Origin of the sequence: Pseudomonas sp. MWU318 (assembly GCF_016756945.1) — a bacterium.
GTDB lineage: Bacteria > Pseudomonadota > Gammaproteobacteria > Pseudomonadales > Pseudomonadaceae > Aquipseudomonas > Aquipseudomonas putida_A.
In genome coordinates this window covers 513517-570594 of record NZ_JAESJL010000003.1, presented here as the reverse complement: position 1 = coordinate 570594, position 57078 = coordinate 513517, and the positions used below count along the sequence as shown (strand labels likewise).

The following is a 57078-nucleotide window of genomic DNA, read 5'->3' as shown; positions in this document are numbered from 1 at the left end:
AGCTGGAAACACCGGCCGAGCCGGACCGCCCGGGCTTTTTGCAGCGCCTGTTTGGCAGCCGTGACAGTGAAGGGGTGCCAGAGTCTTCGGATCAGCCTCAGGCGCCGACGCCGACGCCGGCCAACGCTGAACCTGCATCTGAGCCGGTACCCGCGCCAACCGCAGCGGTCGAGCCGATTCCGGCAGCACCCGTCACCGTAGCGGCCATCGCGCAACCACCAGAGGCCGAGCTTAAGCAAACGCCAGCAGTGCAGCCCGAGTCCGAATCACCTGTGTTCGCGTTCGTGCCTCCGGTCATTGCTGCCGAGCCGATCAGCGAACCCGTTGCTGCACCTGCACTACCAGCGGCCGAACCTGAAGCCGAACGGCCGACCACCCCGATCACGGCGCCAGCACCTGCTGCCGCGTTCAACCCCGACGAGTTGATCCACCCGGGCGACATCCCGGCACCGTTGCTCCTCGATAGTCTGCCCCTGCCCGAACCGATTGCCCAGGCTTTGGCCGCCATCGATCCGGAGCAACCCGAGCAGGACATTCTGTACGCCCTGCCCGATTCCCCGGAGCCGTCTTACAGTTCAGTGGCCAAACACATCGAAGACACGCTGATCGGGCTGCTCGACGACCTGACCCTGCCCGAGCGCCATCGCCCGCAGGCCGAAGCAATGCGCGACCGGTTGAAAAATGGCCTGAACTGGTACGAACTGCTGCCGATTCTCGACGATCTGGCGACCTTGATGCTGGCGATCACCGACAGCGGCCAGCACGAATTCGAAGCCTATCTGCAGCAACTCAACGAGCGCCTCGAGGCGTTCCAGAGCAACCTGCAGGCCGCCAGCGAAGGCCACGCCGACAACAGCTCGGCGGCGCGGGCGATGGACACGCAGATCCGCGAGCAGGTCGATGGTTTGCAGACCAGCATGCAGGAAGCGGCCGATCTGGATGACCTCAAGCAAGTGCTGGAGAACCATCTGGAAGGCCTGCTCGGCACCATGGATCAACACCAGAAACAACGCGATGCCCGCGAGCAGGAAGTGGCGGCACGCCTCAAGGGTCTGGCCGAGCGTGTGGCGCACATGGAGCAGGAAGCCCTGGGCTTCCGAGAACACCTGGAAGAGCAGCGGCAGAAAGCCCTGATCGATCCGCTGACCGGCCTGCCCAACCGCGCCGCCTGGAGCGAACGCCTGGAACACGAGATCAAACAGTGGCAGCAACACGGCAACACCTTGAGTCTAGCGATGCTCGACCTTGATCATTTCAAGCGCATCAATGACAACTATGGCCATCTGGCCGGCGACAAGGTGCTGAAGATCATCGCCACAGTGCTGCGCAAACGCCTGCGCGCTGCGGATTTCATTGCCCGCTTTGGTGGCGAGGAGTTCGTGCTGCTGTTGCCGGCCACCACGCCAGCGGTGGGCGCCAAGCTGCTGGAAAGCCTGCGCGCGGCAATCGAAGCCTGCCCGTTTCACTTCAAGGGCGAACGGGTGACGATCACCATTTCCATGGGCCTGGCGTCGTTCAAAACGGGAGAACACAGCGATCTAGTGCTCAAAAGAGCCGATCAGGCGCTTTACCGGGCGAAAAATGGCGGACGCAACCGGGTCGAGCTGGGCTGAGCAATTGTTCCATTTTGTTTAATTCAGCCCGCCGGCCGTCGAGACCCGAGGCAGTACGTTACACTGTTGCATTATTGTCTTGCGTGTACTGTCTTCTGCCATGAAATTTTTTGCCCTCCTCGCGTCGCTGCTCGTTCTGGCCGGTTGTGCCGGCGGCCCGCGTTACGACACCAGCCATCCTTCGGCCAATCACGACAGCCGCGTGCAGTTCGTGATCGTGCATTACACCTCGGCGTCGCTCGCGCGTTCGCTGCAACTGCTGACCCACGGCGAAGTCAGCAGCCACTACCTGATCGGCGATGACAAGGGCGGTACCATCTACAAGCTGATGGATGAAAACCAGCGCGCCTGGCACGCCGGGGAAAGCCAATGGCAGGGCCGCACCTGGCTCAACTCCAGCTCGATCGGTATCGAGATCGTCAATCCGGGCTTCAAGGACACGCCGACCGGGCGCCTGTGGTTCCCTTATAGCGAAGCGCAGATTCAGTCACTGATCGTCCTGCTCAAGGACATCAGCAAGCGCCAAGGCATCAGCCCGCGCCATATCATCGGTCACAGCGACATCGCGCCCCTGCGCAAACTCGACCCCGGCCCACTGTTCCCATGGAAACGTCTGGCCGCCGAAGGCCTGGGCGTATGGCCTAATGAACAAGCGGTGGCGCGGCAGCAGGTGCTGTTCAACGCCGAATTGCCGAGCATCAGCTGGTTCCAGGAACAACTGGCGCGCGTCGGTTACGACACCCCGCAAACCGGCGAGCTGGATGTAGCGACGCGCCATGTGCTCGCAGCGTTCCAGATGCATTTCCGCCCTTCCCGTTTCGACGGTATGCCGGACGCGCAAACAGCCGCGTTGTTGCTGGTACTCAATCAGACAAAATAATGACGCCCGCCCGACGGTCAGGGCGAAATCGCAATCAGCAGCTATAACTCATTGGTAATTCTTCGGATATTCCATAATGGTTGCTACCCGAGCGACGCTGCGTAGCTGGTTTTATCGCCCGTGGTTTTTGGCGATGATCGCGGCTGTCCTCAGTGCAAGCCTGCTGATCGCCGGCGGAATGTTCGTCGCCATGCGCCAGATCGAGCAGAACGAGAGTCAGGAGATGAACGCCCAGGGCGAGCGTTTTCTGGCCCGCCTCGAGCAACTCTTCGGGCAATTGCGCGAAAGTCTCGACGACCTCCAGGCGCAGCCGTTGCGCAGTTGCGATGAGGAAATGATCGCCACCCTGCAACAGGTCACGTTCAACTATCGCTTCGTGTATGAAGCGGCCTACATGGACGGCTCGCGGATCTGCTCCAACCGCCCCCGGCAGGAGGGACTGTCGGTCGTCCGCGCGCCGGACATCAAGGGCCCGACTTACAGCTACTGGCTCAACACCACCACCGAACCCGATGAAAACCGCGCGGCGCTGATGCTCGGGCGCGGCAACTTCCGTGTGGCGACATCGCGCGGGCATTTGACCGACATGGTCGACCTGCCACCGGACAGTAGCCTGCTGGTGGTACTCGATCATGGCAGGCGAGCGATTCCGGTGCTCGGCACAGCCCAGACCTGGCCACCGACCGAAACCTGGCCACCGAAGAGCCGTGAGGCCCTGCAAGTCACCCAGTCACGGCTGATCTACCGCATGCCAACCAACAATCCGGAATATCAGTTGGTGCTGATCACCCCGCGCAGTGGCATGCACATTCCCACCGTCTGGTGGTGGATGGTGCCAGTCTGCCTGCTGCTGGGGGCGTTTGCCGGGTTCTTCGTGTTTTTGCTGGTGCGCCAGCGCCAATCGCTGGACGCCGAGCTGCAGGGTGCGATTCGGCGTGGCGAGCTACAAGTGCTGTATCAACCGATCTTCGACCTCGACAGCCGCAATTGCGTGGGCGCCGAAGCCCTGCTGCGCTGGCGTCGCCCGGACGGCACCCTGACCAGCCCCGACCTGTTCATTCCATTGGCGGAAAACACCGGGCAGATTCGGCAGATGACCGATTTCGTCCTGCAGCGGCTGCTGGAACAATTGGGTCCGGTGCTGCGCGCCAATCCGCAACTGTACATCTCGGTCAACCTTGCGGCGTGCGACGTGATGGTGCCGCGCATCGGTCAAGTCATGGCCAGGCTGTTGACCCTGCACCGGGTTGCGGCGCGGCAGATTGCCTTCGAAGTCACCGAGCGCGGGCTGATCGATGTGGTGGTGGCGCGGGAGAACCTGCAAACCTTGCGCGATGTCGGCCATCAAGTGTTGATCGACGATTTCGGTACCGGTTATTGCAGCCTCGCCTATCTGCAGACGCTGCCGGTGGATTGCCTGAAAATCGACAAGGCCTTCATCGACGCACTCGGTCATGACGCGGCGAGCAGTGGCGTTGCTCCGCACATCATTCACATGGCGCAGGCACTGGATCTGAAGGTGATTGCCGAGGGCATCGAGCACGAAGCGCAAGCCGTGTTTCTAAGCAGTGAGGGAGTCAAGTTCGGTCAGGGCTGGCTGTTCGCCCAAGCCTTGAGTGCGGTGCAGTTCATCGAACTGATCACCCGTGGACGGCGCCTCGCCGGACGCCGGCTGGATGACGAAGCCTAGACCGCCAGCGCCATGTAGAACTGCGTGCCCTGCCCCGGCCGCGAATAGACGCCCATCCGCCCGCCATGCAACTGGACGATTTCCTTGCACAGCGCCAGGCCAAGGCCGGCGCCGCCCTTTTTGCGCCCGACCTGCACGAACGGTTCGAAAATCCGCCCCTGCTGCCCGTAGGCAATGCCTTCGCCGTTGTCCTCGACGCTGATGATGACCCGCTCGCCATGCCGACGCGCCTGCAAGCGAATCTGCCCGTCGCGGGCGGTATGGCGCAGGGCGTTATCGATCAGGTTATCCAGTACCCGGTCCAGTTGCGCCTGATCGGCTTGCAGGCGCGGCAACGGCCCCTGCACTTCGACGTTCAACGCAATGCCTTTGGCCGCCGCCGCATCGGCGAAGCGCGACTGCGCCTGCTCCAGCAAGTCTTCGATGGAGCACGGCGCCAGGGTGAGCTTCTGCAAACCGTTCTGATAACGCGAGAAATTGAGCAAGTCGTTGATCAACTGCATCAGGCGCTGCATCTCTTCGTTGACCGTGTCGAGCAGGTCCGCCTCGCGTGACTCCGGGGGAAACTTCGCCCGCTCGCGAAACAGCCCGAACGCCATGTGCATGCCGGTGACCGGCGTGCGCAGCTCATGGGAGGCACGCAGCACGAACTCGCTGCGCACCCGCTCGAAGGCGCGCTGCTCGGTGACGTCATGCAGCACCATCACCGCGCCAAGAATATGCCCCTGGGTATGGCTGACCGGCGTCAGGCTGTAAGTCAGCAGACGTGATTCGCCATCGACCTCGATGCTCAAATCTTCCGGAGCACGCTCAAGGGTGCCGCCGCGCAGCACCAGTTGCAGTTGTGCGTCGAGCTCCGGGCGCTCCAGCGCTGTGCCCAAGCCCTGACCGAGTCGATCACTGTCCCAGCCCAATTGGCGCTGGGCCACTGGATTGAGGTGCTCCAGATGCCCTTCGCGGTCAATCATCAGCAAGCCATCGTCGATACTGTCGAGCACCGCCTGCAAGCGTTGCTGACCGGCCAGCAGTTCGTCGACGTTGGTCGCCTGATGCTCGCGCAGCGCCTCGGCCATCAGCCCGAAGCGCTTGGTCAGCTGGTTCATTTCCATCGCCGAGGAAATCGGCAGCGTCACCTCGAAATTGCCTTGGCCGATGTTGTCCGCCGCTTGCGCCAGCGCCTCGATCGGCGCGCCGAAACGCCTGGCAATCGCATGCGCGGTGACAAAGCCGATGATCAGCACTGCCAGTCCCACCAGCCCGAGCAGGCCGGAGACCAGCAGCGCCCTTTCCCGGGCGTCATGCTGCACCGCGTTGATGTTGTCCAGCGCATGCTTGTGCTCGGCAATCAAACCATTGCGCAAGATGTTGAAACGTTCTCTGAGGTCGCTGTTGCCGCTGAGCACATTGCCCGGATTACGCGACAGCTCGAACGCCTGCAGGAAACTCAGGTAGTCGGCTTTGGCCTGGGTAAACCCGTACTGGCGGCCATCGCCGTCGGCCTCCTGCGAAATGCCTTCATCGAGCAATTGCAGGTAATGCTGCTTTGACGCTTCGAACGCGGCGGGATCGGGTTTCTCGGCCAGCATCAGCACCAACTGGTCGCCGAGGGTCTGGCGCAATTTGAGCCCCAGGTCGAGGGTCACGAAGTTGCTGCGGATCGTTGCTTCCTGAGTACCGGCCATCTGCATCACGCTGACCAGCCCGAGCAACAGCCCGAGCAAGGCGACCGTGATCAGCGCAGAAATGCTCAGGAACAAGCGAGTGCGCAACTTCATCGCCAGTTTCATCGTCGGGCGCTCATAGGTTGTACTGCTTGCGCTTGCGATACAGGGTCGACGCGTCGATACCGAGGGTTTTCGCTGCCTGATCCAGAGTGCCCGCCGTCGCCAGCACCGCGCCGATGTGGGCTTTTTCCAGCTCGTCCAGGCTCAACGCGGCGCCGACTCGAGGTGCGTTGTTCGCCGGCTGCTCGGCCATGCCGAGGTGGCTGATTTCCACGCGTTCCTGCGGGCAGATGATGCTCGCCCGCTCCACCACGTTACGCAGCTCACGAATATTGCCCGGCCAGCGATAACCCAGCAGCGCCTCTCGCGCCTCGTCACTGAAGCCCCGGGCCGGACGCGCGTACTCTTTGACGAAGCGCGCGAGGAAGCGGTCGGCCAGGGTCAGGATGTCCTCGGCACGTTCGCGCAATGGCGGCAGATGCAGGGTGATCACATTGAGGCGATACAACAGGTCTTCACGGAAGCGCCCGTCGCGCACCATGTCTTCAAGGTTGAGGTTGGTCGCGGCGAGAATCCGCACATCGGCGCGGCGAGTCACTGGGTCCCCTACCCGCTCGTATTCCTTGTCCTGAATAAAACGCAGCAACTTGGGTTGCAAAGTCAGCGGAAAATCGCCGATCTCGTCGAGAAACAGCGTGCCACCGTCCGCCTGATTGACTCGACCAAGCGTACTTTCGCTGGCGCCGGTAAACGCACCGCGACTGTGACCGAACAGCTCGCTTTCCATCAACTCTGCGGTCAACGACGGGCAGTTGATGGTCACGCAGGATTTCTTCTCGCGCTTGCTCCAACCATGGATGGCCCGGGCCAGTTCCCCTTTACCCGTGCCGGATTCGCCGAGGATAAGGATGTTGGCGTCGGTACCGGCAACCTGCCGCGCAGTTTCCAGCACCACTTTCATCGCCGGGCTGTGAGAGTCGAGGCCGTCCTTGGGTTTGCGGATCTCGCCTTCGAGGGCTTCCAGACGCGCCGAGAGCTGGCGCACTTCCAGCTGCTTGGCGGTAGCCAGACGCAACTGGTCGGGGCTGCACGGTTTGACCAGATAGTCGGCGGCGCCCGCCTGGATCGCGTCCACCGCGGTATCGACCGCCGAGTGCGCGGTGACGATCACCACCCTCATCCACGGCGCCTGAACGCGCATTTGCGCCAGTACGTCGAGACCGTTGTCTTCACCCAGACGCAAATCAAGGAAGCACAGGTCGAATACCTGGCGTTGTAACAGTGCATCAGCCTGAGCTGCGCTGTTGGCGGTGGCCACTGTATAACCTTCGTCTTCGAGGCAGTAACGAAAGGTTCGCAGGATGGCGGACTCGTCGTCCACCAGCAGAATGCGGCCTTGATGCTCAGTGGCAGATTCCATTTTTCCTACGCTCCATAGTGATTGATCTTGGGTTAGTCCCGGAAAAATCGGGCAAGTTGCATGGTTGATTCTGAACGATGCGAGCCATAGGAGGGTAGCTCTCTCCTGCCTTGACGGCCAATCCGTTGATTTTGTTGAGTTTTTAAACAATCACCGATTTGCAGAGAGTTCCCTGCGTACTTTTCTGACATCCGGGACGTGCTCTCAATTCCATAAGAATGAAATCTCCTACGAAATAATCATGCATTTCGCACGACCGTAGATGGCCCATCGTGCAGGATGCGTCCGTCGCTGAATTTCACTCACTCGCAAATAATTGATTTTATTGAATATTTTTCAAATAAAAAACTGGCATGCAGCCTGCAATACCTCATTCAGCCCGGGCAGATTCCACTGCCCCAACCGAATAAGAGAGTGAGGAACCCAGGATGACTCGCCAACGTGCCGCCCAAGTGCGTATCTCGCCACTGCATATCCAGCAAGGCCTGTTTGGCGTACTTGCACTGTTGATCACCCTGATCGCCTGCCAGCAATACCTGAGCTGGGAAAACAGCAGCAAGCCTGAGCCACTGATCTCGATGCAGCACAGCACGCAGACGCACTTCAGCGCCGTCAGCAGCAGTCAGGCCGAAAGCGCCTCGATGCGCATGATGGATGTCGATCAGCCGCAGCCGCTGGATCAACTGCCACGTGAAGAGCGCTGGGTTTTCTGACGAACTGAAGAATTCAGGCGCATCGCGCCGGAACACGCAATATCCCTAAATAGAGAAGTAAGGAGAATCACCATGTTGAGCTGGGCAATTACATTCTTGATCATTGCCATCATCGCCGCCGTACTGGGCTTCGGTGGTATCGCGGGCACCGCCACGGGTATCGCCAAGATTCTCTTTGTCGTGTTCCTGGTGATGTTCATCGCTTCCTTCTTCTTTGGCCGTCGCGGCCGAGGTTAACGATGATTGCTTTGAAGACACTGGCAGCCGCCCTGCTTATGGGCGGTAGTGCCATGGCGATGGCGGCCAATGATGGCCAGGCGCGGGTCAACGAGCTGCTCAGCTCCGACCCGCAATACCGGGAAACCTGGCAAGGCGTTGTGAAGCACGAAGAACGCCTGCCGGAATGGGTGATGAACCTGTCCGGCACGCCAGACCAGCAGATGAATGCCGTGACTGAAGACGGCGACAAGTACCTGGTCGGCCCGCTCTGTGAATCCGCAGACAAGTGCCTCAACCACCGCTTGATCGTGGCTTTCAGCTTCGACAAGAAAGACGCGTACGCCATGCTCGTCGATGTTCCCGAAGGACTGCCGGCCGACAAGTCGCCAACGCGACATGCCACCTACCGCTTCCTCGGCAAACCGGATGAGGGTATGCAGAACCTGTTGATGGAAACGCTGAAGAAAGACCCGAAGTGGTATTGATTCGAACATGAGGGCAGCGCCCCGCTGCCCTTTATTGCGCCTACCCGAGGAAGGCTGGCGCATGACCAGGGGGCCGGGACGTTCTGACTGTTGCAGGGTCGGAGTGACCTACGGGCACAGGGAGTGCCTGCGCGAGGGCCGGGTCAGGGTAAAAGCTGCGACGCAGGTTCGCCGACCCTCAGTGGTTCGACGGACTTGCGCTGAGCTTTATCCGATGCAAAAACATTGATCCAGAGCGTCCTGCTCATCTTTTTATGCCTCACACTGCGCGCGAAAACATTACGCGGTGTTTCCTGGCGACCGTATATCGAGAAAGAGTCCCTTTAAACAGTGGGACATCTAGTCTGCAAACGTAGGCTTTTTCTTAAGATTTCCGTCGAAATTTCTCGTTTAAAAAATAACCAATCTACGCTGCAATGGCCGGTTCACGGCACTTATGCCGGCTGAAATGTCGTAATCGAACCGGTTGGGACGCCAGTTTCAATTAAAAAAGCTCATGCCGATTCGGCATAGGGTAGGCGTTTACGGCATTAGACGGCGCAACCTTGCATCGGAATAGTTGCGCCTTTTTTCGCCTGCCGAAGAGCCGTAAATACGCGCTTCGGGGCACCTTATACGGAGGCAGATGCACAGACTTTTCCGCTGACAGAGCGTTCCAGTTCCTGCATGTGCCTGAGTCAAACGCAAGTAAGGGTAAAGATAATGAAGAAGGCAAAACTCAGCCTCGCCTGGCAGATCCTCATCGGTCTGGTTTTAGGGATTGCAATTGGTGCGTTGCTCAACCACTTCAGTGCCGAAAAAGCCTGGTGGATCAGCAACGTCCTGCAACCGGCAGGCGATATCTTTATCCGTCTGATCAAGATGATAGTGATCCCGATCGTCATCTCCTCCCTGATCGTCGGCATTGCCGGCGTGGGCGACGCCAAGAAACTCGGGCGTATCGGTCTGAAGACCATCATCTACTTCGAAATCGTCACCACCATCGCGATCATCGTCGGCCTGCTGCTGGCCAACCTGTTCCACCCGGGCGCCGGCATCGACATGAGCACCCTGGGCACGGTGGATATCTCCAAGTACCAGGCGACCGCCGCCGAAGTGCAGCATGAACACGCGTTCATTGAGACCATCCTCAACCTGATCCCGTCGAACATCTTCGCGGCCATGGCCCGTGGCGAAATGCTGCCGATCATCTTCTTCTCCGTGCTGTTCGGTCTCGGTCTGTCGAGCCTGCAGTCGGACCTGCGCGAGCCGCTGGTGAAGATGTTCCAGGGCGTCTCGGAAAGCATGTTCAAAGTCACCCACATGATCATGAACTACGCGCCGATCGGCGTGTTCGCCCTGATCGCGGTGACCGTGGCCAACTTCGGTTTCGCCTCGCTGCTGCCGCTGGCCAAACTGGTGATCCTGGTTTACGTCGCCATCGCCTTCTTCGCCTTCGTGGTGCTGGGCCTGATCGCCAAGCTGTTCGGCTTCTCGGTGATCAAGCTGATGCGCATCTTCAAAGATGAGCTGGTCCTGGCTTACTCCACCGCCTCCTCGGAAACCGTGCTGCCACGCGTGATCGAGAAGATGGAAGCCTACGGCGCACCGAAAGCCATCTGCAGCTTCGTGGTACCGACCGGTTACTCGTTCAACCTCGACGGTTCGACCCTGTACCAGTCGATCGCCGCGATCTTCATTGCCCAGCTGTACGGCATCGACCTGTCGATCAGCCAGCAACTGCTGCTGGTGCTGACCCTGATGGTCACTTCCAAAGGCATCGCCGGCGTACCGGGCGTGTCCTTCGTGGTGCTGCTGGCGACGCTGGGCAGCGTCGGTATCCCGCTGGAAGGCCTGGCGTTCATCGCCGGTGTCGACCGCATCATGGACATGGCGCGTACCGCACTGAACGTGATCGGCAACGCCCTGGCAGTGCTGGTTATCGCGCGTTGGGAAGGCATGTACGACGACGCCAAGGGCGAGCGCTACTGGAACTCCCTGCCGCACTGGCGCAGCAAGGAAAAACTGCCGGCTGGCGAAATTTCCAAGAACTGATAGCTGAACCTCTGTAGGAGCTGCCGCAGGCTGCGATCTTTTGATCTTGCTTTTAAAACAAAATCAAAAGATCGCAGCCTGCGGCAGCTCCTACAGGTGATTGAGGCCAGACAAACCCCGGAGCAATCCGGGGTTTGTCGTTTCTGGCGACCCCGCTATCATTCGCCGCATCTTCCGGGGGATTTGACTGATGCTTAATGGCCTGTGGCTTGGCTTCTTCGTCGTGGCAGCAATATCTGCGCTGGTGCAGTGGCTGGTCGGTGGCAACGCCGGGATTTTCGCGGCGATGGTGGAAAGCATTTTCGCCATGGCCAAACTCTCGGTCGAGGTCATGGTGCTGCTGTTCGGCACGCTGACCCTGTGGCTGGGCTTTCTGCGCATCGCTGAAAAGGCCGGGATCGTCGAGTGGCTGGCCAAGGTGCTCGGGCCGCTGTTCCTGCGGCTGATGCCGGAAGTTCCGGCCGGGCACCCGGCGCTCGGTCTGATTACCCTGAACTTCGCCGCCAACGGCCTGGGCCTGGACAACGCCGCCACGCCGATCGGCCTCAAGGCCATGAAGGCGCTGCAGGAGCTCAACCCCAGCGCGACCATCGCCAGCAACGCGCAGATCCTGTTCCTGGTGCTCAACGCCTCGTCGCTGACCCTGTTGCCGGTGACAATCTTCATGTACCGCGCCCAGCAAGGCGCACCAGACCCGACTCTGGTGTTTCTGCCGATCCTGTTGGCGACCAGTTGCTCGACCATCGTCGGCTTCCTTTCGGTGGCGTTCATGCAGCGCCTGCGTATCTGGGACCCGGTGGTGCTGGCCTATCTGATTCCCGGCGCACTGATCCTCGGCGGCTTCATGGCGCTGCTGGCGACGATGTCGGCCACAGCGCTGGCCGGGCTGTCGTCGATCCTTGGCAACCTGACGCTGTTCGGCCTGATCATGCTGTTCCTGGTGATCGGCACGTTACGCAAGGTCAAGGTCTACGAAGCGTTCGTCGAGGGCGCGAAGGAGGGCTTCGACGTCGCCAAGAACCTGCTGCCGTATCTGGTGGCGATGCTCTGCGCGATTGGCGTGCTGCGTGCCTCGGGCGCGCTGGACTTTGGTCTGGATGGCATTCGGCATCTGGTGCAGTGGGCCGGGTGGGATACGCGTTTTGTCGATGCGTTGCCGACGGCGATGGTCAAACCGTTTTCCGGCAGCGCCGCACGGGCGATGCTGATCGAGACCATGAAGACCTCCGGCGTCGACAGCTTCCCGTCACTGGTGGCGGCGACGATTCAGGGCAGCACCGAGACCACGTTCTATGTACTGGCGGTGTATTTCGGTGCGGTGGGGATTCAGCGCGCAAGGCACGCCGTTGGATGCGCGCTGCTGGCCGAATTGGCCGGCGTACTCGGCGCCATCGGCGTCTGCTACTGGTTCTTCGGTTAACCACGAATCCCCATTGTGGGAGCGGGCTTGCTCGCGAAAGCGGCGGGTCAGTCGACCTGTATATTGACTGACACACCGCCTTCGCGAGCAAGCCCGCTCCCACAGGGGTTATGTATAAGGTTTAAGGTCTGGGTTGTTGGGTGAATTGCTGGCCTTGCTGAACAGCCCAAGCGACAACCTTGGCCGTCAGCCGATCACTGGCCTGTCCAAACCCCGCGACCACCGCCGGCACCTGTACATCATTCAAAGGCTGACGCTCTTCAAAGCGGCGGCTGGCGAGAATCTTCTGGTCATAGCCGCGCACCAGCAGCGCATCGACCCGCACTACGACGCTGGCCTGATTGCCCTGATACTCGGTCTGAAACGCCTGCAAGCTGCCGCCCAGTTCCAGGTCCGCAGCGAAGTTGCTGTCATCGGTGCTGAGCAGCGTCACCCGACCATCCCGGGCAAAACCATCCAGCAGCCGATTACGCACCAGCACCGGCGCCGGATCGCTCCAGCGCGAGGCCTTGTAGCTGCTGATCACGTCGCCCTGTGGGATCACCGCGATGTTCGGCCGGTTCAGCGCTTCGCTGGCCTGCAACTTGTTCAGGCGCAGCGACCAATGCTGGGTCGCCACTGAGCTGGCCGAGGCAGGCGCTTGCGCGGCAGGCAGGCGATAGACATCCGAAGGTTCGGCCTTGGGCAGGATCGAGCAGGCACTGGTCAAGGCGAGGCTGGCGAGGAGAGCGAAGTGAGTCAGCTTCATGGGGTGAATTCCTTGTTCTTGTCACTGCCCAGCAAGTAGCCGCTGGGGTTGGCCTCAAGGCGTTGGGAAATGCCGCGCAGCGAAGTCAGGGTCTCGCGCAGTTCGCGGATCGCCGGCGCCAGGCCATTGAGGCCCTGCATTCCGTTGTCGAGGGAGTTCTGATTCTTGCTCAGCAGGCCGTTGATGGTGGCGCTGCTTTGCTCCAGCGACTTCATCGCCTGCTCGGCACTGCCCAGCGCCTGCTTGCCCTGATCGTTGAGCAGGCCGTTGGCGTTGCGCATCAGCGCCGAAGTTTGCTCGAGCATGCTGCCGGCCTGCTTGCCGACGCTCGCCAGTTGCTGCATGGCCTGACGCAGGTCGCCGCGCTGATCGTTGATCGAACCGGTGGTCTGTTCCAGATGCGCCAAGGTGTTGCTGACGCGCTCGACGTTCTCCGGGGAGAACATCTGGTTGGCGTTGCTCAGCAGCGCGGTGATGCCACTCATCAAATCGTTGCTGTCGTTGAGCAGCCGGGAAATAGGCGAGGGTGCCGCGACAATGGTCGGCAGCTCGCCGTCATGCCCACGCAGCTTCGGACTCTCCGGGGTGCCGCCGCTGAGCTGGATGATCGAGGTGCCAGTGATCCCGGCCAGTGCCAGTTTGGCCTGGGTGTCTTCCTTGACCGGGGTGTCACCGCCCAGACGAATCCGCGCCAGCACTCGGCGTGGGTCTTTCGGGTCGAGACGCAGGTTGACCACGTCACCGACCTTGATCCCGCTGTACTGCACCGGGCTGCCCTTGGACAGGCCGCTGACCGCCTCGTTGAACACTACTTCGTAATCCTTGAACTCGCTGTCGACGCTGGACTTGGCCAGCCACAGGCCGAAGAGCAGGGCGCCTGCCACGACAATCACTGAGAACAGGCCGATCAACACATGATGGGCTCGGGTTTCCATGTCAGACCTCGTTGAGCAATTTGGCGGCGTCCAGCGCCGAGCGGCCACGCGGGCCGTGGAAGTATTCGTGAATCCACGCGTCGTCGGTTTCCGAGACTACGTCGATCGGGCCGGCAACCAGCACCTTCTTCTGCGCCAGCACCGCCACCCGGTCGGTGATGGTGTAGAGCGTGTCGAGGTCGTGGGTCACCAGAAACACGCTCAGGCCCAGCGCATCGCGCAGGGTCAGGATCAGTTGATCGAACTGCGCCGCGCCAATCGGATCGAGGCCGGCGGTGGGTTCGTCGAGAAACAGGATGTCCGGATCCAGCGCAAGGGCCCGCGCCAGCGCCGCGCGCTTGATCATCCCGCCGGACAGCGAGGCCGGGTATTTGTCCGCCGCCGACAGCGGCAGCCCGGCCAGCGCCAGCTTAACCGCCGCCAGATGCTCGGCGTCGTTGCGGCTCAGGCCGGCGTGTTCGATCAGCGGCAGGGCGACGTTTTCGGTCACCGTCAGCGAGGAGAACAGCGCGCCTTTCTGGAACAACACACCAAAGCGCCGCTCGACCAGCGAACGCTCATGCTCGGACAGGCTCGGCAGGTTTTGCCCGAACACCTTCACGGTGCCTTCGCTGGGCCGACGCAGACCGACAATGCTGCGCAACAGCACCGATTTACCGCTGCCGGAGCCGCCGACCACGGCGAGGATTTCGCCCTTGTACAAATCCAGATCGAGATTCTCGTGCACGCTCTGGCTGCCAAAGCGATTGCACAGGCCACGGACTTCGATCACCGCCTCCGAGGGCGCGCGGGGTAGACGACTCACCAGCCCATCTCCATGAAGAACAGCGCAGCCACCGCATCGAGCACGATCACCACGAAAATCGACTGCACCACGGCAGACGTGGTGTGCGCACCGACCGATTCGGCGCTGCCGCTGACCTTGAAGCCTTCCAGGCAACCGATCGTGGCGATCAGGAAGGCAAAGATCGGCGCTTTCACCAGGCCGACCAGAAAGTGCTGAATACCGATGTCGCTCTGCAGCAGCGAGAGAAACATCGCCGGCGAAATCCCCAGCGACACCGCGCACACCACGCCACCGCCGATGATTCCGCAGAGCATCGCCAGAAACGTCAGCATCGGCAGCGCCACCAGCATCGCCAGCACGCGCGGCACCACCAGCAGCTCCATCGGGTCGAGGCCGAGGGTGCGGATCGCGTCGATCTCCTCGTTGGCCTTCATCGAACCGATCTGCGCGGTGAACGCGCTGGCAGTGCGCCCGGCCATCAGGATCGCCGTGAGCAACACGCCGAACTCACGCAGGAAAGAGAAGCCCACCAGGTCCACGGTAAAGATCGTCGCGCCGAAACTGGCCAGCACCGTGGCGCCGAGAAACGCCACCACTGCGCCAACCAGAAAGGTCAGCAGCGCCACGATCGGCGCAGCGTCGAGACCGGTCTGTTCGATGTGGGCGACGACGGGGGTGATGCGCCAGCGCTTGGGGCGCAACAGGTTGCGGGCGATGGTTTCGAGGATCAGGCCAATGAAACCCAGCACTTGCAGGGTGTCCTGCCAGACCGTTTCCACGGCGCGCCCGATGCGGGTCAGCAGTTGCACGCTGACACTGACTTCCGGCTCTTTCACCGGCACACAGAAATCAGTCAGCGAGCGATACACCGTTTGCAGCAGCGCCCGGTCAGCCTGGGAAATCGTGCAATCGGGGTGTTCGGCGGATTTTCCGAGGCGCTCGGAACCGAGCAGTTCCACCAGCAAGGAAGCGCCCGCGGTGTCGAGCGCACCGAGGCTGTTGAGGTCGACCACGGTATTGGCGTCGTACTGGCCGGTCAGTTTTTCGGTCAGGTGCTTGAGGTCGGCGTAATGGGCAAGCGTCCAGTCCCCGGAAACCCGCAGGCGGGCAGGGCTGATTGACGTGTCCAGCTGGGCATTACCGCTCATTGAGCTGCTGATCATAAGCTCCGTGCTTGTCCGGCTATTAAGCGAACTAACGTAATAGCACGAACCGGATTACTTTTCTTTGATCGCTGTGCTGTCTGTCACTTCGAAACGCAACACGCCGATCACCTGACCATCTTCAGTCAGCACCCGCACCTGCCACTTGCCCGCCGGGTTGCCGGGGAAGTTCTGCTTGTGCGTCCACGCCCGATAACCTTCCTTGCGCCCGCCGTGGATATCGAGAGCGATGCGGTCGACCTCTTTGCCGTCGAACTGCCACACATGGTAGATCCGCTCATCCAGCCCGCGCGGCGCGTTGATCGCGGTGTAGGCGTAGAGGCCGCCGTTGCGGATCTGCTCGGCGCTGACCTGTTCGAGGCTGTCGCCCGGGGTGCGATCCTGCAACTGGGTGCTGATCGCCACGTCGGTCATCCACAGCGTCGCCGGCGGCACCCACGAGCGCAGGGTCCAGCCGACCGCGCCAATGCCGAAGGTGATGCACAGAATGGCCAACGCGTTGCGCACGGTGCGGATCGGGAAGATCGACGCCAGGCTCGGGAATGACAACACCACCGCCGTGCCCAGTGCCCATTTGAAACTCTGCGCGGTGGTCAGGTGCATGATCACCGGCAGCGCGGTGAGCAGGGCGGCGAACAGGGTCAGGGTGTGCAACGCGAGAAACGCCCAGCGCCGTGGCGCCAGCCATTTGTAATAGAGCGGATCGACAATCGAGATCAACGCGGCGATGCACAGCAGGCCGGTGAAGATCAGCTGGCCGCTGTTCCAGGTGGTGGTGATGAAGAAGAACGGCAGGACGAAAAACAGGCTTTCCTGATGGATCATCTGCGTCGCGTAACGCAGCAGTGGCTGGGGGATCTCCCGCTTGAAGATGCGCGTGAACAGGCCGGTCAGGGTGTTTTCCAGCATCAGCCAGATCCAGCTCAGCAGCATGATGATGGTGATCCAGCTCGCCAGTCCCTGCTGGCGATCGACCAGAATGAAACTGCCGACCCCGGAGATGAAACCGCCAAGCGCAATCACCCCGGGATAGCGCTTCATCAGTTCGAGAATGCGCTGGATCAGGAGGGGGATTTTCTGCATGGTGGCGGTTCACGACTGAGTAGGAAAAAACCTCGACAGAGTACCGTCCGCCGGGCGACGTGGCGAGGCTCGCGGTCAGTAAAATCACCACAGATCCCTGTGGGAGCGAGCCTGCTCGCGAATGCGGTGGGTCATACAACATTGCATCAACTGATACGACGCCTTCGCGAGCAGGCTCGCTCCCACAGGGTCAGTGTTCGGCGGGTTTTCGGCGGTGATGCAGGCGCCAGCCGATCAGGATCAACAGCAGAACCCCGAGACCACCGGCAATCAGCCACAACACTTCATCATCACTGAGCAACGGCTTCTCGATCCGCAGATATCCCGGTTGCAACAGCAACTCGCGCATGGCCTTGTTCGCCGTTTCCAGGGTCACGCCTTGCAGCTCGCGGGCCGGGTTGGCAAAGCGCCCGTCCTCGTAATCGCCCAGCGCGCTCCAGTAGTAATCCGCCATGGCACTGTTGCCCTGTACCGCCCAGGCCTGATGGGCGATGGCGGCTTGTTTGATCCGGGCGAAGGTGTCCGGGTCGAGGCCGTTTTTCAGCAGGTCGGCCTTGAGGTCTTCCAGCACCTGTTGGGCTTCGGCGAGGTCATCGCGATCCACGTCAGCGTTGAGGCTCATGAAGCCGACCCCGCCAAACACTTCACGTTCGGCCCATGGCCCGTAGGACAGGCCGTGATTCAGGCGAATCTGCCGGTACAGCGCCCAGTCGAGGTAGTCCTTGAGGATGTCGAAGGTCTCGTCGTACTGATCGTCGAGCATCGGCTCCGGCACCAGCCAGTGCAACTTGGCGCTGTCGCCGATGAAGCCACGGGTGAGGGTGCGTTCATGGGCGGCGCTGGTGCGGATGTCCGGCAGCTCACGGTGCTCCGCCGGGTCCACCGCTTCAAGCGCGCCCCAGGTGCGTTCCAGATAGGCCGGCAGCAGTTTGTCGAGTTCACCGACGACGATCAGCGTCATGTTGTTCGGCGCGTACCAGGTCTTGCGCACCTTCTCCAGTTGCTTCTGGGTCAGGTGACCGACCTCGGCCCGCTGCGGGCATTTCAGGCCCAATTCCACCGCCAGTTGATTGCTCGCGGTGTGGCCCAGATCCTGGCGGTCGAGAAAGCGTTGCAGGCGCGTGTAATGGCCGCCGTCCTCGCGCTCGACCACACGTTTGGCAGCGTTGATCGCGTTGTCGTCAATGCGGGTCTGGGTCAAAAGGTCGAGCAACAGGTCGAGGACCTTGCGCTGGTTCTTCGCCGGGGCTTCGATGACGAACGTGGTGTCGGCGTTGCTGGTAAACGCGTTCCACTCACCGCCCAGCGCCTGCATGCGCTCCTCGAGGCCGCCTTCGCCGGTGGCATCGACGCCGCTGAACAGCAGGTGCTCAAGCAGGTGCGGCAGCTCTTTTTCATCGCAGTCGAAATCGTCGAGACCGACGCCCACCACCAGACGAATTGCCACATGCCCGCGCTCGGTGCCGGGTTTGAGCAACAGCTGCAAACCGTTGGGCAGCGCGTAGCCTTCGACCTGAAAGCGATCAACGGCGAAGGCGGGCAGGGAACCGAGCAACAGACAGGCGAACAACAGGCAACGCATAACAGGCTTCCATACGGCTGATTTGGAGATCCGTGTCGCTATTCAGGCCGGCATTCGCGAGCAAGCTCGCTCCCACAGGGGAATGCATTTCAAATGTGGGAGCGAGCTTGCTCGCGAAGGTCTTAAGGCTGAATCAATGTTACTGACTGACCCCAGCCCCAGACGTTCAAGGCGAATGCGTAATGTCGGCAATATCATCCGCTTCCAGCGCCCCGGTATCGGCCGTTTCCAGCACCACATAAGCACTGCTGCAAAACAGCGAATTCAAGCGTTTCATATCCGCAATCAGCTCCAGATGCAGCGAACTGGTTTCCAGACTCTGCACGATCTTACGTTGCAAACGGCTGACATGGGCATGGGCCAGACGCCGTTCCTGTGCACGAAAGCGACGTTTCTCGCGCAACAGCTGACGGGCGCTTTCCTTGTCGCCACTGAGAAACACTGACAGGCCCAGGCGCAGGTTGGCGATCAGTTGCTGATGCAGCCCGGCCAGATCCTCCAGGCCTTCTTCGGAAAACGACCGCCGCTGCGAAGTCTTCTGCTGCTGCACTTTGCGCAGCATGCGTTCGATCAGGTCGCTGGCCAGTTTCAGGTTGATCGCCAATTCGATGGTCTCTGCCCAGCGCCGACTGTCCTGTTCGCCGAGATCCTCGCGGGGCATTTGCGCCAGATACAGCTTGATCGCGCTGTACAGCGCTTCGACGTCATCGGTCAGTCGGCGCATTTCCTGGGTAATGGCGGTCTGCTTGCCGCGCAGCACATCGAGCATCGCGTCGAGCATGTTGTCGATCAGGTCGCCCATGCGCAGGGTCTCGCGGGCGGCGTTGGCCAACGCCAGGCTCGGGGTGACCAGCGCCGTCGCATCGAGATGCCGCGGCTTGGCGGTGCCGTTGACCTCCGGGCGCTCCGGCAGCAGCCAGGCACACAGCCGTGCCATCGGCGAAACACTGGGCAGCAGGATCAGACAGCGCGCGGTGTTGTAGAGCAGGTGGAAGCCGATGACCATTTCCTGCGGACTGAAATCCAGGCCGTCCATCCAGTGCACCAGCGGATCGAGCACCGGGATGATCAGCAACAGCCCAATCAGTTTGTACAACAGGCTGCCAAGCGCCACTTGCCGCCCGGCGGCGTTCTGCATGCTGGTGCTCATGAACGCCAGCACGCCGCTGCCGATGTTGGCGCCGATCACCAGACCGATCGCCACCGGCAGGCTGATCACGCTGGCGCCGGCCAGCGTCGCAGTCAGCAACACGGCGGCGAGGCTGGAATAGGAAATCATCGCGAACAACGCACCAACCAGGGCGTCGAGAAGGATGTCGCCGGTCAGCGAAGCAAAGATCACCTTCACCCCTTGGGCGTGGGTAATCGGTGCGGCGGCCTCGACGATCAGTTGCAGGGCGAGAATGATCAGCCCCAGACCGATGCTGACCCGGCCCATCTGCCCGAGCCGCGTCTGTTTGCGCGACAGAAAGAAAATCACCCCAAGGAAAATCAGCAGCGGCGACAGCCACGACAGGTCAAAGGTCAGCACCCGCGCCATCAGCGCCGTACCGACGTCGGCGCCAAGCATGGTCGCCAGCGCCGGGGTCAGCGCCATCAAGCCCTGACCGACAAAAGAAGTGACAAGCATGGCGGTGGCGTTGCTGCTCTGCACCATCGCAGTCACGACGATGCCGGCGACGAACGCGAGCCAGCGCTTGGACATGTTCTGGCCAATCACATGCCGCAGATTGGTGCCGTACACCCGCAGGATGCCGGTTCGGACGATGTGCGTGCCCCAGATCAGCAAGGCCACGGCAGATAGCAAATTGAGCAGGGTGAGCATGCAGACCCCCTGTAGTTGCAGCGCCCCAAAGGGGCAAGTGGACGGTACCGCGCGGTTTCTACGTTTTTGATACTTAAGCTGTAGTTGGCTAACGGACTGGACGCCAGCATTGCACAGCTAAAGTGCGGATTGAAACAAAAGTGTCATGAAAACAGGTTCAACCACCTCATCTGAAATCAACGCGCGCCCCTGTGGGAGTGAGCCTGCTCGCGATAGGGCCATCAGCATCAACATCGTTGCTGACTGAAGGAGCGCTCGCGAGCGAGCTCACTCCTACAGGTATTACGGCTGCCCCAGATTCTTCAGTACCCCTAAACAACTGTGGGAGCGAGCCTGCTCGCGAAAGCGGTGGATCAGCCAACATTGTTGTCGACTGACACTCCGTTTTCGCGAGCAGGCTCGCTCCCACAGGGGTGTTGCGTGATTCAGGACTACCGGGTTACTGCCCCGGAACATCCTTGCGCAGTTTCACCGGATCCTGCTGCTGTTTCTTCCGGGCCATCGCGCCGCGCAGTTTGATGTTGATCGCTTCCACCGCCAGCGAGAACGCCATGGCGAAGTAGACGTAGCCTTTCGGCACATGCACGTCGAACGACTCGGCGATCAGCACGGTACCGACCACCAGCAGGAACGACAGCGCCAGCATCTTCAGCGACGGGTGCTTGTCGATGAACTCGCTGATCTTGCCCGAGGCCGCCATCATCACCAGCACGGCGACGACGATTGCCGCGACCATCACCGGCACATGGGAGACCATGCCGACGGCAGTGATTACCGAGTCCAGCGAGAACACGATGTCGATGATCGCGATCTGAATGATCGTGTAAAGGAAGTTGCCGCCCTTGCCCGAAGGCTCGTCGCCGCTTTCGTCTTCGCCTTCCAGCGCGTGGTACATCTCCTGCGAGCTCTTCCACAGCAGGAACAGGCCACCGAAGAACAGGATCAGGTCGCGCCCGGAAATACCCTGGCCGAACACCACGAACAGGTCGGCGGTGAGGCGCATGACCCAGGTGATCGACAGCAGCAACAGGATCCGCGTGATCATCGCCAGGCCCAGGCCGAAGATCCGCGTGCGTTGCTGCATGTGCTTGGGCATGCGGCTGACCAGGATCGAAATCATGATGATGTTATCGATGCCCAGAACGATTTCCAGGGCGGTCAGGGTAAAGAAGGCAACCCAGATTTCGGGGTTGGTCAGCCAATCCATGTGTATTCCTTTGAGCGAGTGTTAAACCATGACGCCAGCAAGCAGCTGGCGTCATGGTGAGTGAATGCCGTTACAACGTGCTGAACAGCGGGAACGTCCCCAGCAGCAAGGCGGCCACCAGTATGCACAGGCAGACCAGCACTGCCCACTTCAGGGTGAAACGCTGGTGATCACCGAATTCGATACCGGCCAGCGCCACCAGCAGGTACGTCGACGGTACCAGCGGGCTGAGCAAGTGGACGGGCTGACCGACGATCGAGGCACGGGCCATTTCCACTGCGGTGATGCCGTAATGGCTGGCCGCTTCGGAGAGCACCGGCAATACGCCGTAGTAGAACGCGTCGTTCGACATGAAGAACGTGAACGGCATGCTCACCAGCGCCGTGATCACCGCCAGGTACGGGCCGAGGAAGTCCGGAATCACTGCCAGCAGACTTTTCGACATGGCGTCGACCATGCCGGTTCCGGACAGGATACCGGTGAAGATACCCGCAGCGAAAATCAGACTGACCACCGACAGCACGCTGCCGGCGTGGGCCGCAACGCGGTCCTTCTGCATTTGCAGGCACGGGTAGTTGACGATCATCGCGATGCTGAACGCCACCATGAACAACACCGGCAGCGGCAGCAGGCCGGCGATCAGGGTGCACATCAGCGCCAGGGTCAACAGGCCGTTGAACCAGATCAGCTTCGGACGGCGGGCATCGGGGAACTGCGAGACGCTGATTTCACTGTGATCAATCTCGTCGCCGATCAGGTGCAGCTCGCCCAGACGCGCACGCTCACGTTTGCCGTAGAAGTAGGCAATGATCAGGATCGCCACCACACCGGCAGCCATCGCCGGGATCATCGGCACGAAGATGTCCGACGGGTCGACATGCAGCGCACTGGCGGCACGGGCGGTCGGGCCGCCCCACGGGGTCATGTTCATCACGCCACCGGCGAGGATGATCAGACCGGCCATGATCCGCGGGCTCATGCCGATGCGGCTGTACAGCGGCAGCATGGCGGCCACGCAGATCATGTAAGTGGTCGCGCCGTCACCATCGAGGGAAACGACGAGCGCCAGCACGGCGGTACCGACCGAAACTTTCAACGGGTCGCCCTTGACCAGTTTGAGGATCTTGCGCACGGCCGGGTCGAACAGGCCGGAGTCGATCATCAGGGCGAAGTACAGAATGGCGAACATCAGCATCACGCCGGTCGGCGCAAGCTTGGTAATGCCTTCGAGCATCATCGGGCCGATCTTCGGCGCGAAACCACCGAACAGGGCGAACAGGATCGGGATGATGATCAGGGCGATCAGCGCAGACAGGCGCTTGGTCATGATCAGGAACATGAACGTGATGACCATGGCGAAGCCAAGGAAAGTCAGCATGGGATTACTCCAGGCGTAGCGCGGCTAATTGAGTGAGCGGATCGGAAGGGATCAGCGCAGAACGGGAAGCACGAGACGTACGGGCGGAGTTTCAGCGAAAAGGCGGGCTACAGAGGACATCAGAATCACCATTGTTGTTGTTAATTGGGCCTGACATGCGAGCGATCACACGCGTTGGCCAACCGGTCTGTTGCCGGTAGTGGCGGCGATCCTAATCGGGCAACCTTTCAGCTACCTTTCGCTGACGAAAGCTTCAGGCGAATGGCCAACCGGCTGTCGGATGCGGCTAGAGTCAATCATTTCGGGGACGGGAGGGCTGGGACATGGAAGAAGTGCACAGTGGTGGCCGCCACTGCGGACAGATTCGCTATCAGTTCAGCGGGCCGTTGCACGACATTGCCCACTGCCACTGCTCGATCTGCCGCAAAGTCAGCGGTGGGAGTGTCACCACGTGGATTACCGTGGCGGCGGCCAGCTTCCAGTGGCTGAGCGGCACGCCATCGCGCTATGACTCGTCGAGCAGTTGCGCGCGGTATTTCTGTCCACGTTGTGGCGCGCAGCTGGCGCTGGTGACATTGCTCAGCCCTGAGAGCATCAATGTGACCATCGCCACGCTGGATCACCCGGAGCGGGCGCCGGCCGAGCGGCACATCTGGACGAACAGCCAATTGCCCTGGCTGCATCTGGACGAGCATCTGCCGGGCGAGCCCGAAGAAACCCTTTGATCAGAAAATAGACAGATCCAGCGGCCGCATCGCGCCCATCCAAATCGCGTGCTCGGTGTGATCGAGCAAATCATCGCCAGTGTCGGGGTGCAAAAACACCACCAGCCCCTTGCGATTGAGCGCCAGCCACGGCAACACCTCACCGATCAGCTCCGGGCCGAAAGCCAACTGGCAGCTCCAGTCTGGATGCGGGCCGACCGGGCGCTCATGGACGCGCCCCATCTTCAGAGGAAACAACTGCGCCGCCTGTTCACACAAAGCGCGCGCCTGATCAATTGAGTCAGCGTCGAAATAGACGTGGGCGTGATAGCCAATGATTGCGTGCATCTGAAAGCCTCTGAATCGGTTCGAACCCTCGGCGCAGGCTGCGTGTCACACGTCATACGAGGGACAACAAAAAGGAATCAGCCATGAAAAATGCCGAAACCCCGACGGTGAAAGTGGTGCTCTATGGTGCCATGGCCAGCCTGGGCGGTGCGTTGATGGCTGAATTGCTGCGACGGCAGCACGAAGTCATCGCGATTCTCGACGATTTGAACGTACTCGCACCACGTCCGGGCCTGCGCACCAAAAGCGGCGATCTGTTCGATGCCGAGCGGGTCAAGCAGAGCGTAGCGGGCAGCTCGGCAGTGATCTGCTTGTTGGACGCACCGGGTCTGCCGTTCAGCAGCGACCATGTGGAAAGGTCCGTGGTGCTCGGCCCGGTGGAACAGGTTTTGGCGGTCGATGCGTTGGTCGACGGTTTGCAAATGGCCAACGTGCCACGGCTGTTTCTGGTGGGTAATTTTGCCGTGCTCGACGAGCCAGATCTGGACGACGCACTGCAACGCCACGCCGCCGAAGAAATCCGCGAGGCCCTGCAAAGCAGCCCGCTGCAGTGGACACTGGTGAATGCGCCGCACGGGGTGGCGGGGCTGACCATTGAGCATTTCAGTCAGGTGGGCGGCAATCTGGAGCCGGGGCTGGCGGAGCCACTGGAACGACTGAACCGGGTCGCGGTGGGGATTGCCGATGAGCTGCGGTTGAATCTGCATGTGGGGCAGCATGTGAATTTTGTCGCGACCTCAGGTACGTAAAAAGATCGCAGCCTTCGGCAGCTCCTACATTTGAAAGGCGATTCCCCTGTAGGAGCTGCCGCAGGCTGCGATCTTTTGCTGTTCACACCGCAATCGAAGGTAACCCCAATCCAGTCAGAGATTCGGCACTGCTGGCCTGTTCCGCCATCAACCAGTCGACAAACTGCTGAATCAACGCGCCCCGGCGTTTGCGCTGCGGCAGCACCACGTAATAACCCAGGCGCGACAACGTGGTCTCGGCGATCGGCCGACAGAGCAAGCCCTGGGTCAGCAAGTTATCCACAAGGTGGCGCCAACCGATCGCGACACCCTGACCGCCAATCGCCGCTTGAATCAACAGCGTGTAATTGTCGAAACGTAATTGACCCGGTGCTGGCGGGGTGCTGATGCCCAGTTCGCGAAACAGCCCGCTCCAGTCAAACCAGTTGCTGCTGTTTTCCCCGCGCAGATGCAGAAGCGGCAACTCCAGCAAAGCCTGGGCGGGCAAGGGCAGGGCGCGCTCCTTGAGCAATTGCGGACTGCACACCGGAAACACTTCCTCGCTGAACAGCCAATGGCTTTCGCCCTGCTTGAAACGCCCGTCGCCGAACAGGATCGCGACATCGATGTCGGTGCGCAGCATGTTGTGGTTGCGCTCGCTGGTGACCAGGCTGACATCGACGTTCGGATTGGCTTCGTGGAAGCGGTGCAGGCGTGGCATCAGCCAGTAAGCGGCAAAGGCGAAATCGGTGGCGACTTGCAATACCTCATGTTGCTGCTGCGTACTGATCGCGCTCAATCCTGCGTCGATATTCTGCAATCCGAGCTGAACCTGCTCGAACAGTATCGTCCCGCCCTCTGTCAGTTCAATTCCCCGATAGATCCGGTCAAACAACCGCGCGCCCAGCTGTTCTTCCAGACGCTTGATCTGCTGGCTGATCGCTGGCTGCGTGGTGCCCAGCTCAACCGCCGCCGCAGTAAAACTGTGATGACGCGCCGCCGCTTCGAATGCGCGCAACAGGTCGAGGGACAGATTGCCGAGGGCGTCATACATAAGCTGTGCTTATCCTAGTCATTGTCCGGCGCAGGCTTTACCGGACGGGGCATGGTCTTCATGCTCGATCGTAGCAATTTCGCATAAATATTCACTATGGAATGCCGCGATCACATGAAGCGCAAGAACATTCTTTTCATCATGGCCGATCAAATGGCCGCGCCAATGTTGCCAATCTACGGCCCGTCGCCAATCAAACTGCCGAATCTTTCGCGCCTCGCCGCTCAGGGCGTGGTGTTCGATGCCGCTTACTGCAACAGTCCGCTGTGCGCGCCGTCGCGTTTCACTCTGGTCAGCGGCCAGTTACCGAGCAAGATCGGCGCCTACGACAACGCCGCCGATTTCCCTGCCGATATTCCGACCTACGCCCACTACCTGCGTCGCCTCGGTTACCGCACCGCGCTGTCGGGCAAGATGCATTTCTGCGGCCCGGATCAGTTGCACGGTTATGAAGAGCGCCTGACCAGCGACATCTACCCGGCCGACTACGGCTGGGCGGTGAACTGGGACGAGCCGGACGTGCGCCCGAGCTGGTATCACAACATGTCGTCGGTGCTGCAGGCAGGACCGTGCGTGCGCACCAACCAGCTCGACTTCGATGAAGAGGTGGTGTTCAAGGCCCAGCAATACCTGTTCGATCACATTCGCGAGGACGGCGATCAGCCGTTCTGCCTGACCGTTTCGATGACTCACCCACACGACCCGTACACCATTCCCAAGGCGTTCTGGGATTTGTACGACGACGGTGACATCCCGTTGCCGAGCACCCCGGATCAACATTCCCTCGATCCACACTCGCAGCGCCTGCTCAAGGTCTACGATCTGTGGGACAAGCCGCTGCCTGTGGATAAGATTCGCGATGCACGGCGCGCCTACTTCGGCGCGTGCAGCTATATCGACGCCAACGTCGGCAAACTCCTGCGAACCCTTGAAGATACCGGGCTGATCGACGACACCATCATCGTGTTCTCCGGCGACCACGGCGACATGCTGGGAGAGAAGGGCCTCTGGTACAAAATGCACTGGTTCGAGATGGCCGCACGGGTGCCGCTGCTGATCAGTGCGCCAGGGCAGTTCGCTGCCGGCCGGGTTAGCGCGGCAGTGTCCACCGCCGACCTGTTGCCGACCTTCGTTGAACTGGCCGGCGGCACCTTGGAGCCAGGCCTGCCGCTGGATGGCCGTTCGCTGTTATCACATCTGCAAGGGCAGGGCGGGCATGACGAAGTATTCGGCGAATACATGGCCGAAGGCACCGTCAGCCCGCTGATGATGATCCGTCGCGGCGCCTACAAATTTATCTACAGTGAAAGCGACCCGTGCCTACTCTTCGATGTGCATAACGACCCGCGTGAGCTCGAAGAACTCAGCCAGTCATCGCAACATCGCCAGCTGTTCGACGATTTTCTCGCCGAAGCCCGGGCCAAGTGGGACATCCCGGCGATTCACCGCGAAGTGCTCGGCAGCCAGCGCCGCCGGCGTTTTGTCGCGGATGCCCTGACCATCGGCAAGCTGAAGAGCTGGGATCACCAGCCGCTGGTGGACGCCAGTCAGCAGTACATGCGCAACCACATCGACCTCGACGATCTGGAGCGCAAGGCCCGTTATCCACAACCCTGCCAAAATCAATAATGTAAGGGGAAGTCCATGCGCAAGTTATCCACAGCACTGACGATTGGCCTGCTGGCTCTGGGCAGTGCCTCGGCATTCGCCGAGCAAAGCTGCGAAACGGTGAAAATGGCCGACCCGGGCTGGAGCGACATCGCCGCGACCAACGCCATCACCGGGTTTCTGCTGGACGGCATGGGCTACAAGGCCAAGGTCGACACCCTCGCGGTGCCGATCACCTTCGGCGGTTTGAAGGACGGTCAGGTGGATGTGTTCCTCGGCAACTGGATGCCGGCGCAGCAGGGCTTCTACGACAAGTTCGTCGCCACCGGTGACGTCACGCAACTGGCGAAGAACCTCGACGGCACCGAGTTCACCCTGGCCGTCCCGGATTATGTGTGGGACGCCGGTGTGCATGACTTTGCCGACCTGAACAAATACGCCGACAAGTTCGAGAAAAAGATTTACGGCATCGGTTCCGGCGCACCCGCGAACATTTCGCTGCAGGAAATCATCAAGAAGAACGACTTCGACCTCGGTCAGTGGAAGCTGATCGAATCCAGCGAACAGGCGATGCTCGCCGAAGTCTCGCGGGCAGTGAAGAAGCAGAAATTCGTCACCTTCCTCGGCTGGACCCCGCACCCGATGAACGTGCAGTTGAAGATGCATTACCTCAAGGGCGGCGAGAAGTATTTCGGCGACACCGGCAGCGTCTACACCCTGACGCGCAAAGGCTACGCCGAGGCCTGCCCGAATGTGGGCAAGTTGCTGACCAACCTGACGTTCACCCAGGACATGGAGAACAGCATCATGGCTGAGGTGGTGAACAAGAAAGTCAGCAATGCCGATGCGGTGAAGGCATGGATCAAGGCCAATCCGGCGGTGCTGGACAATTGGCTGGAGGGGGTGAAGACCGTGGATGGCAAGGATGCTTTGGCGGCTGTAAAGGCAAAGCTTTGACCGTGGGATGGCTTTGAATTTTGCTCGGCTTGAGATTTTTGCCCCCTCACCCCAGCCCTCTCCCCGAGAGGGGGCGAGGGGGAAGGGAGCCGATCTTTATGTTGTTCAGAACCTGAGTTCGACTGGATATCTCAGGTCGGCGTACTTCCCTCTTTCACCTCGATCAGTCCCCTCTCCCTCCGGGAGAGGGTTAGGGTGAGGGCCTTTACCCTGGCACCCTGATAACCTTGAACAAAACCCGCCCGCGAGGACCCATGGCCCTGCCAAGTCGCCATTCACTCTTGCCCTTCCTGACCTGGCTGCCCCGGCAAACCCGCGCCAGCGTCGGCCGGGATCTGGTCGTTGGCCTGAGCGGTGCCATTCTCGCGTTGCCGCAGTCGATCGCCTACGCACTGATCGCCGGCCTGCCGCCGGAATACGGCCTCTATGCGGCGATCATCCCGGTGCTGATCGCCTGCCTGTGGGGGTCGTCGTGGCATCTGATCTGCGGCCCGACTGCAGCAATTTCGATTGTGCTCTACGCCAGCGTCAGTCCTTTGGCCGTACCCGCATCCCAGGACTACATCACGCTGATCCTGCTGCTGAGCTTTCTGGCGGGGATTTTCCAGTGGCTGCTCGGCCTGCTGCGCTTCGGTGCACTGGTGAATTTCGTCTCGCACTCGGTGGTGCTCGGCTTCACCCTCGGCGCGGCGGTGGTGATTGCCATCGGCCAGTTGCCCAATCTGCTGGGGCTGGATCTGCCGGCCAAAGCCACGGCGCTGGCCAGTCTGATGGACCTGCTGCAACACCTGCGGGCTGTGGATAAACCATCACTGGTGTTGGGTGTGGCCACGGTGCTGGTCGGTTTTGTCCTCAGACAACTGCTGCCGCGCTGGCCGACTCTGTTGATAACGCTGGTGCTGGGCAGCGCAGTGGTGTGGTTATGGCCGGCGATGTTCGACCATGTGCATCTGGTCAGCGCCTTTGTCGGACGCCTGCCGCCGCTCAGTGCGCTGCCGCTGGATCTCGATCTGGTGCTGCGCTTGCTGCCGAGCGCGGTGGCGGTAGGCATGCTCGGTCTGGTCACCAGCCTGTCGATTGCCCGTTCGATTGCTACACGTTCGCAGCAGTTGCTTGATGCCAACCAGGAAGTCCGCGCACAGGGCTTGTCGAATATTGTCGGGGCGTTCTTTTCCGGATCGCTCTCCGCCGGTTCGTTCACCCGCTCAGGCCTGAGTTACGAGGCGGGTGCCTGTTCGCCGCTGGCCGGGGTTTTTTCGGCGATCTGGGTCGCGCTGTTCGCGATTTTCGGCGCCGGGCTGATTTCACACATTCCGATTCCGGCGATGGCCGGGAGCATTCTACTGATCGCTTGGGGCTTAGTGGATCATCGCGCGATCCGCTCGTTGCTGCGGGTCAGCCACGCCGAGTTCGTGGTCATGGCATTGACCTGCCTTGCCACGCTGCTGCTGGAATTGCAGACGGCAATCTACGCCGGGGTGCTGGCGTCGCTGTTCTTTTATCTCAAGCGTACCTCGCAACCACGGGTGCAACATTGGCGCGATGGCGAGGACGATGTGCTGCGGGTTGGTGGCTCGATCTTTTTCGGCGCCAGCCATTACCTGCAAGTGCGCCTGCAACGGCTGCACGGTAGGCGGGTGGTGATCGAGGCGCAGCAGATCAACTTCATCGATTATTCGGGGGTGGAGATGCTGCATCAGGAGGCGCGGCGCCTGCTGCGTCAGGATCGCAGCCTGACCCTGCGCCGGGCGCGGCCGCAGGTGGTGGAGGAGTTGCGGAAGCTGGAAGGGCCCGAAAAGTGTCCGATCCGGTTTGAGGACTGACCTGCTGGCCACTTCCAGACCTCTGTGGCGAGGGAGCTTGCTCCCGCTGGCTGCGCAGCAGCTCAAACCCAATTGCGGGAGCAAGCTCCCTCGCTACAAAGGCTCTGTTACTGCGCCAGCTGGCGACGCAGTTCGGCCAGCACCGGCGCCGTATCCGGACGCACCCCGCGCCACAGGAAAAACGCCTCGGCCGCCTGTTCAGCCAGCATCCCCAGACCATCCATCGACACTGCTGCGCCATGCTCGTTGGCCCAACGGCAGAATGCGGTCGGCTCTTTGCCGTACATCATGTCGTAGCAAAGGGTCTGGCCCGGCTCGATCAGGCTCGCGGCAATCGGCGGCACGTCACCGGTGAGGCTGGCGGAGGTGGCGTTGATGATCACGTCCACCGGCTCCTGCAACCAGTCGAAACCACTGGCCGACACCGGCCCCAGATCACAGAACAGCTCGGCCAGCAGCTCGGCCTTGTCCACCGTGCGGTTGGCGATAATCACCGACGCCGGCTTCTCGGCCAGCAACGGCTCCAGCGCACCACGCACCGCGCCACCAGCGCCGAGCAGCAGAATGCGTTTGCCGGTCAGGCTGAAACCGGCATTCACCGTCAGGTCGCGCACCAGTCCGGCACCGTCGGTGTTGTCGCCCAGCAGCGAACCGTCGACCAGTTTACTCAGGGTGTTCACCGCACCAGCGCGTTGCGCGCGAGCGGTCAGGCTGTTGGCCAGGCGAAAGGCTTCTTCCTTGAACGGCACAGTGACGTTGGCGCCGCGACCGTCCTGGAAAAACGCCATGGCGCAGCCAGTAAAATCGTCGAGCGGCGCCAGCAAGGTGCTGTAGTCGAGGCGCTGGCCGGTCTGCTCGGCGAACAGTTTGTGAATCATCGGCGACTTGCTGTGGCCGATCGGGTTACCGAAAACGACGTAACGATCCATCAGCAGTCCTCAGGCCTGGGCCAGCCAATCGCGGTCTTGCAGGAAGTAGTCGGTCAGGCGCGCTTCTTCACTGCCGGGTTCGGCCTTGAAGTCATAGGCCCAGCGCACTTGCGGCGGCAATGACATGAGGATCGACTCGGTACGTCCGCCCGATTGCAGGCCAAACAGGGTGCCACGGTCGTAGACCAGGTTGAACTCGACGTAGCGGCCACGGCGGAATTCCTGGAATTCACGCTGTTTCGCAGTGAACACATCATTCTTGCGGCGCTGCACGATGGGCAGGTAAGCGTCGATGTAAGCGTCGCCGATGGCACGCATGAAGGCGAAACTGGTGTCGAAGTCCCACTCGTTCAGGTCGTCGAAAAACAGGCCGCCGATGCCGCGCGGTTCATGGCGATGCTTGATGTGGAAATAGGTGTCGCACCAGGCCTTGTAACGCGCATAGACGTCCGGCCCGAACGGCGCGCAGGCCTGTTCGGCGACGCGGTGCCAGTGGATGCAGTCTTCTTCGTTGCCGTAATACGGGGTCAGGTCGAAGCCGCCGCCGAACCACCAGACCGGCTCTTCACCTTCCTTCTCGGCGATGAAAAAGCGCACGTTGGCGTGGGACGTCGGCACATGCGGGTTGTGCGGGTGAATCACCAGCGACACGCCGAGGGCTTCAAAGCCACGACCGGCCAATTCCGGACGATGGGCGCTGGCCGACGGCGGCAGACCGCTGCCGAACACGTGGGAAAAGTTGACGCCACCCTTTTCGATCACCGCACCGTTCTCGATCACGCGGGTACGACCGCCACCACCGGCAGGCCGGCTCCAGGCGTCTTCAACGAAGCGCGTGCCGCCGTCCTCGGTTTCCAGCGCGGCGCAGATGCGGTCTTGCAGGTCGAGCAGATAGGCCTTTACGGCGTCGGTGCGGGTCGTCATGGCTTCACCTTGAATCGGGCATAACTACGCGGGCGCCCCGCAGGCAGGGGGCGGCGCAAATGGGCGCGTAGCATAACACCGCAAACCTGCGCGCCGCAGTTGACGAAGATCAAGCAGGGGAGTTGGATAGGGGGCTTACAAAAGACCCAAGGAGAGCAGGCAGATGGCAAAGCGTATCCAGTTCCGCGCCCACGGCGGTCCCGAAATGCTCGAGTTTGTTGACTATGAACCCGCCGCGCCCGGCCCGAATCAGGTGCGGGTGGCGAACAAGGCGATCGGCCTGAACTTCATCGATACCTATTACCGCAGCGGTCTGTATGCCCCGCCAGCCTTGCCGTCCGGCCTCGGCGCTGAAGGCGCCGGCATCGTCGATGCCGTGGGCAGCGACGTCACCCGGTTCAAGGTCGGTGATCGCGTGGCATATGGCAGCGGCCCGCTGGGTGCCTACAGCCAGTTGCACACCCTGCCCGAAGCCAATCTGGTGAAGCTGCCGGACGAAATCAGCTTCGAGACCGCTGCCGGGGTCATGCTCAAGGGCCTCACCGTGCAGTACCTGCTGCGCCAGACCTATGAACTCAAGGGTGGCGAAACCATTCTGTTCCACGCCGCTGCCGGGGGTGTCGGTTCATTGGCCTGCCAATGGGCCAAGGCACTGGGCGTCAAGCTGATCGGCACCGTCAGCTCCAAGGAGAAAGCCGAACTGGCCAAGGCCAACGGTGCCTGGGCAACCATCGATTACAGCCACGAAAACGTGGCACAGCGGGTGCTGGAGCTGACCGATGGCAAGAAAGTCCCGGTGGTCTATGACGGCGTCGGCAAAGACACCTGGCTGACCTCGCTCGACAGCGTTTCGCCGCGTGGGCTTGTGGTGAGTTTCGGCAACGCCTCCGGTGCGGTGGACGGGGTGAATCTGGGGATTCTTTCGGCCAAGGGTTCGCTGTATGTGACCCGCCCGACCCTGGCGACCTACGCCAACAACGCCGAGAACCTGCAGCGCATGGCCGACGAGCTGTTCGAGATGATCATCAGCGGCAAGCTCAAGGTGAGCATCAGCCAGCGCTATCCACTGGCTGATGCGGCGAAGGCGCAGACCGAATTGTCGGCACGGCGCACCACCGGTTCGACCATCCTGCTGCCCTGACAAACCTTCGGCGTCTTGCCAGTCAGGGTTGCAAACCCACGGCTGGCAAGTCGGTTCTAACGCGTTCAGCACCTCGGCAGATGACACTCCAACGGTTTTTGCACCACGTGGCCGACCGTCGCGTGATCAGGCTGTTGCACCGCCGCGAGGATTTGCCGCCACTCGGCTGACAATACCCAGTAATCGCCGCGTGCGCGCTGGTCGATATGCAGGGCATTGGAGGCGATCGGCATCAGGCCGAAACGCTGGTAGAAGCGCAGTTGTTGCGATCTGCACAACGCGGTTACCCCGTTATAACCGCGTTTAATGGCCCACTCGGTAGCGGCCGCCAGCAGACCGTTGACCGCGATGGGCAACTGATTGGGCGTGTACGACATCAATCGACTGAATTCGACATGGCGCGACAGCGCTACTGTGGGAGAAACGTGTTGCTGCGCCAGCGATACCCACTCGAACGGTGCCGGAGTCGCTCTCAATACCGCCAACAGTTGATCGTGCCGATACAGCAGGAAATGGGTACTGCGCGACTTTATCGCCAGTCTGGTTTCGAGCATCCGCGCCCGTGAAGTCAGCATGTAATGCTGCAACCGAAGCCGAAATTGCCGATCGATAAACCGGTCGAACTCCTGAGTATCCGCCCCAGCCTCAAGCATCACGATGCGACAACCCTCATGGTGACTCTTCAACGTCACCTGAAGCGCCTGCAGGTAATCCGTGAGTTGCAAATTGGTAGTGTCCATTCTTTCTCCGCAGACCTTAACTTATCGAAGTGTTTCGAGTGCAGGGAAAGGATGGTTGCTTTTGCCGATTCCGCCACGCCAGAAAGTCTGATAATCAAGTGGGAAAAGCCAATGAATCTGGGGACTTGGCGACTTTTCCGACAGAGAAACTGGCGTCATTGCGGGATAAATCGCAGGCGCGCGTAGTCCTCCTCACCATCAAGGCGAGGAAGACTCACGGTAAAGGTTTTCGACGCAGGATCAGTCGGGACGAATGACCTTGCCGGTTGCCAGATCGCGAATCACGCTGGGGTTCTTGCGCCCGCCCAGTTGACCGCCAAGAATCAGGTCGATCTGCCCACGGAAATACTGTTCGACGCGCAACCGCGTGCGCGCCGCCGGCCGCCCCTGCGGGTTGGCCGAGGTGGAAATCAGCGGCCCGACCATCGAGCACAGATCCCGCACCTGCGGGTGATCGCTGACCCGCAGCGCCACCGTGTCATGCACGCCCGTCACCCATTCCGGCAACAGGTTCTGATGCGGCACCAGCCAAGTGTTCGGCCCCGGCCAGGTGCTGGCCATGCGGTCGAGCCACTCTTGCGGGAAGTCTTCGAACAGGAAGTCGAACTGGCGGATGTTGTCGGCGACCAGGATCAGGCCCTTGTCCACCGAACGGTTCTTGATCGCCAACAGACGATCCACTGCCTCTTCGTTCCACGGGTCGCAACCCAGCCCCCAGACGGCTTCGGTTGGATAGGCAATCACCGCCCCGGCGCGAATCTCTCGTGCGGCTTGTTGCACACGCCAACTGTTGACCATGAAAAAACTCTCCGAAAACAGGTTTTGCGCAGTTTACCGATCTTCCCTGTAAAACCTAGCGTGTCCTCGCCAGCCAGCGACCGTTTTCACACACTGCGCGGCCGTCCATTTCCAGCTCGGTGAGCGCCGCGAGGACTTTGGGCAACGCCCAGCCGCTGCTCTCGACCAAGGCTTCGCTGGTGTGCGGCGCGGCGTGCAGCAGATCAAGCAAGGGATGCGCGGAATCCGGCGAGTCTGTGGATAACGGCAAATGCTGCCAGCCGCGCAGGGCTTCGAGAATGTGTTCGATGGTTTCCACCAGCACCGCGCCGTCGCGGATCAACTGATGGCAACCGCGTGCGCCGGGGTGATGGATCGAGCCGGGAATCGCATACACCTCGCGGCCCTGTTCCGCCGCCAGCCGAGCGGTGATCAGTGAACCGCTGGCGACACTCGCCTCGACCACCAGCACACCGAGGGACAAACCGCTGATGATCCGGTTGCGCCTGGGAAAGTTGCTCGCCGTCGGCCCGGCGTCCAGTGGAAACTCAGAAACCACTGCGCTGCCCGAGGCAATCATCGCGTCGGCCAGTCGACAATTGCGCTGTGGATAAAACTTTTCCAGACCCGTGCCGAGTACGCCGACGGTTTGCCCGCCGACGTCCAGAGCCGCTTGATGCGCAGCCGCATCGATACCCAGCGCCAAGCCACTGGTGATGACAAAACCGGCCCCGGCGAGGCTGCGGGAAAACGCGGCGGCGGTATCCATTCCCGGGCGCGACGCGCTGCGACTGCCGACCATCGCCAGTTGCGGTTTTTCCAGAATCAGCGGATCACCGGCGACGAACAACAGCGGTGGCGGGTCAGGGATCTGCGCCAGCAGCGCCGGATAATCCGCTTGGTCCAACATCAATAGATGCTGGCCGGGCCGCTCTAGCCAGCGCAATGCATGGCTGGCGCCGTCGCGCACTTGCGGGCTGCGTCGGGCCTCGGCCGACGCCGCTGGCAGACCCAGCGCTCGCCAGGCACTAGCCGGCGCGCTCAGGGCTTTTGACGCCGAGCCGAAGGCTTCAAGCAGTTTGGCAAAACGTTTCGGACCGATTTCCGGCAGGCGGTGCAGGCGCAAACGCGCTTCCAGTTCCGCAGGCGAAAGCGGCGTACAGGCAGACAGCATCGTGGATCATCCTTGATCGTTATAAGTCCCGAACCATTCGGAACAAGCTGTGGATAACTCTGTTGGTAACTTGTGAAGCCTGCTAAGGATTTCGCACCTTGTCGAGCACCGCCAGCGAGCGCGATGCGTTGAGTACGAGGCCGTAACTGAGCTTGTCGTAGGTGCGGAACACCATCAGCAGACCGGCCCGTTCATCGGGAATTTTCAGCGGCTGGCCGGTGACCCGGTCGCGCACGGTTTCCCCGGTTTTCATCACCACCAGCACATTGCCTTCGGCCAGACCGTCGCGCTTGCCTTTGTTCAGGGTGACCACGTCCATCACGCCGATCTGCGTAACGCCACGCGGCACGTCGATGATCAGGCCGTTGATGTTGGTGCTCGGGGCGCTGGGCATGAAAGTCGAATTGATCGAGCGCTCTTCGCCGCTGAACAGACGATCGCCCAGACGTACTTCCTGGGTGGTGCGTTGCAGGGCGAGGGTGGCGACGTCGCCTTCGGTGGCGACGATTTCACCGCCACCGATATCGTCGGCGTTGATCCCGAGGAACTCCTTGGTCTGCGGGTCGGTGTAGACCTTGCCCTGGCGGAAGATGCCGTACACCGGTTGATTCGGATCGAAGTGGCCCCGGGCGAAGATCCGGTCGCCAGTGCCACTCAACACGCGCTCGGCATCGCCGGCGACGATATACGGCGCCTTGTCGAAGTCCTCGACCTTGTCAACGATGCGGTTGCTCAGCAGGAAACTGTTGATTGATTTCAGCGGAATGCTCGGAATCGCCTCGGCCACCGGGCTGGTGCGGATGCGCGGCGACAGCTTGATGGTGCCCCGTGACTCGCCGCGATTGAGGGTCAGCTGCGGCTGGCCGTTGACGTAACGGAGCGTCAGCGTGTCGCCGGGGTAGATCAGGTTGGGGTTTTCGATTTGCGGATTGGCCCGCCACAGCTGTGGCCATTGCCAGGGCTCGCGCAGGTATTTGCCGGAAATGTCCCAGAGGGTGTCTCCCGAAACCACCGTGTATTGCTGTGGAAAACCATCCCTGAGTTGCACTTGCCCTTGCGCAGCCGCGGCCGAAGCCAGAAGCAGCAGGGCGAGTAGTGTTTTCCTCATGCAGCGAATCCCTTTATCATGTGCGTTCGCGTGAACCGTCAGAGCCCCCGTGGCTCGCTACTGCAAATTGCATTAGCTACGCTTCACAACGGTAGCCTGCATCTTCGGACCTGCCAGGCCATCGACCCGACTTTACTCAATACGTGCAGCAATCAGCCTATGGCCATTTTAAACATCCTCGAATTCCCGGACCCGCGTCTGCGTACTATCGCCAAGCCTGTGGCTGTAGTGGACGACGAAGTGCGTCAGTTGGTCGATGACATGTTTGAAACAATGTATGAAGCGCCGGGCATCGGCCTCGCCGCGACCCAGGTCAACGTGCACAAACGTATCGTCGTGATGGACCTTTCCGAAGACCGCACCGAACCCCGGGTGTTCATCAACCCCGAGTTCGAATCGCTGACCGACGAGATGGATCAGTATCAGGAAGGCTGCCTCTCGGTGCCGGGCTTCTACGAAAACGTCGACCGCCCGCAGAAGGTCAAGATCAAGGCGCTGGACCGCGACGGCCAGCCTTACGAACTGATCGCCGAAGGCCTGCTCGCGGTGTGCATCCAGCACGAATGCGACCACCTCAACGGCAAGTTGTTCGTCGATTACCTGTCCACGCTCAAACGCGACCGGATCAAGAAGAAACTGGAAAAGCTCCACCGCCAGAACGCTTGATGCCCCTCTTCAAAGGCTTGCTGCGGCAAGCCTTTTTCTTTTTGTGAGATTCCCTTCATGACTGAGCCACTGCGCATCGTTTTTGCCGGCACTCCGGAATTTGCCGCCGAGCACCTCAAGGCCCTGCTGGACAGCCCTTACGAGATCGTTGCGGTCTACACCCAACCGGATCGTCCGGCCGGTCGCGGGCAAAAACTGATGCCGAGCCCGGTCAAACAGTTGGCCCTGGAAAATAATATCCAGGTGTTGCAGCCGCCGACCCTGCGCAACGCTGACGCTCAAGCCGAGCTGGCCGCGCTGAAACCGGACTTGCTGGTGGTGGTCGCCTACGGCCTGATCCTGCCGCAAGCGGTGCTGGATATTCCGCGTCTGGGCTGCATCAACAGCCACGCCTCCCTGCTGCCACGCTGGCGCGGTGCGGCGCCGATCCAGCGCGCCGTGGAACACGGTGATGCCGAAAGCGGCGTGACCGTGATGCGCATGGAAGCCGGCCTCGACACCGGGCCGATGCTGCTCAAGGTCGTGACCCCGATCAGCGCCGATGACACCGGTGGCACGCTGCACGACCGTCTCGCCGAAATGGGCCCGCCCGCCGTGGTTCAGGCAATTGCCGGCCTGGCCGCTGAGACCCTCGAAGGCGAAGTGCAGAACGACGAACTCGCCACCTACGCCCACAAACTGAACAAGGACGAAGCGCGCCTCGACTGGCGCCGTCCGGCGGTTGAGCTGGAGCGTCTGGTACGCGCCTTCAATCCCTGGCCGATTACCCACAGCACCCTCAACGGTGAAGCGCTGAAGGTATTGGCCGCGACGCTGGTTGACGGCAAAGGCGCACCGGGTGAAATACTCAGCGCCAGCAAGGACGGCCTGATCGTGGCCTGCGGTGAGCAGGCGCTGTGCCTGACCCGCCTGCAGCTGCCCGGCGGCAAGGCGCTGAACTTCAGCGACCTGTTCAACAGCCGCCGCGAGAAATTCGCCGTCGGCACCGTGCTCGGCGCCGTGGTGGACGCGCAATGAACCCGCGTCTGGCCGCCGCCAAGGCACTCGCCGCCGTGCTCAGCGGCAAAGCTTCGTTGAACAGCTCCCTGCCGACGCAACTGGACAAGGTCGAAGACCGTGATCGCGGCTTCACCCAGGATCTGGCGTTCGGCACCGCGCGCTGGCAGCCACGGCTGTCGGCGCTGGCGGAAAAACTTCTGCAGAAGCCGTTCAAGGCTGCCGACGCCGATGTCGAGGCGCTGCTGCTGGTCGGTCTCTATCAACTGCTCTACACCCGCGTGCCGCCGCACGCGGCCATCGGCGAAACCGTCGGTTGCGCGGACAAGCTGAAAAAGCCGTGGGCCAAGGGTTTGCTCAACGCCGTGCTGCGCAATGCCCAGCGCGAAAGCGAGACGATTTTCGCCGAGCTGGAGCGCGATCCGGTGGTGCGCACCGCCCACCCGCGCTGGCTGCAAAAATCCCTGAAAGCCTTCTGGCCGGAGCAATGGGAAGCGATCTGCGCGGCGAACAACGCGCATCCACCGATGATCCTGCGGGTCAACCGCCGGCATCACGGCCGCGATGCCTACCTCGGCTTGCTCAGCGACGCCGGCATCGTTGCCACGCCCTGCGTCTATAGCCGCGACGGCATCGTCCTTGAAGCCGCCGCCGACGTGCGCAGCCTGCCGGGTTTTGCCGAAGGCTGGATCAGCGTGCAGGATGAAGCCGCGCAACTGGCCGCCGATCTGCTTGATCTGGCCCCGGGCCAACGGGTGCTCGACGCCTGCTGCGCCCCCGGCGGCAAGACCTGCCACATCCTCGAAGCCGAACCGGCGCTGGCCGGCGTGGTGGCGGTGGATCTGGAAGCCAAGCGTCTGGTGCGCGTAAAGGAAAACCTTGAGCGGCTGGGGCTGAGCGCCGAACTGATCGCTGCCGATGGTCGCGATACCGCCGCGTGGTGGGACGGCAAGCCGTTCCAGCGCATCCTGCTCGACGCGCCATGCTCGGCCACCGGCGTGATCCGCCGTCACCCGGACATCAAGCTGACCCGTCAGCCGGACGACATCGTTGCCCTCGCGCAACTGCAAGGCGAACTGCTCGACGCCCTGTGGAAAACCCTCGAAGTCGGCGGCATCCTGCTCTACGCCACTTGCTCGACCTTGCCGACCGAGAACACCGAAGTCATTGCCGCGTTCCTTGAGCGTACGCCCGGTGCCCGCGAACTCGACCTGGCCACCACGGCCGGGATCAAACAGCCCCATGGTCGCCAATTGCTGGCCCAGCAGGGCGGGCATGACGGGTTCTACTACGCCAAGCTGATCAAGATCGCTGCCGCGCGCGGCTAAACGGATTCAATGGAGTGACTGGATGAAAATCATCATCCTCGGTGCGGGACAGGTCGGCGGTTCGCTGGCTGAACACCTGGCGAGCGAAGCCAACGACATCACCGTGGTCGACACCGATGGCGAACGCCTGCGCGACCTCGGCGACCGTCTCGACATCCGCACCATTCAGGGCCGCGGCTCGCTGCCGTCGGTGTTGCGCCAGGCCGGCGCCGACGATGCCGATATGCTGGTGGCGGTGACCAACAGCGACGAGACCAACATGGTCGCCTGCCAGGTCGCGCACACCCTGTTCCACACCCCGACCAAAATCGCCCGGGTGCGCGAAGCGTCCTACCTCAATCGCGAAGAACAGCTGTTCCAGAACGAAGCGATTCCGGTCGACGTGCTGATCAGCCCCGAGCAGGTGGTGACCAACTACATCAAGCGCCTGATCCAGCATCCGGGCGCGCTGCAAGTGATCGACTTCGCCGAAGGCCAGGCGCAACTTGTGGCGGTGCGCGCCTATTACGGCGGGCCGCTGGTGGGCCAACAACTGCGCCAGTTGCGCGAGCACATGCCGAATGTCGAGACGCGTGTCGCGGCGATTTTCCGCCGCGACCGGCCGATCCTGCCGCAGGGCGATACGGTGATCGAGGCCGATGACGAAGTCTTCTTCATCGCCGCCCGTGAGAATATTCGCGCGGTGATGAGCGAAATGCGCCGTCTCGACGAAACCTACAAGCGCATCGTGATTGCCGGTGGCGGGCAGATCGGCGAGCGTCTGGCCGAGGCCATCGAAAGCCGCTATCAGGTGAAGATCATCGAGATGAACCCGGCCCGCTGCCGCTATCTCTCCGACACCCTCGACAGCACCGTGGTGCTGCAGGGCAGTGCGTCGGACCGTGATCTGCTGCTGGAAGAGAACATTGCCGACGCCGACATCTTCCTTGCGCTGACCAACGATGACGAAGCCAACATCATGTCGTCGCTGCTGGCCAAACGGCTGGGCGCGAAGAAAGTGATGACGATCATCAACAACCCGGCTTACGTCGATCTGATTCAGGGCGGCGATATCGACATCGCCATCAGCCCGCAACTGGCGACCATCGGCACCTTGCTGGCTCACGTACGGCGTGGCGATATCGTCAGCGTGCACTCATTGCGCCGGGGTGCGGCGGAAGCCATCGAGGCGATTGCCCACGGTGATGCGAAGTCGAGCAAAGTCATCGGCAGGCCGATCGAGAAAATCGGCCTGCCACCGGGCAGCACGATTGGCGCGATCATCCGCAACGAAGAAGTGATCATCGCCCACGACGATACGGTGATCGAAACCGGCGACCATGTGATTCTGTTCCTTGTGGATAAAAAGCACATTCGTGATGTTGAGAAGCTGTTTCATGTGGGTCTCAGCTTCTTCTGATCAACCAAAAGCAAAGATCGCAGCCTTCGGCAGCTCCTACACCGATCGCTGTAGGAGCTGCCGGAGGCTGCGATCTTTTGATCTTGAAAAGGAGTAGGCCCATGCTCGAATCCCTGGAAAAAATGCTCGCCAAGGGTGTGGATAACTCATTGCTGCGCTTCGGTCTCGGCAAGGGTTATCTGGATTTGGGAGAGAACGCCAAGGCCGCCGAGCATTTACAGCGCTGCGTCGACTTCGATCCGAAGTACTCGGCGGCGTGGAAGCTATTGGGCAAAGCGCAACTTGCACTCGGCGATCACGCGGCCGCGCGGCAGGCGTGGGAACAAGGTCTGGAAGCCGCCCGCGCCCATGGCGACAAGCAGGCCGAGAAGGGAATGACGGTGTTTCTGAAGAAACTCGACCGTCAGGCGCAATAAGCTAGAGATAACGCAGGCCGATGCCCTCGGCATCCACCGTCACCACTTCCATTCGCACCCGCGGCGCGCCTGTGGGTAAATCCTGCACCTGGCCATAAACCACTGCACCCTTGGGCAATGACGCCAGGCGCGGATGCTGCACGTACACGCCGGTGGCCGACAGATTGCGCGTCTGCCCCAGGCATTCACCGAAGCTGTCGTGGGTGATCTTGATGCGGAAGGATTTGCGCTGTTCGGACATCTTTATGCGCCCTTGAATGAACGGGGTTGTGGATAAGCCGCAGAAGCAAGATCAAAAGATCGCAGCCTGCGGCAGCTCCTACGGGTTATCCACAGAGTGTGCCAACTTGCTCAGTACCAGCGCGCTTCGCCCGGCGGACGTTTCTTGAAGCGCTTCATGCTCCACATGTACTGACTCGGATACGCCGCGACGTAACGCTCGACCACCTTGCTCATGGCCGCGCAGGATTCCTCGGTATCGGTGCTGTACATGGCTTCTGGCGCCGCTTCGAGGATCACTTTGTAGCCAGAGCCGTCCGGCAGGCGCAGGGCATGCAGGAATACGCCGACCGCTTTGCCGCCGGCGAGCATGTTCGGCACGAATTTGCTGGTCAATGCCTGAGTGGCGAAGAACGGCACGAAGATCCCCGCGGATTCGGCCGGTTCCGGGTCAGCCGGAATGCCCACTGCACCACCTTTGCGCACTTCCTTGATGACGCTGAGGATGCCTTCCTTGGTGGAGGCAGCGACCTTGTTGCCCAGCTGCACGCGTTGCTTGCGCAGTAATTCATCCACAGCCTTGAGCTTTGGCGGGCGGTAGAAAATGATCGGTTTGCACTGGCTGCAATAGAAGTGGTTGAGCACTTCCCAGTTGCCCAGGTGGCTGGTGATGCCGACCACGCCTTTGCCCGAGGCCAGCGCATCCTTGAGGATGTCGAGGCCTTCGACTTCGCGCACCAGATCGATCGAACGCTGGGCCGGCCAGATCCACGCGCAGGCACTTTCGGTCAGGGATTTACCGATGTCTTTGAGGCTCTGGCCGACCAGGCGCTCACGTTCGGCCGGATCCATCTGTGGAAAACATTTGGCGAGGTTGATCCGCACCACATCGCGGGAGCGGTTGGGGGTTTTCCACATGATCCAGCCGATCGCCGAACCCACGGCCTGCACGGCCCGCCATGGCAGCAGGGCAAACAGCCGCAGAGCGCCTACCAGCAAGGCGCCTTTAAACTTTTCCACAGGTCACTCCTGATTTTGTGCTGTGCGCAAGGCGGCCATTCTAACCGCCGTTGACCAACTGCGCGTAGCGGTCGCAGTCCTGAGTGTGATCCATGACCATGCCCGAAGCCTGCATCAGTGCGTAGCAAATGGTCGGGCCGACGAAGGTGAAACCGGCCTTTTTCAGGGCTTTGCTCATTGTCAGCGCTTCGGGAGTGATCGCCGGGACTTCGCTGCGATCCTTGAAATGATTGATGATCGGTTGGCCGCCGACGAACGACCAGAGAAACACCTCCGGATCTTCCAGCGCCAGCCAGGCCTGGGCGTTGCGCCGGGCGGCATTGAGTTTGAGGCGGTTGCGGATGATCCCCGGATCGAGCATCAGTTCGTCGATTTCGGCGTCGCTCATCTGCGCCACACGCTGCACGTCGAAGCCGTACAACACCTCGCGGTAGCGCTCGCGTTTACGCAGCACGGTGATCCACGACAGCCCGGCCTGGAACCCTTCGAGCAAAAGCAACTCGAACAAACCCTGCGCATCGCGTAGCGGCGTGCCCCACTCCTGATCGTGATAAGCCATGTACAGCGGATCTTCGGTACACCAAAAGCAGCGTGGCATAAGGCTCCAGGGGGTGGAGGTGCGACTGAATCGGGTATACTCCCGCTCTTTAAATCGCAGCCCAAGAAACAGGTGAATTTCGTGAGCCAGCCTACGCCAGCCGTGCGTACCTTCCAAGACTTGATCCTCGCGCTCCAGCAATACTGGGCCGAGCAAGGTTGTGTGGTACTTCAGCCCTACGATATGGAAGTAGGCGCCGGCACTTTCCACACCGCGACCTTCCTGCGCGCCATCGGCCCGGAAACCTGGAACGCCGCGTATGTGCAGCCAAGCCGCCGTCCGACTGACGGCCGCTACGGGGAAAACCCGAACCGTCTGCAGCACTACTATCAGTTCCAGGTCGTGCTGAAGCCGAACCCGGACAACTTCCAGGAACTGTACCTGGGCTCGCTCAAGCATGTCGGCCTGGACCCGCTGGTCCACGACATCCGCTTCGTCGAAGACAACTGGGAATCGCCAACCCTGGGCGCCTGGGGTCTGGGCTGGGAAGTCTGGCTCAACGGCATGGAAGTGACTCAGTTCACTTATTTCCAGCAGGCCGGCGGCATCGAGTGCTACCCGGTGACCGGCGAGATCACTTACGGTCTGGAGCGTCTGGCCATGTACCTGCAGGGCGTGGACTCGGTCTACGACCTGGTCTGGGCTGACGGCCCGTTCGGCAAGGTGACCTACGGCGACGTGTTCCACCAGAATGAAGTGGAGCAGTCCACCTACAACTTCGAACACGCCAACGTCGACAAACTGTTCGAACTGTTCGACTTCTATGAAAGCGAAGCGAAGCGCCTGATCGAGCTCGACCAGCCGCTGCCGTTGCCAAGCTACGAAATGGTCCTGAAGGCCTCGCATACCTTCAACCTGCTGGATGCGCGCCGGGCGATCTCGGTGACCGCGCGTCAGCAATACATCCTGCGCGTACGCACCCTGGCGCGTTCCGTTGCGCAAGCCTACCTGCTGGCTCGCGCCAAGCTGGGCTTCCCGATGGCGACCCCGGACCTGCGTGACGAAGTACTGGCCAAGCTGGAGGCTGCACAATGAGTGCGCAAGATTTTCTGGTTGAACTGGGCACTGAAGAACTGCCGCCAAAAGCCCTGAACACTCTGGCTGAAGCGTTCCTCGCCGGTATCGACAAGGGCCTGCAAGCTGCCGGCCTGAGCTACGAAAGCAAAACCGTCTACGCCGCACCGCGGCGTCTGGCCGTGCTGATCACGGCGCTGGCCACCCAGCAACCGGATCGCAGCATCAACCTCGACGGCCCGCCGCGTCAGGCTGCGTTCGACGCTGAAGGCAACCCGACTCAGGCAGCCCTGGGCTTTGCCAAGAAGTGCGGCGTCGAGCTGAGCGAAATCGACCAGAGCGGTCCGAAACTGCGCTACAGCCAGAACATCGCCGGCAAGCCGACCGCGAGCCTGCTGCCGACCATCGTCGAAGATTCGCTGAACGACCTGCCGATCCCGAAACGCATGCGTTGGGGTGCGCGCAAGGAAGAGTTCGTGCGTCCGACCCAGTGGTTGGTCATGCTGCTCGGTGACCAGGTCATCGACTGCACCATCCTCGCGCAGAAGGCTGGCCGCGACTCCCGTGGTCACCGTTTCCACCACCCGGAAAGCGTGCGCATCGGTTCGCCGTCGAGCTACCTGGCCGACCTGCGTGCCGCCTACGTGCTGGCCGATGCCAACGAGCGTCGCGAGATCATCAGCAAGCGCACCGAAGAACTGGCGACCCGTCAGGAAGGCACCGCGATCGTGCCGCCGGCGCTGCTGGATGAAGTGACCGCGCTGGTCGAATGGCCGGTGCCGCTGGTTTGCTCGTTCGAGGAACGCTTCCTCGACGTGCCGCAGGAAGCACTGATCACCACCATGCAGGACAACCAGAAGTACTTCTGCCTGCTGGATGCCGACGGCAAGTTGCTGCCACGGTTCATCACCGTCGCCAACATCGAATCCAAAGACCCGCAGCAGATCATCGCCGGTAACGAGAAAGTGGTTCGCCCACGCCTGACCGACGCCGAGTTCTTCTTCAAGCAAGACAAGAAGCAGAAACTCGAAGCCTTCAATGATCGCCTGAAGAACGTGGTGTTCCAGGAAAAACTCGGCAGCGTCTACGACAAGGCCGAGCGCGTTTCGAAACTGGCGGCCTACATCGCCGCGCGAATCGGCGGCAACGCTTCGTGGGCGGCCCGTGCCGGCCTGCTGTCGAAGTGCGACCTGGCCACCGAAATGGTCGGCGAGTTCCCGGAGATGCAAGGTGTCGCCGGCTACTACTACGCGCTCAATGACGGCGAGCCGGAAGACGTCGCGCTGGCGCTGAACGAGCAGTACATGCCACGCGGTGCCGGTGCTGAACTGCCGGCGACCCTGACCGGTGCGGCCGTCGCGATCGCCGACAAGCTCGATACCCTCGTCGGGATCTTCGGTATCGGCATGCTGCCGACCGGCAGCAAAGACCCGTATGCCCTGCGCCGTGCGGCCCTCGGCGTGCTGCGCATCCTGATCGAGAAACAACTGGATCTGGACCTGAACGACGCCGTGGCTTTCGCCGTGAATGCGTTCGGTGCCAAGGTCAAGGCTGCCGGTCTGAACGACGCGGTGCTGGAATTCATCTTCGACCGTCTGCGTGCGCGTTACGAAGACGAGGGCGTCGATGTCGCCACTTACCTGTCGGTACGTGCCCTGAAGCCGGGTTCGGCGCTGGACTTCGACCAGCGTGTGCAAGCGGTTCAGGCCTTCCGCAAACTGCCGGAAGCGGCAGCGCTGGCAGCGGTGAACAAGCGTGTATCGAACCTGTTGAGCAAGGTTGAAGGCTCGGTGCCGACCGTGGTCGAGGCCAAGTACTTCGACAACGCCAACGAGTTCTCGCTGTACTCGGCGATTCAGCAAGCGGATCAGGCGGTGCAGCCAATGGCCGCAGCGCGTCAGTACAACGAATCGCTGGCGCGTCTGGCGGCATTGCGTGAGCCGGTGGATGCGTTCTTCGACGCGGTGATGGTCAATGCCGAAGACGCCAAGGTCCGGGCCAACCGCTACGCGCTGCTCGCGCGTCTGCGTGGTCTGTTCCTCGGGGTTGCCGACATTTCGCTGTTGGGTTGAGGGATTGCTGTTGAAACTGCTGATTCTCGATCGGGACGGAGTGATCAATTACGACTCCGACGCTTACATCAAGTCGGTGGAGGAGTGGATTCCACTGCCCGGCTCGATCGAGGCGATTGCGCAGTTGAGCAAGGCCGGCTGGACGGTGGCGGTCGCCACCAACCAGTCGGGCATTGCTCGCGGCTATTACGACCTTGCCACCCTCGACGCCATGCACGCGCGCCTGCGCACGCTCGTGGCAGAGCAGGGCGGTGAAGTCGGGCTGATCGTGTACTGCCCGCATGGTCCGGACGAGGGTTGCGATTGCCGCAAGCCGAAGCCGGGGATGTTGCAAACCATCGCGGCGCATTACAACGTGACGCTGACGAATGTCTGGTTCGTCGGCGACAGCCTTGGTGACCTGGAGGCCGCCAAAGCCGTCGATTCACAGCCCGTTTTGGTAAAGACCGGGAAAGGCGAAAAAACTCTGGGCAAGACCCTTCCGGTCGGCACCCTGATTTTTGACGATCTGGCGGCGATTGCCGCAGAACTTATCCACAACTAGAGTGCTTCTGAAGTTCCTGACCAGGGATTGATCGGGAGTGCGCTTGAACAGTCGGGCATCGCCCGTAACGGTAAACGTCGCCATGTCGATACTGCAGGCCATCAGAATTTTTCTCTTTTACCTGCTGCTGGGCACCACTGCCTTGCTGTGGTGCAGCCTGAGCTTTTTTATCGCGCCCTTTTTGCCATTCAAGGCGCGCTATCGTTTCATCAACGTGTACTGGTGCCGTTGCGCCTTGTGGTTGACCAAGGTGTTTCTCGGCATTCGTTACGAGATCAAAGGCGCGGAAAACGTGCCGGATCGGCCCTGCGTGATTCAGTCGAACCACCAGAGCACCTGGGAGACGTTCTTTCTCTCTGCTTATTTCTCGCCCTTGAGCCAAGTGCTCAAGCGTGAATTGCTCTACGTACCGTTCTTCGGTTGGGCCATGGCCATGCTGCGGCCGATCGCGATTGACCGCGACAACCCGAAAGCGGCGCTCAAACAAGTCGCGGCCAAGGGCGATGAACTGCTCAAGGATAACGTCTGGGTATTGATCTTCCCTGAGGGCACCCGCGTTCCTTACGGCACCGTCGGCAAGTTCTCGCGCAGTGGCAGCGCGTTGGCGGTAAATGCGGCGCTTCCGGTGCTACCGATTGCACACAATGCCGGCAAGTTCTGGCCGAAAATCGGCTGGGGCAAGACGCCGGGCGTGATCACCGTGGTCATCGGTGAGCCGATGTATGCCGAAGGCACTGGTCCGCGCGCCATCGCCGAACTGAACGACCGGGTACAGGCCTGGAACGAACAGACCCAGCGCGAAATGGGTTCGCTGCCACCAGCACCGCAGGCGCCTGCCGCGAATGATCAGGTGGCTGTCTGAGATTTTGTGGATAACCTGTGTACGGTTTTGTTGAAAAAGCCTGAATCTTGAAAGTAACCGATTGATTTACTTATATATTTCTCAAGCTCATAAAACACCGTAAAAGGTGCATAAGTTTTTTTCGGAAGTAAAAAAACCGGCTGATATAGCCGGTTTTTTTGTGCCTGTTCACTCGCAGATCAGCGGTAACTGCAGCCGGAACGTGGTGCCTTGATCGACGATACTGTGGCACTCGATGTTACCGCCATGATGGTCGACTACTGCCTTGACCATCGACAGCCCCAACCCGACGCCATCAATCCCCTGCGCCGACGAAAAGCGCCGGTACTGGGTGAACAGATCCGGCAGCTCCTCGGCGGCAATGCCTTTGCCCTGATCGGTCAATTCACAGCATAGCCACTCACCCCGGCAACTGACGTTCAACTTGATCGTGGTACCGACCGGGCTGTACTTGATGGCGTTCTCCAGCAGGTTGAACAAGGCGCGGGTCAGCAGGCCCTGGTCAGCGTTGATCAGACGCTCCTGGGATTGTTCGTCCATCGTGTGCAGCAGTTTGATGCTTTTCTGCTGAGCAATGGGCAGCGCCTGATCCAGTACGTCCAGCACCAGCATCGCGAACAGACTGGGCTGGAACTGATAAGCCTCGGACTCGGCCCGCGCCAACAGAACGAAACCGTCAGTCAGATCGAGCGCCCGGCGCACCTGGCGCTCAATCTGCTCGAACAGCGGTGAATCTGCTCCGGCCTGATGGCGATGCACATCGAGCAGCGCCAAAATCGCCGAATGCGGGGCGCGCAGATCGTGGGAAAGAAAACGCAGCAAGACCCCGCGCTGTTCTTCGGCAGCGCGTTCGGCGCTCAGGTCGGTGAGGCTCAGTAGCCAGCCGATCGGCGTATCGCCATCCACCGGCAACAGTGCCGCACGCTCCAGACGCAGGCTGCGCTCCTTGTGATCGCGAAACTCCAGCAAGGGCAGGGCTGATAAGGCCGGGTGTGGTGCTGTGGATAATTCCGGATAACCGAGGCGGGCCAATTGCTCAAGAACGTCCTCGCCCACCAGCGGGTGATCGAACAATACCCGGGCCTTGCGGTTACCCAACAGGATCTGCCCTTTGGGATCGCTGATCAGCGTCGCCACCGGCAGGTATTCCAGACCGTCGGCAATGAAGCGCCGGGTATCGCGCGTGCGGCTCATGGCTTGTTCCAGCGCCATGATCTGCCCCTGTAACTGGTCTGCGCTGGTGAATTTTGCGCGGCGCCGTTCGGGGAACACTTTCGGCTCGCGGTCCAGCCGCGCCAGCTCCCAGCCAAAGTACGTCAGCACCACACTCAGGCGCCGCCAGTTCCAGATCAGGTAGCCGAACAACATGCCCAGCGCAGCCGGCGTCGGTGACCACCAGTGCCGAACTTCCGCCAGCCCGGCGCTGGTCAGCAGCACACAAGCCACACCGCACGATGTCACCCAGATCGCCCAGCGCGGGCGCCACAGCAGCAATCCGAGTACGCAGGCTACCAGCCCTACCGAAAGCAGCGCACTCCACATCGGTACCACATCATGCAGATTGATCTGCGCGCGATACGACAACAAGGCAGTCAGCGGCAATAGCACTAGACTTATCCACAACCACTCACGCACCAGCCGTCGAAACAGACGCTGGACCTGACTTGGCTCGCGGCTTTCACGCCGACGCGGGCTATTCATGACAAACAGGGCAGGGGACAGTGAATGGTTTCATGGGCCACAGGTCTGAGGATGTAGATCCGAAGAATCATAGCGGACGTCGACCGATGGTGGACTGCTTACTTTTACCGCACAGGCCAAGCCTTCAGGGTTGCCGGCCACTGCCCAAGCGACAAGGAACCCACGCGTATGCGCGTTGCGATACTGGACGATGAACCCGCCGAACTGCGTCGGGTCGAGCAAACCCTGCAGCAGATGGCTACGGAGGGAGACCAGCCCTGGTCGTTGCACAGCTTTGAACGAGGCGAGGATCTGTTGCGCCAATTGCGCCGGGACACCTTCGACCTGCTGATCCTCGACTGGCAACTGCCCGATCTGACCGGCCTGGCGCTGCTGCGCTGGACCCGCGAACACATGGAGGCGCCTCCCGCCGCGATCATGCTGACCAGCCGCGACGGCGAAAGCGATATCGTCCAGGCGCTGAACGCCGGGGCTGACGATTATGTCAGCAAACCGTTCCGCCCCAACGAGCTGAAAGCCCGAGTCGCCGCCGTACTGCGCCGGCACAGCCAGCAACGCAGCAGCGCTGCCGAAGTCCTGAGCTTCAATGACCTGACCTTCGACGACGCCGAACTGAGCGTCACCCGCGAGGGCAAGGCCGTGGTCATGACGGAGCGTGAATACCGCCTGGCGCGCTGCCTGTTCAGTAACCTGGGTCGGCCGTTGTCGCGGGAGTACCTGTACGAACGCTTCTGGCCCCACGAAGAAGTCGCTTCGTCACGACCGCTGGATACGCACATCTATCGCCTGCGCAACAAGCTGGGGCTGACGGCGGATCGTGGTTGGCAGTTGCTGACGATTTATGGGTATGGATATCGGTTGGAGAGCGTCGCAGCAACAAGCGAGTGAGAAGGGCAGGCCAACGGCATTGCGTTGGCCCCCTTGTTCAATGAAAGGTCAGCGCCAGCAAGCCGATCGCCAGTTTGCGGGTGTCTTCGCTCCAGCCCAGGTCATGCGGGCTGATTGCCAGCGGAAAATGCAGCTGGATACGCAGAACGCCTTGCTGAGCGACGAGCGCCTGGACCTCGGCGGGCAGGTTGATGTCGATTGTGTTTTTGCTGGCGTCAGTCAGGTTGGCAGAGACGACTGGCACGTTGTTGATGCTGATATCCACCGTTTGGCGCGGGTGTGATTCCGCCACAAACGCGTTGGCTTCAAGCGACAACGAAGTCACACCGCTCTTCGGTCTCAAGATGATTTCTGCGTCTGTTCCCACTGAACCGGTACCCCAGTCGTCAGAGATCCACCAGCCGCTGGCAAGGCCGGCGGATCCTGCACTGGTATCGGTGAATTGTAGTTTTTCACCTGGCTGGAATGTCGGAATAAGCTCTTGCGGATGCGTAGCGCTGATGGCAGGACAATCAGCGCAGCGTTTCCAGCCTGGTGCCAACACATAGAAGCCGTCGATACGGGTCAGGACATCTGCCTTGCGATCAAGGTTGACTGCAGCTTGAAGCGCCGCGCGCTGATCGAGCACGTACAAGGTGTCGGAATCATAGCGACCATACTCAAGCCTCAGGCTTGCAGTACGCTGCGCCGTCTCCTGAGCCAATGCACTTACCCGCCCCAGATAAACCGCATCCGTCGCCAGGTGATACTTTCCCGCATAATCGGAAAGCATCATCCAGTGGGTGGAAAAATTTTGAGGAATTACCCACCGCACCTTCTGATAGTGTGACGCCGCGTTGTGCCAGAAGGGATCGACCAATGCGCTTGGCCATTCCTTGGTCGGCGATGCCATCAGATGGCGACGCGTGTTTGCCCAGCCTGCCCGGGTGTCGGCGACTTGAATAACCATGGCCACAGCCAGCAGCAGAATCGCGGTGCGAGGCCGATGCTCACGGGCAATCAGAACGACTACAGCGAAGATCGCTGCGTACATGACAGGCCAGATCATCCGCCCCGATGCACGAAAGACACTCGCCATTGCAATAACGGAGTCTGGCAACCAGTAGTCGAACTCGAGCGAGCCTACGCCGACCTTGTTGGAAAATGCAAAAACCGTCAGACCGAGCAATGCCAGCAACAATACCCATCGTTTGCTTACAGCGGTCAGAATCCTGTTGTTGCGTGTCAGCACCAGCGGCGACACACAGGCGAGTAAAAATATTATCCCAAGCCCCGGAAAGGCAATGCCATCGCTGTCACCTGGCACCCCCGGCAGTGAGGGCAATACATATGACCAGCCAGCAGATGTAAAGAACGTCAACGCATTAGCTCGAAACAATCCGAAGCCGAAAGAAGCCAGGCCATTACCTTGAATGGTGAAATAACCTGCTTGCCAGCAGCAAACTGCTGTCAGCGCCAGCAGACAGATCAGCTCGGCAACCACTTTGCGTCCGGCTAATTGCCTATCAATTGTCCGGTGCAGCAGATCGGCAATCCAGAGCAACGCGATCATCGCCAGTAAATACGCGTGCACAAGAGCCGATGTACAGAGCAGCAGTCCCCACCCCACGGTTCGCCTGCCATTCTCGGGTCGCAGAGCAAGATACAGCGCGGCCAGAAGCAGAAAATGCCCCGCAAGGGAAAGATGCACACCCATGCGCACTATCATCGCCGGATTGAAGAGAAACAGCGCAGTGCCCAACAAACGTAAGGTCGTATTACTGGTAGCCAGCCCCATCAGTTTCCAGGCAAACCAGCTCTGCAGAACAAAGCAGGTCAGCAACCACAGACCAAAATACTGGAAAGGCTCGGGCAGCCACGCGGCAAAAGGTTTGAAGATCAACGCCAGCAGCGGGTTCGAGTCCGAGAAGATGATCGCGCTACTCAGCTCCAGGCCATAGGAGGGATTGAGCCCCAGCGGCCACGACCAGGGCGAATGCCTGAAGAACACCCAGCCCAGGTAGTGGGTAGCGGGATCACTACTGCCCAGCCATGCAATATTTTGCGGGTTCAACGCCCTGGGGCCGATGACGAAAAAAAACGCCACAACCCCCAGCAGCAGGGGCAACGCATTGACCCATGGACGTCTAACGGAATCCTTCGTTACGCATTGATGAGTCAATTGATTGCTCTTTTTTTAGTCGTTTTTCTACAATCCGGCCGCCGCCTGTCTGCGACGCAAGAGCCGCATCGTATCGCGCCTCAAGACGAAATTGAACGCAAAAAAAAACCCGCTTGCGCGGGCTTTTCCTGAGCAGCGTCGGCAACCTTAGAAATCCAGGTTGGACACCGCCAGCGCATTGCTCTCGATGAAATCACGGCGAGGTTCGACCGCATCACCCATCAGGGTGTTGAAGATCTGATCCGCGCCAATGGCGTCTTCGATGGTGACTTTCAGCATACGGCGCACGCTTGGGTCCATGGTGGTTTCCCACAGCTGATCCGGGTTCATTTCGCCCAGACCTTTATAACGCTGGATGGTGTGGCGCTTGGTGCTTTCGGCCATCAGCCAGTCGAGGGCTTCCTTGAACTCGGTGACGGCTTTCTTGCGCTCGCCACGCTGGATGTACGCGCCTTCGTCGAGCAGGGTGCTAAGTTGAGCGCCGAGGGTGACGACGGTCTTGTAGTCGTTGCTGCCGAAGAAGTCGCGGTTGAAGGTGACGTAGTTCGACAGGCCATGGGAGATCAGCTCGACCTCTGGCAGCCAAACGCCGCGTTCACGATCTTCACGCAGGCTGGCCTTGTAGACCAGACCCGACTTTTCGACGGTGCGCAGACGCACTTCGTACTGAGCCAGCCAGTCCTGCATCTTGGCGTGGTCGCCGAGCATTTCCAGGCTCACGGCCGGCAGGTAGATGAAGTGCTCGGTCAGCTCCTGCGGGTACAGGCGCGACAGACGCTTGAGGGTCTTCATCACCATGCGGAAGTCGTTCACCAGACGCTCGAGCGCTTCACCGGAAATGCCCGGGGCCTCTTCGTTCAGGTGCAGGCTCGCATCTTCCAGGGCCGACTGCGTCATGTACTCTTCCATGGCGTCGTCGTCTTTGATGTATTGCTCTTGCTTGCCTTTCTTGACCTTGTACAGCGGCGGCTGGGCGATGTAGATGTAGCCGCGCTCGATCAGCTCCGGCAACTGACGGAAGAAGAAGGTCAGCAGCAAGGTACGGATGTGCGAACCGTCGACGTCAGCATCGGTCATGATGATGATGTTGTGATAGCGCAGCTTGTCGATGTTGTACTCTTCGCGACCGATACCGCAGCCGAGTGCAGTGATCAGCGTGCCCACTTCCTGGGACGAGATCATCTTGTCGAAGCGTGCTTTCTCGACGTTGAGGATCTTGCCCTTCAGCGGCAGGATCGCCTGGGTCTTGCGGTTACGTCCCTGCTTGGCAGAGCCGCCCGCGGAGTCACCTTCCACGAGGTACAGTTCGGACAGCGCAGGATCTTTTTCCTGGCAGTCAGCGAGCTTGCCCGGCAGGCCGGCGATGTCCAGCGCGCCTTTGCGGCGGGTCATCTCACGGGCCTTGCGCGCCGCTTCACGGGCACGGGCCGCGTCGATCATCTTGCCGACGACCAGCTTGGCTTCGTTGGGGTTTTCCAGCAGGAAGTCGGAGAAGTACTTGCCCATCTCCTGCTCGACCGCGGTCTTCACTTCGGAAGACACCAGCTTGTCTTTGGTCTGCGAACTGAACTTCGGATCCGGCACTTTTACCGAGATGATCGCGGTCAGGCCTTCACGGGCATCGTCACCGGTGGTCGCGACTTTGTGCTTCTTCGCCAGACCTTCCTGTTCGATGTAGTTGTTCAGGTTACGCGTCAGTGCGGAACGGAAGCCCACCAGGTGAGTACCGCCGTCGCGCTGCGGAATGTTGTTGGTGAAGCACAACAGGTTCTCGTTGAAGCTGTCGTTCCACTGCAGGGCGATTTCCACGCCGATGCCGTCTTCACGCTGGATGTTGAAGTGGAACACCTGGTTGACCGCAGTCTTGTTGGTGTTCAGGTATTCAACGAATGCACGCAGGCCGCCTTCGTACTTGAACAGCTCTTCCTTGCCGCTGCGCTCATCCTTGAGGACGATGCCGACACCGGAGTTGAGGAAGGACAGTTCACGAATGCGCTTGGCCAGGATGTCCCAGCTGAAGTGAATATTCTTGAAGGTTTCGCTGGAAGCCTTGAAGTGGATCTGGGTACCTGTGGTTTCACTGTCGCCAACGATTGCCATAGGAGCCTGAGGCACACCGTGGACGTAGGTCTGTTCCCAGATCTTGCCGCTGCGGCGTACGGTCAGTACCAACTCTTCGGACAGGGCGTTCACTACCGACACACCTACACCGTGCAGACCGCCGGATACCTTGTAGGAGTTATCGTCGAACTTACCGCCAGCGTGGAGGACGGTCATGATGACCTCAGCGGCGGAAACGCCTTCCTCTTTGTGCACGTCTACCGGGATGCCACGGCCGTTGTCTTTGACGGTGATGGACTCATCCGGGTGAATGATGATGCTGATGTCGTCGCAGTGGCCGGCGAGGGCTTCGTCGATCGAGTTGTCGACCACCTCGAACACCATGTGGTGCAGACCGCTGCCATCGTCGGTGTCACCAATGTACATACCGGGACGTTTGCGTACGGCATCCAGGCCTTTCAGCACTTTAATGCTCGTTGAGTCGTACGTATTTTCTTCGCTCAATGCCTTCACTCCCGATGGTCGTGGGTCTGGGTGATACGGCCCTGTTCCACGTGGAACAGAGCGACTGGCGTTTCCGTCTGCCAGCCTTCCCTCAATAATTCGTGATCTACACAGGTGATAAAAACCTGGCAGCGTAAGTCTTCCAGCAAGCGGCACAGCGCACGACGGTGGCTCTCGTCCAGCTCGGACGGCAAGTCATCCACCAGATAAATACACTGACCGCGACGAGCCTGGCTCACCAGATGCCCCTGGGCTATCCGCAGGGCACAGACCACCAGCTTCTGCTGACCCCGGGACAAGATGTCCGCGGCATTGTGTGCGCCCAATCTAAGGCGCAAATCAGCCCGTTGCGGTCCGGCCTGGGTATGACCCATTTGCTGGTCCCGTTGCACGGAGCCAGCCAGTACGGCACTCAATTCCCGGTCCTTGTCCCAGCCTCGGTAATAGCTGAGCGTCAAACCTTCAAGCTCAACCAGTTCGCTCAAGGTTTGTTCAAAGACTGGTTTCAAAGCTTTGATGTAAGCGCGGCGGTATTCATCGATTTCAGCGCTAGCCTGGCACAGTTCCCTGTCCCAAACCGCTTGCGAAACGGCGTCAAGTGTACCATGCCGCAGCCAGGAGTTTCTCTGGCGCAAGGCCTTCTGCAAACGCTGCCAGGTCGCCATGAAACGCGGTTCGACGTGGAACACGCCCCAATCGAGAAACTGCCGGCGAATCTTCGGCGCACCTTCGAGCAGGCGGAAGCTGTCGGGGTTGATCAGTTGCAGCGGCAGGATCTCGGCCAGTTGCGCGGCACTGCGAGCGTTCTGCCCGTCGATGCGGATCTGAAACTCGCCCTGACGGTCGCGAGATATCCCCAACGCGCTGTGGCCACCCTCGGCCAATTCGACCTGACCGAACACGGTGCAGGCGAGTTGCTCGTACTGGATGACCGGCAACAGCCGCGTGCTACGAAACGAACGGGCAAGCCCCAGCAGATGAATGGCTTCCAGAACACTGGTTTTGCCGCTGCCGTTGGCGCCGTAAAGAATGTTGATGCGGGGAGAGGGGGAGAAGGTCACCGGGTGCAGATTGCGCACCGCGGTGACCGAAACACGACTTAAGGACATCCAGAATCAGCTGATTACAGACGCATCGGCATGACAACATAAGCCGAGTCGTCATTGTCAGACTCTTGCACCAGCGCACTGCTGTTGGAGTCGGACAGGATCAGGCGAACCTGTTCGGTGGTCATCACGCCCAGCACGTCGAGCAGGTAGCTCACGTTGAAGCCGATTTCCAGCGAACCGCCGTTGTATTCAACGCCCACTTCTTCTTCCGCTTCTTCCTGCTCCGGGTTGTTGGCCTGGATCTTCAACTGACCGTTAGCCAGTTGCAGACGGATACCACGGTATTTCTCGTTGGACAGAATTGCGGTACGGCTGAACGCTTCACGCAGGGCCTGACGATCGCCCAGTACCAGCTTGTCGCCGCCCTTCGGCAGAACGCGCTCGTAATCCGGGAACTTGCCGTCGACCAACTTCGAAGTGAAGGTGAATTCGCCGGTGGTGGCGCGGATGTGGTGCTGACCCAGAACGATGCTGACGTTCCCATCCGGCTCGGTGAGCAGACGCGCCAGTTCGAGGATACCTTTACGCGGCACGATCACCTGGTGGCGATCCGGCTGTCCGATATCGGCCTGCATCGAGCACATCGCCAGACGGTGACC

At 60.8% G+C, this 57078-nt stretch carries 51 protein-coding genes (2 of these 51 cut by a window edge); 24 read left to right on the top strand and 27 right to left on the bottom strand.

Going from position 1 to position 57078, the window contains the following annotated elements; translation table 11 throughout:
* The 3 genes from JN524_RS10630 to JN524_RS10620 all read left to right on the top strand — a co-directional run.
* Nucleotides 1-1613 carry the 3' portion of a GGDEF domain-containing protein gene (locus JN524_RS10630; RefSeq protein ID WP_202369311.1) on the top strand. 460 nt of this gene lie to the left of the window's left edge, so 1613 of the gene's 2073 nt are visible here — the last part of the coding sequence; its start codon lies off the left edge, out of view; the stop codon is at nucleotides 1611-1613.
* A gap of 100 nt (nucleotides 1614-1713) precedes the next feature.
* A complete protein-coding gene (locus tag JN524_RS10625) occupies nucleotides 1714-2493 on the top strand; it encodes an N-acetylmuramoyl-L-alanine amidase (RefSeq protein WP_202369310.1) in 780 nt (259 codons plus the stop codon).
* 76 nt (nucleotides 2494-2569) lie between these two features.
* Nucleotides 2570-4183, top strand: coding sequence for an EAL domain-containing protein (locus JN524_RS10620; RefSeq protein WP_202369309.1), 1614 nt, complete (start codon nucleotides 2570-2572; stop codon nucleotides 4181-4183).
* On the opposite strand, the gene JN524_RS10615 is transcribed toward JN524_RS10620, so the two are convergent.
* A complete protein-coding gene (locus tag JN524_RS10615) occupies nucleotides 4180-5970 on the bottom strand; it encodes a KinB sensor domain-containing domain (RefSeq protein WP_202369308.1) in 1791 nt (596 codons plus the stop codon). The two genes, JN524_RS10620 and JN524_RS10615, sit on opposite strands and share 4 nt — an antisense overlap.
* Before the next feature lie 10 nt (nucleotides 5971-5980).
* On the bottom strand, nucleotides 5981-7327 hold the full coding sequence (gene algB / locus JN524_RS10610) for a sigma-54-dependent response regulator transcription factor AlgB (RefSeq protein WP_027610247.1): 1347 nt from the start codon (nucleotides 7325-7327) through the stop codon (nucleotides 5981-5983).
* Between the two features lie 428 nt (nucleotides 7328-7755).
* On the opposite strand from algB, the gene JN524_RS10605 reads away from it, so the two are divergent.
* From JN524_RS10605 to JN524_RS10585, 5 genes are all read left to right on the top strand, one after another.
* Complete coding sequence (locus tag JN524_RS10605; protein ID WP_202369307.1) at nucleotides 7756-8040, top strand: hypothetical protein; 285 nt, start codon at nucleotides 7756-7758, stop codon at nucleotides 8038-8040.
* Nucleotides 8041-8112: 72 nt separating this feature from the next.
* Nucleotides 8113-8277 carry a DUF1328 domain-containing protein gene (locus tag JN524_RS10600; RefSeq protein ID WP_003177151.1) on the top strand — a complete coding sequence of 55 codons (165 nt, stop codon included), beginning with the start codon at nucleotides 8113-8115 and terminating at the stop codon, nucleotides 8275-8277.
* Nucleotides 8278-8279: 2 nt separating this feature from the next.
* Nucleotides 8280-8744, top strand: coding sequence for an inhibitor of vertebrate lysozyme family protein (locus JN524_RS10595; protein ID WP_096797612.1), 465 nt, complete (start codon nucleotides 8280-8282; stop codon nucleotides 8742-8744).
* Between the two features lie 702 nt (nucleotides 8745-9446).
* A complete protein-coding gene (gltP, locus tag JN524_RS10590) occupies nucleotides 9447-10778 on the top strand; it encodes a glutamate/aspartate:proton symporter GltP (protein ID WP_096797613.1) in 1332 nt (443 codons plus the stop codon).
* Nucleotides 10779-10968: 190 nt separating this feature from the next.
* On the top strand, nucleotides 10969-12198 hold the full coding sequence (locus tag JN524_RS10585; protein ID WP_202369306.1) for a nucleoside recognition domain-containing protein: 1230 nt from the start codon (nucleotides 10969-10971) through the stop codon (nucleotides 12196-12198).
* 121 nt (nucleotides 12199-12319) lie between these two features.
* Here the strand turns inward: JN524_RS10585 and JN524_RS10580 are convergent, their stop codons facing one another.
* The 9 genes from JN524_RS10580 to JN524_RS10540 form a co-directional block, all read right to left on the bottom strand.
* Nucleotides 12320-12946, bottom strand: coding sequence for an ABC-type transport auxiliary lipoprotein family protein (locus JN524_RS10580; protein WP_202369305.1), 627 nt, complete (start codon nucleotides 12944-12946; stop codon nucleotides 12320-12322).
* A complete protein-coding gene (locus tag JN524_RS10575; protein WP_027610252.1) occupies nucleotides 12943-13881 on the bottom strand; it encodes an MlaD family protein in 939 nt (312 codons plus the stop codon). Before JN524_RS10575 ends, JN524_RS10580 begins: the two co-directional genes overlap by 4 nt.
* Nucleotide 13882: 1 nt before the next feature.
* Entirely contained in the window at nucleotides 13883-14686 is an 804-nt protein-coding gene (locus JN524_RS10570) for an ATP-binding cassette domain-containing protein (protein ID WP_202369304.1), read from the bottom strand.
* Complete coding sequence (locus JN524_RS10565; RefSeq protein ID WP_098966456.1) at nucleotides 14683-15831, bottom strand: ABC transporter permease; 1149 nt, start codon at nucleotides 15829-15831, stop codon at nucleotides 14683-14685. The genes JN524_RS10570 and JN524_RS10565 overlap by 4 nt, the downstream gene beginning before the upstream one ends.
* Before the next feature lie 54 nt (nucleotides 15832-15885).
* Nucleotides 15886-16914 carry a DUF5924 family protein gene (locus JN524_RS10560; protein WP_096797617.1) on the bottom strand — a complete coding sequence of 343 codons (1029 nt, stop codon included), beginning with the start codon at nucleotides 16912-16914 and terminating at the stop codon, nucleotides 15886-15888.
* Nucleotides 16915-17104: 190 nt separating this feature from the next.
* Entirely contained in the window at nucleotides 17105-18496 is a 1392-nt protein-coding gene (locus JN524_RS10555) for a M16 family metallopeptidase (protein WP_096797618.1), read from the bottom strand.
* Nucleotides 18497-18662: 166 nt separating this feature from the next.
* Nucleotides 18663-20321: a Na/Pi cotransporter family protein gene (locus JN524_RS10550; protein WP_096797619.1), complete on the bottom strand. Its 1659-nt coding sequence runs from the start codon at nucleotides 20319-20321 to the stop codon at nucleotides 18663-18665.
* Nucleotides 20322-20760: 439 nt separating this feature from the next.
* Nucleotides 20761-21528, bottom strand: coding sequence for a TerC family protein (locus JN524_RS10545; protein ID WP_027610258.1), 768 nt, complete (start codon nucleotides 21526-21528; stop codon nucleotides 20761-20763).
* 70 nt (nucleotides 21529-21598) lie between these two features.
* A complete protein-coding gene (locus JN524_RS10540; protein ID WP_007954069.1) occupies nucleotides 21599-22906 on the bottom strand; it encodes a CitMHS family transporter in 1308 nt (435 codons plus the stop codon).
* Between the two features lie 323 nt (nucleotides 22907-23229).
* Here JN524_RS10540 and JN524_RS10535 point away from each other — a divergent pair, with 323 nt between their 5' ends.
* Complete coding sequence (locus JN524_RS10535; RefSeq protein WP_202369303.1) at nucleotides 23230-23631, top strand: GFA family protein; 402 nt, start codon at nucleotides 23230-23232, stop codon at nucleotides 23629-23631.
* Here the strand turns inward: JN524_RS10535 and JN524_RS10530 are convergent, their stop codons facing one another.
* The gene (locus tag JN524_RS10530; protein WP_202369302.1) at nucleotides 23632-23958 is read right to left on the bottom strand and encodes a DOPA 4,5-dioxygenase family protein; all 327 of its coding nucleotides are present in this window, start codon (nucleotides 23956-23958) and stop codon (nucleotides 23632-23634) included.
* 83 nt (nucleotides 23959-24041) lie between these two features.
* Here JN524_RS10530 and JN524_RS10525 point away from each other — a divergent pair, with 83 nt between their 5' ends.
* A complete protein-coding gene (locus JN524_RS10525; RefSeq protein WP_202369301.1) occupies nucleotides 24042-24707 on the top strand; it encodes an NAD(P)-dependent oxidoreductase in 666 nt (221 codons plus the stop codon).
* An 82-nt stretch (nucleotides 24708-24789) separates the two neighbouring features.
* Here JN524_RS10525 and JN524_RS10520 read toward each other — a convergent pair whose 3' ends face one another.
* Nucleotides 24790-25740 carry a choline sulfate utilization transcriptional regulator gene (locus JN524_RS10520; protein ID WP_202369300.1) on the bottom strand — a complete coding sequence of 317 codons (951 nt, stop codon included), beginning with the start codon at nucleotides 25738-25740 and terminating at the stop codon, nucleotides 24790-24792.
* Nucleotides 25741-25854: 114 nt separating this feature from the next.
* Here JN524_RS10520 and betC point away from each other — a divergent pair, with 114 nt between their 5' ends.
* The 3 genes from betC (at nucleotide 25855) to JN524_RS10505 (ending at nucleotide 30128) form a co-directional block, all read left to right on the top strand.
* Nucleotides 25855-27369 (top strand): choline-sulfatase, encoded by a 1515-nt coding sequence (gene betC, locus JN524_RS10515; protein ID WP_202369299.1) that lies wholly within the window; start codon nucleotides 25855-25857, stop codon nucleotides 27367-27369.
* A gap of 15 nt (nucleotides 27370-27384) precedes the next feature.
* Nucleotides 27385-28305, top strand: a complete 921-nt coding sequence (choX, locus tag JN524_RS10510; protein WP_202369298.1) for a choline ABC transporter substrate-binding protein — start codon at nucleotides 27385-27387, stop codon at nucleotides 28303-28305.
* 254 nt (nucleotides 28306-28559) lie between these two features.
* Nucleotides 28560-30128 carry a SulP family inorganic anion transporter gene (locus JN524_RS10505; RefSeq protein WP_202369297.1) on the top strand — a complete coding sequence of 523 codons (1569 nt, stop codon included), beginning with the start codon at nucleotides 28560-28562 and terminating at the stop codon, nucleotides 30126-30128.
* A gap of 107 nt (nucleotides 30129-30235) precedes the next feature.
* Here the strand turns inward: JN524_RS10505 and aroE are convergent, their stop codons facing one another.
* On the bottom strand, nucleotides 30236-31057 hold the full coding sequence (aroE, locus tag JN524_RS10500; protein WP_202369296.1) for a shikimate dehydrogenase: 822 nt from the start codon (nucleotides 31055-31057) through the stop codon (nucleotides 30236-30238).
* A gap of 9 nt (nucleotides 31058-31066) precedes the next feature.
* Nucleotides 31067-31981, bottom strand: a complete 915-nt coding sequence (gene hemF / locus JN524_RS10495; protein ID WP_202369295.1) for an oxygen-dependent coproporphyrinogen oxidase — start codon at nucleotides 31979-31981, stop codon at nucleotides 31067-31069.
* A 163-nt stretch (nucleotides 31982-32144) separates the two neighbouring features.
* On the opposite strand from hemF, the gene JN524_RS10490 reads away from it, so the two are divergent.
* A complete protein-coding gene (locus JN524_RS10490; RefSeq protein WP_202369294.1) occupies nucleotides 32145-33122 on the top strand; it encodes a quinone oxidoreductase family protein in 978 nt (325 codons plus the stop codon).
* Nucleotides 33123-33187: 65 nt separating this feature from the next.
* On the opposite strand, the gene JN524_RS10485 is transcribed toward JN524_RS10490, so the two are convergent.
* The 4 genes from JN524_RS10485 to JN524_RS10470 all read right to left on the bottom strand — a co-directional run bounded on the left by JN524_RS10485 (nucleotide 33188) and on the right by JN524_RS10470 (nucleotide 36921).
* Entirely contained in the window at nucleotides 33188-33862 is a 675-nt protein-coding gene (locus JN524_RS10485; protein WP_202369293.1) for a hypothetical protein, read from the bottom strand.
* A 240-nt stretch (nucleotides 33863-34102) separates the two neighbouring features.
* Nucleotides 34103-34660 (bottom strand): L-threonylcarbamoyladenylate synthase, encoded by a 558-nt coding sequence (locus JN524_RS10480; protein WP_003220243.1) that lies wholly within the window; start codon nucleotides 34658-34660, stop codon nucleotides 34103-34105.
* Nucleotides 34661-34715: 55 nt separating this feature from the next.
* Nucleotides 34716-35813: a DNA-processing protein DprA gene (gene dprA / locus JN524_RS10475; protein ID WP_202369292.1), complete on the bottom strand. Its 1098-nt coding sequence runs from the start codon at nucleotides 35811-35813 to the stop codon at nucleotides 34716-34718.
* Between the two features lie 82 nt (nucleotides 35814-35895).
* The gene (locus tag JN524_RS10470) at nucleotides 35896-36921 is read right to left on the bottom strand and encodes a LysM peptidoglycan-binding domain-containing protein (RefSeq protein ID WP_139055031.1); all 1026 of its coding nucleotides are present in this window, start codon (nucleotides 36919-36921) and stop codon (nucleotides 35896-35898) included.
* Nucleotides 36922-37080: 159 nt separating this feature from the next.
* On the opposite strand from JN524_RS10470, the gene def reads away from it, so the two are divergent.
* From def to JN524_RS10445, 5 genes are all read left to right on the top strand, one after another.
* Nucleotides 37081-37587 carry a peptide deformylase gene (def, locus tag JN524_RS10465; protein WP_027610272.1) on the top strand — a complete coding sequence of 169 codons (507 nt, stop codon included), beginning with the start codon at nucleotides 37081-37083 and terminating at the stop codon, nucleotides 37585-37587.
* A gap of 57 nt (nucleotides 37588-37644) precedes the next feature.
* The gene (fmt, locus tag JN524_RS10460) at nucleotides 37645-38604 is read left to right on the top strand and encodes a methionyl-tRNA formyltransferase (protein ID WP_202369291.1); all 960 of its coding nucleotides are present in this window, start codon (nucleotides 37645-37647) and stop codon (nucleotides 38602-38604) included.
* A complete protein-coding gene (rsmB, locus tag JN524_RS10455; RefSeq protein ID WP_202369290.1) occupies nucleotides 38601-39911 on the top strand; it encodes a 16S rRNA (cytosine(967)-C(5))-methyltransferase RsmB in 1311 nt (436 codons plus the stop codon). Before fmt ends, rsmB begins: the two co-directional genes overlap by 4 nt.
* Before the next feature lie 22 nt (nucleotides 39912-39933).
* Nucleotides 39934-41310 carry a Trk system potassium transporter TrkA gene (trkA, locus tag JN524_RS10450; protein ID WP_003220233.1) on the top strand — a complete coding sequence of 459 codons (1377 nt, stop codon included), beginning with the start codon at nucleotides 39934-39936 and terminating at the stop codon, nucleotides 41308-41310.
* A 101-nt stretch (nucleotides 41311-41411) separates the two neighbouring features.
* Nucleotides 41412-41726 (top strand): tetratricopeptide repeat protein, encoded by a 315-nt coding sequence (locus JN524_RS10445; RefSeq protein ID WP_202369289.1) that lies wholly within the window; start codon nucleotides 41412-41414, stop codon nucleotides 41724-41726.
* A gap of 1 nt (nucleotide 41727) precedes the next feature.
* Here JN524_RS10445 and JN524_RS10440 read toward each other — a convergent pair whose 3' ends face one another.
* From JN524_RS10440 to JN524_RS10430, 3 genes are all read right to left on the bottom strand, one after another.
* Nucleotides 41728-41967, bottom strand: coding sequence for a PilZ domain-containing protein (locus JN524_RS10440; protein ID WP_007960749.1), 240 nt, complete (start codon nucleotides 41965-41967; stop codon nucleotides 41728-41730).
* 110 nt (nucleotides 41968-42077) lie between these two features.
* A complete protein-coding gene (locus tag JN524_RS10435) occupies nucleotides 42078-42965 on the bottom strand; it encodes a lysophospholipid acyltransferase (RefSeq protein ID WP_027610276.1) in 888 nt (295 codons plus the stop codon).
* A 40-nt stretch (nucleotides 42966-43005) separates the two neighbouring features.
* Nucleotides 43006-43563: a DNA-3-methyladenine glycosylase I gene (locus tag JN524_RS10430; protein ID WP_202369288.1), complete on the bottom strand. Its 558-nt coding sequence runs from the start codon at nucleotides 43561-43563 to the stop codon at nucleotides 43006-43008.
* An 81-nt stretch (nucleotides 43564-43644) separates the two neighbouring features.
* Between JN524_RS10430 and glyQ the strand changes: the two genes are divergently transcribed.
* From glyQ to JN524_RS10410, 4 genes are all read left to right on the top strand, one after another.
* Nucleotides 43645-44598 carry a glycine--tRNA ligase subunit alpha gene (gene glyQ / locus JN524_RS10425; RefSeq protein ID WP_003187265.1) on the top strand — a complete coding sequence of 318 codons (954 nt, stop codon included), beginning with the start codon at nucleotides 43645-43647 and terminating at the stop codon, nucleotides 44596-44598.
* On the top strand, nucleotides 44595-46649 hold the full coding sequence (glyS, locus tag JN524_RS10420) for a glycine--tRNA ligase subunit beta (RefSeq protein WP_202369287.1): 2055 nt from the start codon (nucleotides 44595-44597) through the stop codon (nucleotides 46647-46649). The genes glyQ and glyS overlap by 4 nt, the downstream gene beginning before the upstream one ends.
* A gap of 4 nt (nucleotides 46650-46653) precedes the next feature.
* Nucleotides 46654-47193 carry a D-glycero-beta-D-manno-heptose 1,7-bisphosphate 7-phosphatase gene (gmhB, locus tag JN524_RS10415; RefSeq protein WP_167797055.1) on the top strand — a complete coding sequence of 180 codons (540 nt, stop codon included), beginning with the start codon at nucleotides 46654-46656 and terminating at the stop codon, nucleotides 47191-47193.
* An 82-nt stretch (nucleotides 47194-47275) separates the two neighbouring features.
* Nucleotides 47276-48055: a lysophospholipid acyltransferase family protein gene (locus JN524_RS10410; RefSeq protein WP_027610279.1), complete on the top strand. Its 780-nt coding sequence runs from the start codon at nucleotides 47276-47278 to the stop codon at nucleotides 48053-48055.
* Nucleotides 48056-48223: 168 nt separating this feature from the next.
* Here the strand turns inward: JN524_RS10410 and JN524_RS10405 are convergent, their stop codons facing one another.
* Entirely contained in the window at nucleotides 48224-49756 is a 1533-nt protein-coding gene (locus tag JN524_RS10405) for a sensor histidine kinase (RefSeq protein ID WP_202369286.1), read from the bottom strand.
* A gap of 168 nt (nucleotides 49757-49924) precedes the next feature.
* Here JN524_RS10405 and JN524_RS10400 point away from each other — a divergent pair, with 168 nt between their 5' ends.
* Nucleotides 49925-50644: a response regulator transcription factor gene (locus JN524_RS10400; RefSeq protein ID WP_202369285.1), complete on the top strand. Its 720-nt coding sequence runs from the start codon at nucleotides 49925-49927 to the stop codon at nucleotides 50642-50644.
* A 37-nt stretch (nucleotides 50645-50681) separates the two neighbouring features.
* On the opposite strand, the gene JN524_RS10395 is transcribed toward JN524_RS10400, so the two are convergent.
* The 4 genes from JN524_RS10395 to dnaN all read right to left on the bottom strand — a co-directional run.
* Nucleotides 50682-52751, bottom strand: coding sequence for a DUF6311 domain-containing protein (locus JN524_RS10395; RefSeq protein ID WP_237403012.1), 2070 nt, complete (start codon nucleotides 52749-52751; stop codon nucleotides 50682-50684).
* Between the two features lie 201 nt (nucleotides 52752-52952).
* Nucleotides 52953-55370, bottom strand: a complete 2418-nt coding sequence (gyrB, locus tag JN524_RS10390) for a DNA topoisomerase (ATP-hydrolyzing) subunit B (protein WP_007960764.1) — start codon at nucleotides 55368-55370, stop codon at nucleotides 52953-52955.
* Between the two features lie 5 nt (nucleotides 55371-55375).
* Nucleotides 55376-56479 carry a DNA replication/repair protein RecF gene (gene recF, locus JN524_RS10385; protein ID WP_003220208.1) on the bottom strand — a complete coding sequence of 368 codons (1104 nt, stop codon included), beginning with the start codon at nucleotides 56477-56479 and terminating at the stop codon, nucleotides 55376-55378.
* Nucleotides 56480-56493: 14 nt separating this feature from the next.
* On the bottom strand, nucleotides 56494-57078 hold the 3' portion of the coding sequence (gene dnaN, locus JN524_RS10380; RefSeq protein ID WP_003220202.1) for a DNA polymerase III subunit beta. Its footprint extends 519 nt past the window's final position; 585 of the gene's 1104 nt are visible here — the last part of the coding sequence; the start codon falls outside the window, past its right edge — the gene reads right to left on this strand; its stop codon occupies nucleotides 56494-56496.

What these genes read in the sequence shown, in the direction of transcription:
- JN524_RS10520 (WP_202369300.1), bottom strand. Translation starts at nt 25,740, where the DNA reads ATGTATGACGCCCTCGGCAATCTGTCCCTCGACCTGTTGCGCGCATTC.
- JN524_RS10490 (WP_202369294.1), top strand. Translation starts at nt 32,145, where the DNA reads ATGGCAAAGCGTATCCAGTTCCGCGCCCACGGCGGTCCCGAAATGCTC.
- JN524_RS10525 (WP_202369301.1), top strand. Translation starts at nt 24,042, where the DNA reads ATGAAAAATGCCGAAACCCCGACGGTGAAAGTGGTGCTCTATGGTGCC.
- JN524_RS10540 (WP_007954069.1), bottom strand. Translation starts at nt 22,906, where the DNA reads ATGCTGACTTTCCTTGGCTTCGCCATGGTCATCACGTTCATGTTCCTG.
- betC (WP_202369299.1), top strand. Translation starts at nt 25,855, where the DNA reads ATGAAGCGCAAGAACATTCTTTTCATCATGGCCGATCAAATGGCCGCG.
- trkA (WP_003220233.1), top strand. Translation starts at nt 39,934, where the DNA reads ATGAAAATCATCATCCTCGGTGCGGGACAGGTCGGCGGTTCGCTGGCT.
- fmt (WP_202369291.1), top strand. Translation starts at nt 37,645, where the DNA reads ATGACTGAGCCACTGCGCATCGTTTTTGCCGGCACTCCGGAATTTGCC.
- rsmB (WP_202369290.1), top strand. Translation starts at nt 38,601, where the DNA reads ATGAACCCGCGTCTGGCCGCCGCCAAGGCACTCGCCGCCGTGCTCAGC.
- JN524_RS10555 (WP_096797618.1), bottom strand. Translation starts at nt 18,496, where the DNA reads ATGCGTTGCCTGTTGTTCGCCTGTCTGTTGCTCGGTTCCCTGCCCGCC.
- JN524_RS10430 (WP_202369288.1), bottom strand. Translation starts at nt 43,563, where the DNA reads ATGCCACGCTGCTTTTGGTGTACCGAAGATCCGCTGTACATGGCTTAT.
- def (WP_027610272.1), top strand. Translation starts at nt 37,081, where the DNA reads ATGGCCATTTTAAACATCCTCGAATTCCCGGACCCGCGTCTGCGTACT.
- JN524_RS10440 (WP_007960749.1), bottom strand. Translation starts at nt 41,967, where the DNA reads ATGTCCGAACAGCGCAAATCCTTCCGCATCAAGATCACCCACGACAGC.
- JN524_RS10400 (WP_202369285.1), top strand. Translation starts at nt 49,925, where the DNA reads ATGCGCGTTGCGATACTGGACGATGAACCCGCCGAACTGCGTCGGGTC.
- algB (WP_027610247.1), bottom strand. Translation starts at nt 7,327, where the DNA reads ATGGAATCTGCCACTGAGCATCAAGGCCGCATTCTGCTGGTGGACGAC.
- JN524_RS10470 (WP_139055031.1), bottom strand. Translation starts at nt 36,921, where the DNA reads ATGAGGAAAACACTACTCGCCCTGCTGCTTCTGGCTTCGGCCGCGGCT.
- JN524_RS10480 (WP_003220243.1), bottom strand. Translation starts at nt 34,660, where the DNA reads ATGGTCAACAGTTGGCGTGTGCAACAAGCCGCACGAGAGATTCGCGCC.
- JN524_RS10560 (WP_096797617.1), bottom strand. Translation starts at nt 16,914, where the DNA reads ATGCAGAAAATCCCCCTCCTGATCCAGCGCATTCTCGAACTGATGAAG.
- JN524_RS10410 (WP_027610279.1), top strand. Translation starts at nt 47,276, where the DNA reads ATGTCGATACTGCAGGCCATCAGAATTTTTCTCTTTTACCTGCTGCTG.
- recF (WP_003220208.1), bottom strand. Translation starts at nt 56,479, where the DNA reads ATGTCCTTAAGTCGTGTTTCGGTCACCGCGGTGCGCAATCTGCACCCG.
- JN524_RS10575 (WP_027610252.1), bottom strand. Translation starts at nt 13,881, where the DNA reads ATGGAAACCCGAGCCCATCATGTGTTGATCGGCCTGTTCTCAGTGATT.
- JN524_RS10545 (WP_027610258.1), bottom strand. Translation starts at nt 21,528, where the DNA reads ATGGATTGGCTGACCAACCCCGAAATCTGGGTTGCCTTCTTTACCCTG.
- JN524_RS10530 (WP_202369302.1), bottom strand. Translation starts at nt 23,958, where the DNA reads ATGCACGCAATCATTGGCTATCACGCCCACGTCTATTTCGACGCTGAC.
- JN524_RS10625 (WP_202369310.1), top strand. Translation starts at nt 1,714, where the DNA reads ATGAAATTTTTTGCCCTCCTCGCGTCGCTGCTCGTTCTGGCCGGTTGT.
- JN524_RS10550 (WP_096797619.1), bottom strand. Translation starts at nt 20,321, where the DNA reads ATGCTCACCCTGCTCAATTTGCTATCTGCCGTGGCCTTGCTGATCTGG.
- dprA (WP_202369292.1), bottom strand. Translation starts at nt 35,813, where the DNA reads ATGCTGTCTGCCTGTACGCCGCTTTCGCCTGCGGAACTGGAAGCGCGT.
- JN524_RS10585 (WP_202369306.1), top strand. Translation starts at nt 10,969, where the DNA reads ATGCTTAATGGCCTGTGGCTTGGCTTCTTCGTCGTGGCAGCAATATCT.
- JN524_RS10615 (WP_202369308.1), bottom strand. Translation starts at nt 5,970, where the DNA reads ATGAAACTGGCGATGAAGTTGCGCACTCGCTTGTTCCTGAGCATTTCT.
- JN524_RS10535 (WP_202369303.1), top strand. Translation starts at nt 23,230, where the DNA reads ATGGAAGAAGTGCACAGTGGTGGCCGCCACTGCGGACAGATTCGCTAT.
- JN524_RS10405 (WP_202369286.1), bottom strand. Translation starts at nt 49,756, where the DNA reads ATGAATAGCCCGCGTCGGCGTGAAAGCCGCGAGCCAAGTCAGGTCCAG.
- JN524_RS10595 (WP_096797612.1), top strand. Translation starts at nt 8,280, where the DNA reads ATGATTGCTTTGAAGACACTGGCAGCCGCCCTGCTTATGGGCGGTAGT.
- choX (WP_202369298.1), top strand. Translation starts at nt 27,385, where the DNA reads ATGCGCAAGTTATCCACAGCACTGACGATTGGCCTGCTGGCTCTGGGC.
- JN524_RS10605 (WP_202369307.1), top strand. Translation starts at nt 7,756, where the DNA reads ATGACTCGCCAACGTGCCGCCCAAGTGCGTATCTCGCCACTGCATATC.
- aroE (WP_202369296.1), bottom strand. Translation starts at nt 31,057, where the DNA reads ATGGATCGTTACGTCGTTTTCGGTAACCCGATCGGCCACAGCAAGTCG.
- JN524_RS10445 (WP_202369289.1), top strand. Translation starts at nt 41,412, where the DNA reads ATGCTCGAATCCCTGGAAAAAATGCTCGCCAAGGGTGTGGATAACTCA.
- glyS (WP_202369287.1), top strand. Translation starts at nt 44,595, where the DNA reads ATGAGTGCGCAAGATTTTCTGGTTGAACTGGGCACTGAAGAACTGCCG.
- JN524_RS10505 (WP_202369297.1), top strand. Translation starts at nt 28,560, where the DNA reads ATGGCCCTGCCAAGTCGCCATTCACTCTTGCCCTTCCTGACCTGGCTG.
- JN524_RS10485 (WP_202369293.1), bottom strand. Translation starts at nt 33,862, where the DNA reads ATGGACACTACCAATTTGCAACTCACGGATTACCTGCAGGCGCTTCAG.
- JN524_RS10580 (WP_202369305.1), bottom strand. Translation starts at nt 12,946, where the DNA reads ATGAAGCTGACTCACTTCGCTCTCCTCGCCAGCCTCGCCTTGACCAGT.
- JN524_RS10600 (WP_003177151.1), top strand. Translation starts at nt 8,113, where the DNA reads ATGTTGAGCTGGGCAATTACATTCTTGATCATTGCCATCATCGCCGCC.
- JN524_RS10565 (WP_098966456.1), bottom strand. Translation starts at nt 15,831, where the DNA reads ATGATCAGCAGCTCAATGAGCGGTAATGCCCAGCTGGACACGTCAATC.
- gltP (WP_096797613.1), top strand. Translation starts at nt 9,447, where the DNA reads ATGAAGAAGGCAAAACTCAGCCTCGCCTGGCAGATCCTCATCGGTCTG.
- JN524_RS10620 (WP_202369309.1), top strand. Translation starts at nt 2,570, where the DNA reads ATGGTTGCTACCCGAGCGACGCTGCGTAGCTGGTTTTATCGCCCGTGG.
- hemF (WP_202369295.1), bottom strand. Translation starts at nt 31,981, where the DNA reads ATGACGACCCGCACCGACGCCGTAAAGGCCTATCTGCTCGACCTGCAA.